The sequence below is a fragment of the Pseudaminobacter sp. Soil_N_29 genome (assembly GCF_057656055.1).
On sequence record NZ_JBDGLC010000011.1, the window covers coordinates 60,619 to 117,255 of the forward strand.

Sequence of the window (56,637 nt, forward strand, 5' to 3'; positions counted from 1 at the left end):
TTGCGCCGAAGACGGCGCGGCGGATCGGCACCGATGGCTCGGAGGTCGACGTGCCGCTGGACGAGGTCCAGGTGGGCGACCGGCTGCGCATCCGGCCGGGCGAAAGCGTGCCGGTCGATGGCGTCGTGGTCGAGGGCCGCTCGTCGGTGGACGAATCCATGATCACGGGCGAGTCCCTGCCGGTGGAGAAGACGCAGGGCGACCCGGTCACCGGCGGCACCATCAACAAGAACGGCTCGCTGGTCATGCACGCCGAGAAGGTCGGTGCCGACACCATGCTGTCGCAGATCGTGGCGCTGGTCGCCAAGGCGCAGCGCAGCCGCGCGCCGATCCAGGGGCTTGCCGATCGCGTCGCCTATTATTTCGTGCCGGCGGTGGTGCTGTCCGCCATCGCCTCCTTTGTCGCCTGGGCGATTTTCGGGCCGGAGCCGGCGATGATCTTCGCCATCGTCTCGGCCGTGTCGGTGCTCATCATCGCCTGCCCCTGCGCGTTGGGGCTTGCCACGCCGATGTCGATCATGACCGCGACCGGACGTGGCGCGCAGGCTGGCGTGCTGATCAAGGACGCCGAGGCGCTGGAGCGTTTCGCCCATGTCGACACGCTGATCGTCGACAAGACCGGCACGCTGACCGAGGGCCGGCCGGTGCTGACCGATGTCGTCACAGCCAACGGCTTTGACCAAGCCGAGCTTCTGATGCTTGCGGCGAGCCTCGAAAAGGCCTCGGAGCACCCGCTGGCAGAGGCGATCGTGGAGGGGGCAAAGGTGCGCGGTGCGGCGCTGGTCGATGTCGCGGACTTCCATGCCGTGACCGGCAAGGGCGTTGCCGGTGCCGTGGCGGGCAGGAAGGTAGCACTTGGCAACCGCGCCATGATGGACGAGGCGGGCGTTGACGGCGATGGGCTCGCCGCCAAGGCCGATGCGCTGCGCGCCGATGGCCGCACCGCGATGTTCGTCGGCGTCGACGGCAAGCTCGCGGGCATCGTCGCCGTCGCTGATCCCATCAAGTCGACCACCGCCGAAGCGATCCGCGCGCTGCACGAGAAGGGCCTGAAGATCATCATGGCGACAGGCGACAATGAGCGCACGGCAAAGGCCGTGGCGGCGCGGCTCGGCATCGACGAGGTGCGCGCCGACGTGCTGCCCGAAGGCAAGAAGGCACTGATCGACGAACTGCGCGCCAAGGGCTCGGTCGTCGCCATGGCCGGCGACGGCGTCAACGACGCGCTGGCGCTCGCCGCCGCCGATGTCGGCATCGCCATGGGCACCGGCGCGGACGTGGCCATGGAAAGCGCCGGCATCACGCTGGTGAAGGGAGACCTCACCGGTATCGTGCGGGCCCGCACGCTGGCGCAGGCCACCATCCGCAACATCAAGCAGAACCTGTTCTTCGCCTTTGTCTACAACACGCTCGGCGTGCCGATTGCGGCCGGCGTTCTCTACCCCGTCTTCGGCGTGCTGCTGTCGCCCATGCTGGCGGCGGCTGCCATGAGCCTGTCGTCGGTGTCGGTGATCGCCAATGCGCTGCGCCTGCGCACGCTGAAGCTCTGAAGGAGACGCAACCATGAATATCGGTGACGCATCGGAACGTTCCGGCCTGCCGGCCAAGACGATCCGCTACTACGAGGATATTGGCCTGCTGAAGCCCGGACGCGCCGAAAACGGCTATCGCGACTATTCGATGAGCGATGTCCATCGGTTGAAGTTCCTGCAGCGCTCGCGCAGCCTGGGGTTTTCGGTGGATGAGTGCCGCCAGCTCCTGTCGCTCTATGGCGACACCCATCGCGAAAGCGCTGACGTGAAGGCGCTCGCGGAGGTGAAGCTTGGCGAGATCGACCGCAAGATCGCCGAGCTGGAAAGCCTGCGCGAGACGCTGCGCCATCTCGTGCACAACTGCCACGGCGATGCGCGGCCGGAATGCCCGATCCTCGACGAACTCGCCGGCAGTCCGGAGGCCGCCTGCGGCGGCGCCGCCCGCGCAAATGACGAGGTTTCTCCCTCCAAGCATTGAAAAGGAAGATTTCATGAGTGTTCATCGCAAGCTTGCAGCCTTTTCGGCCGCGCTGTTCCTCGGTTTAGGCGTGGCCGGCGTTGCGCTGGCGCAGGAGACCCACGGTGGCCATGACATGAGCGGCATGGCCACGTCGGAGGGTGCGTCCGCGCCAGCGGCCGAGGGCTACACCGAGGCCATGGACAGGATGCACGAGACCATGGGCAAGATCGAATATACCGGCGATCCGGATGTCGACTTCGCACTCGGCATGATCCCGCATCACCAAGCCGCCATCGACATGGCCAGGGTTCAGCTCGAATACGGAAAGGACCCCGAAATCCGCAAGCTTTCTGAGGACATCATCAAGGCCCAGGAAGCCGAGATCAAGCAGCTCAACGAGTGGCTTGCCGCCCACAAGGCCAAGTAGCACGAAACTTCCCGCACGGGCGGCGGCGCCGCCGCTCGGGCCCCGCCGCTTTCGGACCGTTCCGGATCAGACGAAGGACTTGCCGATCTGGAATTTGGGCGGCACCAGGCGGTGCAGATATGCCATCCCAGCCTCGGAAATTTCGTTGGCGTCGGGCTTCAGGAAATCTTCCGGCATGTGGCGGGTCTTGCCGGCCACGGCGGTGAGCGGCACTCGGCTGATCACCGTCTTTTGGCCATCGAACTGAAGGGCCACGGAACCGCCGCCCTGCGCGGCCGTCTCCACCGCGAAAGCGCCTGCCTGAAATGCCTCGGCGGCGTCGGTGGCATTGATCGCGCCGATATAGCCGCGCGGCATGTAGCCGAGATTGTCCACGCGCGCCCGCTTGCCGGGCAGCGCCTCCTGCAGCCCACGCTCGATGGCCATGCTGAGATCGCTGCCGGAAAGCTTCACATTGCCGTGGTCATCGCGCTCCAGCCGCTCGGGCGGCACCAGGCTTTCCACCAGTGCCCTGCCATCCTCGGTCGTCACGCCCTCCGAGACGGCGACGACGCAGCGATTGTGGCGAGCAAGGGTCGCGCGCACGTCGTCGATGAAGCGCGGCATGGAAAAGGCGCGTTCCGGCACGTAGACCAGATGCGGCCCGCTGTGCTCGTCATAGCGCCATGCGGCGGCTGCTGCGGTCAGGAAGCCGGCATGCCGGCCCATGACGATGCCGACATAGACGCCGGGCAGGGCGCGGAAATCCAGGTCCACGCTCAGGAACGCGCCGGCGACGAATTCGGCCGCGGAGATGAAGCCCGGCGTGTGGTCGTTCTCGACCAGGTCGTTGTCGATGGTCTTGGGCGCATGCACGAAGGCGATCGATCCGCCCGAGGCGTCGGCGAGAATTTGTTGCGTGCCGGCGGTGTCGTTGCCGCCAATGTAGATGAAGGCGTCCGCCTTCTCCTTCTGCAGCCCCTTCAGGATAAGCTCGCAATAGGCTTCGTCCGGCTTGTCGCGCGTGCTGCCGAGTGCTGCGCTCGGCGTCGCGGCAATCTGAAGAAGCTGCTCTTCCGGCAGGGCGGAGAGCTCGACAAAGTCGCCGTCGCGGATGCCGCGCACGCCATGGCGCGCGCCGAGCACGCGTGCGCCTCGATGGCGCTTGCGGATTTCCAGAACCGCCCCGGCCATGGTCTGGTTGATCACGGCCGTTGGCCCGCCACCCTGCGCGATCACGAATGTCTCGGCCATATCGGAAGTTCCTCTGCCTGTTGCCCCCGGCATTGTCGCGTGGCGGCGGGCCTTGCGCAATATGGCGGCAGGTAAACTCTGCAATCGTGCCAACGCTTACATCGATTGAACGCCAGCCTGGCCAAGCTGGAGCGTGCGCGCCTTCGCAGACCGGGCAAGACGACCGCTCCGGCCGGCTCTCGACCGATGCTTTCCCGCGGGAGGAGAGTCTGACAGCTAAACGACGACGATGGGCGTTCCGGGCGGCACGCGGTTGTAGAGGTCGATGACGTCCTGGTTGATCATGCGCACGCATCCCGACGAGACCGCCGTGCCGATGGACCACCATTCCGGCGAGCCGTGGACGCGGAACAGCGTGTCGCGCCCATCCTTGAAGATATAGAGCGCGCGGGCGCCGAGCGGGTTTGTCAGGCCGCCGGGCTGGCCGCCGCGGAATTTTTCCAGCTCCGGCCTTCTGCCGATCATCTCGGCCGGCGGCGTCCAGGTCGGCCATTCCTTCTTGTACTGGATGTTGGCGCGGCCGGACCAGACGAAGCCTTCCTTGCCGATGCCCACGCCGTAGCGGATGGCATCGCCTCCGGGCTGGACGAGATAGAGAAGCCGTTCCTGCAGATGCACGACGATGGTGCCGGGGCGTTCGCCGGTCGGGTCGACCACGATCTGGCGGCGGAATTTCTGGTTGATCTTCTCGAAGGGAACTTCCGGCAGCGTGTTGCCGCCGTCGGTGAAGGAGGCATACATCAGCTCCGGGCTCGTCACCTGCTTGTCGACGCTGATGCGCGGCCGGACGGAGCCGGTGGAAAAATCATCCACCTGGATGGCTGTGAGATCGACGGTTCGGGAGCAACCGGCGCCGAGCAGGGCGGAACCGAGGCCGATCAGCGCCGCCCGGCGCGAAACCGTTGCGGGTTGTTGCGGCTGGCAGTCGAGACAATTGGTCGAGGCGGACATATGCGACACGGGCACGATTCCACGATTGAACATGAGATGCTCGGGCGATCGCGAAACCCGCGATCGCAGCCGTTCGCATTTTCAGCAATCATGGTTGACAAAGCGTGAACCCCCGCTAGCTCCTTGGCCGGCATGGCTTTGCCCGAGCCGGTTGCCGGGCAGTGGCCACGAAACGCGGATCCATCTGCTGTGGCGACGCAGCAAGACCTCGCTTGCGTCACAATCTCGGCCAGCCTGCTTCCTACCCGTGGCGCCTGAACGAGAGGGAATCATGAGCAGGTCATTCACTACTGAACCGACGCGTTTCTTTGCCGGGTGCATGACTCAGGCAGCCGACGCGCACGAGGGCGCAGGCCGCGATTGCGCCGCCAGTCTGGAGCTCTCCTCATGAGCGGCAAAGCAAAACACGCCATGTCGGCGCATGATACTTTGCCCTTTACTTCTCCGCGCTGGCAGGGATTTATCCTTTCCTTCGAGCAAAGGAGATACCCATGCCGTTTGAAACCTGGGCAGCCTTCGCGGCGGCATCGGCCGTCCTCCTGATCATTCCCGGACCCACCATTCTGCTGGTGGTGTCCTATGCGCTGGGGCAGGGCTGGCGCACGGCCCTGCCCATGGCGGTTGGCGTCGCGCTCGGCGACTTCACCGCGATGACACTGTCGATGCTGGGCATCGGCGCGCTGCTGGCCGCTTCGGCCACGGTGTTCACCATCTTCAAATGGATCGGCGCGGCCTATCTCGTCTATCTCGGCATAAAGCTGTTTCGCGCCGGCGGCGCGTTGAATGCCGAACCGCGCACGGACGCCGCCTCGGCCGCGAAGATGATGGCGCATGCCTGGCTGGTTACCGCGCTCAACCCCAAGAGCATCACCTTCTTCGTCGCCTTCCTTCCGCAGTTCCTCGACCGCCACGCCGACTTCCTGACCCAGATGGTGATCTTCGAGGCCACCTTCCTGGCGCTCGCCTTCGCCAATGCCTTCGGCTACGCGCTGGTGGCGGCGCGGGCGCGCGAGCTGGTGCGCAATCCGCGCGCCATCGGCATCTTCAACAAGACTGGCGGCACGCTGCTGGTGGGCGCCGGCGTCGCTACGGTCGCGGTCAGGTCGGGCGGTTGACTGCGGGGGATCGGCTGTCTGCCGAAGAGATTTTTTACGAGCCTCGAAAAAATACCTTTCCCGCGCCGCCATATTTGTTATGAAACTGGGGAGGAGGAAAATCCGGCGCCGTTTCGCTGCGGGCGCCGGTAATGCGGTTGCCTGAGGCGCGGAGTGCTGCGCCAGGCCGGCGGGAGGGGGAGCATGTATCTCGGAATCGATCTCGGCACCTCCGGCGTCAAGGCGCTGCTGATCGACCAGGCGCAGGCGATCATCGCCTCGGCCACCGGCGCGCTCGAAGTCACGCGCCCGCATCATGGCTGGTCCGAGCAGGCGCCGGCCGACTGGATCCGCGCTACGGAGGGAGCCGTCGGCGCGCTGAAAGCCACCCACCCGCGCGAACTGGCCGCCGTCAGGGGCATCGGCCTCTCCGGCCAGATGCACGGCGCGACGCTGCTGGACACGGGCGACAAGGTTCTTCGGCCGTGCATCCTGTGGAACGATACGCGAAGCCATGTCGAGGCGGCCGGGCTCGACGCCGATCCACGGTTCCGCGAGATCACCGGCAACATTGTGTTTCCCGGTTTCACGGCGCCAAAACTCGCCTGGGTCAAAAACAACGAACCGGAACTTTTCGGCAGGGTCGCGAAGGTCCTGTTGCCAAAGGATTTCCTGCGCCTGTGGCTCACCGGCGAGCATGTTTCGGAAATGTCGGATGCGGCCGGCACGTCGTGGCTCGACGTCGCGGCGCGGCGCTGGTCGCCGGAGCTGCTGGCTGCGACCCGGCTCGACGAGCGTCACATGCCGCGTCTGGTCGAAGGCACCCAGGTCTCGGGCATGCTGCGCCCGGAGCTTGCGGCCGACTGGGGCATGGGGGCGAGCGTGGTTGTCGCCGGCGGCGCGGGCGACAACGCGGCCTCGGCCTGCGGCATGGGCACGGTCCGGGCCGGTCACGCCTTCGTCTCGCTCGGCACGTCGGGCGTGCTGTTTGCCGCAAACGGCTCTTATCTCCCCAACCCGGAAAGTGCGGTGCACACCTTCTGCCACGCGCTGCCGTGCACCTGGCACCAGATGGGCGTGATCCTGTCGGCGACGGATTCGCTGAACTGGCTGGCGGATATAACCGGGCGGAGTGCCGCCGAGCTGACCGGCGAACTGGGCGAGCGGCTGAGGGCGCCGTCGGAAGTTTCGTTCCTGCCTTATCTCTCGGGCGAACGCACGCCTCATAACGATGCCGGCATTCGAGGGGTCTTTGCCGGCCTCGACCGTCAGTCGGGCCGCGCGGCCCTCACGCAGGCCGTGCTCGAAGGCGTGGCCTTTGCCTTCCGCGACAGCCTCGAGGCGCTACAGACGGCCGGCACCAGGCTCACGCGGGTCACCGCGATCGGGGGCGGCTCGCGCTCGCGCTACTGGCTGAAGGCAATCGCCACGGCGCTCGGGGTGCCGGTCGACCTGCCGGCCGACGGGGATTTCGGCGCGGCCTTCGGTGCGGCGCGGCTCGGGCTGATTGCAGCCGAGGGCGCCGACCCCGCAGAAATTTGCGCCGCGCCGGCGACGGCCGAAACCATCGAACCAGATGCGGCGCTGGGCGAGGCCTACGCCGCCGCCTATCGGCGCTATCGCGCACTCTATCCGGCAATCAGAGGAGTTTCATCGTGAGCACTGGCTTTTTCGGCGACATCAAGCCCGTCAGATATGAAGGTCCCGACAGCGCCAATCCGCTGGCCTATCGCTTCTACAATCCCGACGAGATCGTGCTGGGCAAGCGCATGGAGGACCATCTGCGCTTTGCTGTCGCCTACTGGCACTCCTTCACCTGGCCCGGCGGCGACCCGTTCGGCGGCCAGACTTTTGAGCGGCCGTGGTTCGGCGACACGATGGATTTCGCCAGGCAGAAAGCCGATGTGGCGTTCGAGATGTTCTCGCTGCTCGGCGTTCCCTATTTCTGCTTCCACGACGCCGATGTGCGCCCCGAGGCGGACAATTTTGCCGAAAGCGCGGCCCGTCTCGACGAGATCGGCGACTATTTTGCCGGCAAGATGAGCAAGACCGGCGTCAAGCTGCTGTGGGGCACAGCGAACCTGTTCTCCAACCGCCGCTACATGGCCGGCGCGGCCACCAATCCCGATCCGGACGTGTTCGCCTATGCCGCCGCGACGGTGAAGAGGTGCATCGACGTCACCAAGCGGCTGAACGGCGAGAACTATGTGCTGTGGGGCGGGCGCGAGGGCTATGAGACGCTGCTCAACACCGACATGGGCCGCGAGCTCGACCAGATGGGCCGCTTCCTGTCGCTGGTGGTCGACTACAAGCACAGGATCGGTTTCAAGGGCACGATCCTGATCGAGCCGAAGCCGCAGGAGCCGACCAAGCACCAGTACGACTTCGACGTCGGCACGGTATACGGCTTCCTCAAGCGCTACGGCCTTGAGAACGAGGTGAAGGTCAATATCGAGCAGGGCCACGCCATTCTCGCCGGCCATTCCTTCGAGCACGAACTGGCGCTCGCCAATGCGCTCGGCATCTTCGGCTCCATCGACATGAACCGCAATGACTACCAGTCGGGCTGGGACACCGACCAGTTCCCCAACAACGTGCCGGAGATGGCGCTGGCTTATTACCAGATCCTCCTGGGCGGCGGCTTCAAGACCGGCGGCACCAATTTCGACGCCAAGCTGCGCCGGCAGTCGCTCGATCCGGAAGACCTGCTGATTGCCCATATCGGCGGCATGGATTGCTGCGCACGCGGGCTGAAGGCAGCGGCCAGGATGATCGAGGACAGGGCTCTGTCGGACCCGCTGGAGGCGCGTTATGCCGGCTGGAAGTCGCCCGAGGCGAGCGCGATGCTCTCCGGTAAGCTGACGCTGGAGGACATCGCCGAGCGCGTGGTGAAGAACGAGATCGAGCCGCGGCCGAAATCTGGCCGCCAGGAATTTTTGGAGAATGTCGTCAACCGCTACGTCTGATGCCGGGCGGCGGTGGCCGCCCGCATTCGACTTGCGTCCGGTTTGACGCAAGGCCGCCCATTCGCCATGCTTCGGCGATGCTACGCGGCGTGCTGCTGGATCTTGCCGGGGTGCTCTATGACGGCGACAGCCCGATAGAAGGGGCTGCCGACGCCGTCCGTCGATTACGCGAGGCCGGGCTGCCTCTGCGCTTCGTCAGCAACACGACCCGCTCGACCAAGCAGATGGTGCTGGAGCGGCTGCACAGGCTCGGCATCGAGGTGGATGCCGCCGAACTGTTCACGCCCGCGCAAGCCGCGCGCGGCTGGCTCGCGGCGCATGGCTGCTCGGCGCATCTACTGATCCACCCCGATCTGGAGCCGGACTTTCGTGACATGCCGGCCGGCGAGCGGCTTGCTGTCGTTATCGGCGATGCGGCAAACGCCTTCGACTATGCGAGCCTCAATGCGGCCTTTCGCGCCCTCAACGACGGGGCCGAGTTTCTAGCTCTGGCCGACAACCGCGTCTTCAAGGACGACGACGGCAAGCTCAGCCTCGATGCCGGCCCCTTCGTCCGCGCGCTCGAATTCGCCTGCGGGCGGCCGGCGACCGTGCTCGGCAAGCCGTCGACGGGCTTTTTTCTCTCGGCGCTGGCGAGCATGGAATGCCTGCCGGAAGATGCGGTGATGGTGGGCGACGATGCGGAAGGCGATGTCGCCGGTGCCTTGCGCGCCGGGCTCGCCACGGCGCTGCTGGTGCGAACGGGCAAATACCGCGTCGGCGACGAAAGGCAGGTCGAGCCTGCGCCGACGGCGGTCGTGGCCGACATAACGGCGGCGGCCGAGTGGATACTGGCGCGTTGCAGCTAACATTGGCCAGGCAGTTCAGTTGCCCCGTCATCCTCGCGGCCTGACCGTCGAGCCCCGAGCGCAGCGAGAGGCGAGAAGGTCAGGATCGCGGGGATCCAGGCCTCGACGGTCATTTGATCCGAGACGTCTTTAAGCCAGGGCTTTGCCATTCCATGACCGGACTGCCGGATGAGAATCCGAGGCATGGGTCCCCGGAACCCGTCGCTACGCTGTCGCTGCGCTCGGGGCCCGAGGACGACGGAAGGGAGGTCAGCTAAGACTGGTAGCGGAACTCCTGTTGGCTACCGTCGCCGAAGCTGCGTCGGCGATATGTTGAACGCGTTCGAAAATGCCCGCGAAAAACCGGCGGCGCTGGAGAAGCCGGTGCGTGCGGCGATGTCGGCCATGGGCACGGCCGTGTCCACCACCAGCCGCCGTGCCGCGCTGAGCCGCAGGCGCAGATAATAGGCGCCGGGCGGCTCGCCGATCGACTTGCCGAAGATCTTCTCCAGCGCGCGGCTGGTCACGCCGGTGCGTCGGGCGATGGCCGAGATGGTGAGCGGCTGGTCGATATGCGCTTCCATCAGGCGGATCGCCTGCGCCAGCCGCGGGTCGTAGCCGTCGAGCCGGCCGAGCGAAACCAGCGGCTGCGCATCGGTCGCCGCGCGTGCCTGGTCGTAGATGAAGACGCTGGCGACATCGAGCGCCACCGCCATGCCGAGGCGGGAGCGGATGAGATGCAGCATCAGGTCGAAGGTGGGCGAGGCGCCTCCGCTCGTGAAGATCGGCCCGTCGATGATGTAGCGGTCGGGCCGCACGTCGACGCCCGGGAAGGCGGCGGTGAAATCCTCCATGTCTTCCCAGTGCGTGGTGGCGCTGCGGCCTTCCAGCAGTCCGGCGCGGCCGACGAGCCAGGTGCCGGCCTCGATGCCGCCCACCGCGCGCGCCGAGCGGGCTACGCGGCGCAGGCCGGCGAGCAGGGCAGGGGTGCCCTGGTTCTTGGTGCCGAAGCCGCCGATGATGCCCAGCATGTCGGTCTTTTCCGCCGGATCGAATTTTCCACTGACCGCCACCGGCAGGCCGGATGTGGTGACCGGCGGCTCGCCGTCGACCGAAAGCAGCTTCCAGTCGAACAGCGTCTCGCCAGAAACGCGGTTGGCCGCGCGCAGCGGATCGACGGCGGACGCTACGCACATGATGGAGCAGCCGGAGAAAACCAGCATCGTCACCTTGAGCGGCGAACGGTCGGGAAGAAAGATTGAGGGCTTTTCGCTTTTCATCAATGCGAGTTCGTAAAGTGCAAAGCAGTGCCGCGCAAGGGAGGCAATGATCGCGATGGAGGAACGGCGCGATATCCGGGGCTTGTGCAACCGGATGGCAGACGCGCCGATCGACTGGAGGAATTAATGCCGCTTTCCATGAATCGCGAGGTCTTCATCACCTGTGCCGTGACCGGCTCGGGCGGAACGCAGGACCGTAGCCCGCATGTGCCACGCTCGCCCAAGCAGATCGCCGAATCGGCCATCGAGGCGGCCAAGGCCGGTGCGGCCATCGTCCACTGCCACGTCCGCGACCCCGAGACGGGCAAGCCGCGCCGCGACGTGCACCTCTACCGCGAGGTGACCGAGCGTATTCGCGACGCCAATGTCGACGTGGTGCTGAACCTGACTGCCGGCATGGGCGGCGACATGGTGTTCGGTCCGGTCGAGTCCCCGCTGCCGCTCAAGGAGCAGGGCACCGACATGGGCGGCGCCTCGAACCGCATGGAGCATGTGCGCCAGTGCCTGCCCGAGATCTGCACGCTCGACTGCGGCACGATGAACTTCAACGAAGCCGACTATGTCATGACCAACACGCCCGGCATGCTGCGCGCCATGGGCGGCATGATGACCGAGCTGGGCGTCAAGCCCGAGATCGAAGCGTTTGACACGGGCCACCTGTGGTTCGCCAAGCAGCTGGTTTCGGAAGGCGTGTTGAAGCCCGACGCGCTGGTGCAGCTGTGCATGGGCGTGCCGTGGGGCGCCCCGGACGACCTCAACACCTTCATGGCCATGGTCAATAACGTGCCGTCGGACTGGAACTGGTCGGCCTTCTCGCTCGGCCGCAACCAGATGGCCTATGCAGCGGCCGCAGTGATTGCCGGCGGCAATGTCCGCGTCGGCCTCGAGGACAATCTGTGGCTCGACAAGGGCGTGCTGGCCACCAATGCGCAGCTGGTCGACCGCGCTGTCGGCATCATCGAGCGCATGGGCGCCCGTGTGATCGGGCCGGAGGAAGTGCGCCAGAAGCTGAACCTCACCAAGCGCGCGCCTTTGCCGGCATAAACCGGCAAAGGTTCCAGGCGGAGAAGGGAGGAGACGCCATGGAAACGGTCAAGTTCACGGCGATGAAGGATGGCGACCGCGAGGACTACGCCTTCCTCACCGAGCACGAGATCGAGTTCGCCGCCAAGACCGGCGGGCGCCTTCTCGACGCGCTGGTGAAGCTCGACGAGAGCCTGTCGGGCTACAAGGTGACGCGGCTTGGCCACTCGGTTCAGGCGGCCACCCGTGCCTGGCGCGATGGCGCCGACGACGACTGGGTCGTCTGCGCCCTCCTGCACGACATCGGCGACATCTATGCGCCTTACAACCACGACGAATATGCGGCCGCGATCCTGCGGCCGTTCGTTCGCGAGCAATGCCACTGGGTGGTCGAGAAGCACGGGGATTTCCAGCGCCTCTATTACGCGCATCACGTCGGCGGCAATCGCCATGCGCGCGACAGGTTTGCCGGGCATCCCTATTACGACGACTGCGACCGGTTCTGCGAGCGGTGGGACCAGTCGAGCTTCGACCCCGACTTTGACACCCTGCCGCTCGATTTCTTCCGGCCCATGGTGGAGAAGGTGTTCTCCCGCCAGGCCTACGATCCCGCGGTCATCCGCGTCGGCGAGCGCGTCGCGCTCGTCAATCCCGAAATAGCCAGCCAAAGAGCCGGAGCATCCGCATGAGCAGTATCAAGAAAGCAGCCGCCATCGGCGGCGGAGTCATTGGCGCGGGCTGGGTCGCGCGTCTGTTGCTGAACGGCATCGACGTTGCGATCTACGATCCCGATCCCGAGGCCTCGCGCAAGGTCGACGAGGTGATGAAGGGCGCGCGCCGCGCCTACAAGCAGATGCTGCCCGGCGGCCTGCCCAAGGAAGGCAAGCTGACCTTCGCCAAGACCATCGCCGAGGCGGTGACGGGTGCCGACTTCATCCAGGAAAGCGTGCCGGAACGGCTCGACATCAAGCACAAGGTGCTGGCCGAGATCGACGCGCATGCCCCGGCCGACGCGCTGATCGGCTCGTCCACCTCCGGCATCAAGCCCACCGACATGCAGCCGGCGCTGAAGCATCCGGAACGTCTGGTCGTCGGCCATCCGTTCAACCCGGTCTATCTGCTGCCGCTGGTGGAAATCGTCGGCGGCGAGAAGACCACGCCCGCCTTCATCGACAAGGCGCGCGAACTCTACGCCTCAATCGGGATGAAGCCGGTGGTGATCCGCAAGGAAATCGAGGCCTTCGTCGGCGACCGCCTGCTGGAAGCAGCATGGCGCGAGGCGCTGTGGCTGATCAAGGACGGCATCTGCTCGGTCGAGGAACTCGACGACATCATGCGCTACTCCTTCGGCTTGCGCTGGGCGCAGATGGGCATGTTCCAGGTCTATCGCATCGCCGGCGGCGAGGCGGGCATGCGCCACTTCATGGCCCAGTTCGGCCCGTGCCTGTCCTGGCCGTGGACGAAGCTGATGGACGTGCCGGAGTTCAACGACGAGCTGGTCGATCTCATCGCCGGCCAGTCTGACGAGCAGTCCGACAAGTGGTCGATCCGCGAGCTGGAAAAGATCCGCGACGACAACCTCGTCGCCATCATGGAAGCGCTGGGCAAGCAGAACAAAGGCAAGGGGTGGGGCGCTGGCGAACTGCACAACGACTACACCAAGCGCCTCGCAAAACTGGCCGCCAAGAAGCCGGTTTCGAAGGCTGCCGCCAGGGCAAAGGCCGAGAAGCCGGTGAAGAAGGCGGCGGCGAAGAAGAGGGCCGCGGCGTAAGGTTCGTGTCGCTGAGGTTTTCGACCCCCACTCCGTCGCGCTGCGCGCGACACCTCTCCCCCGATCGACGGGGGAGAGGAAAGACCGGCGGCGCGCCTTCATCTCGCGATTGCTGTTCGGGGGTCGAGCTGCACAGCTTACACGGTTGAAACGCCCTTCCTCTCCCCCGTCGATCGGGGGAGAGGTGGTTTGCGAAGCAAACCGGAGTGGGGGTCGAATTCAAGGTGGCTGTACCGAGCCACTTGCATGGGAGGTTAATCATGGATTTCGGGCTTACCGAAGAACAGCGCCTGATCGTCGACACGACGCGGGCCTTTGTCGAAAACGAACTCTACCCGCATGAAGCGGAAGTCGAGCGCACCGGCCACCTGCGTCGTGAGCTGATCGACGAGATCAAGGCCAAGGCGATCGAGGCCGGTCTCTATGCCGCCAACATGCCAGCCGAAGTCGGTGGCGCGGGCCTCGATACGCTGACCTGGCTGCTCTACGAAAAGGAACTCGGCCGCGCCAACTATGCGCTGCACTGGACCTGCGTGGCGCGTCCGTCGAACATCCTGCTCGCCGGCACCGACGAGCAAAAGGAAAAATACCTCTACCCGTGCATCCGCGGCGAGAAGTGGGACTGCCTGGCCATGACCGAGCCGGGCGCGGGCTCCGACCTGCGCGGGATGAAAGCGAGTGCGGTGCAGGACGGCGACGATTTTGTCCTTAACGGCACCAAGCATTTTATCTCCCACGCCGACATTGCCGATTTCGCCATCGTCTTCATGGCTTCGGGCGAGGAGGATTCTCCGCGCGGCAAGCGCAAGAAGATCACCGCCTTCTTCGTCGACAAGGGCACGCCGGGCTTCACCGTGCGTGACGGCTATCGCAACGTCTCGCATCGCGGCTACACCAATTCTGTCCTCGAATTCGACAACTGCCGCCTGCCCAAGAGCCAGGTGCTGGGCGAGGTCCACAAGGGCTTTGAGGTCGCCAATAGCTGGCTGGGCGCAACCCGCCTGCAGGTCGCCTCGACCTGTCTCGGACGTGCCGAGCGCGCGCTCGGCCATGCCATCGAATATGCCGCCCAGCGCGAGCAGTTCGGCCAGCAGATCGGCAAGTTCCAGGGCGTTTCCTTCAAGCTCGCCGACATGGCGACGGAGCTGAAGGCGGCGGAGCTGCTCACCCGCGAAGCCGGCTGGAAATATGACCAGGGCACCGTGACCGACCAGGACATGGCCATGGCCAAGCTCAAGGCTACCGAGGTTCTGGCCTTCATCGCCGACGAGGCGATCCAGATCCATGGCGGCATGGGCCTGATGGACGACCTGCCGCTGGAGCGCATCTGGCGCGACGCCCGCGTCGAGCGCATCTGGGAAGGCACGTCGGAAATCCAGCGCCACATCATCAGCCGCGCCCTGCTGCGCGCCGTGGGAGGCTGAGCCATGCTGCGTCTTGAACGGCTCCTGCGCCCCAAATCGATTGCGGTCATCGGGGGCGGCTCGTTCGCGCCCAATGTCGTCAAGCAGTCGCTGAAGATGGGCTTTGCCGGCGACATCTGGCCGGTGCACCCCAAGCGCGACGAGGTGGAAGGCGTGAAGGCCTACGCCTCCGTCGCCGACCTGCCGGGCGCGCCCGACGCCGTCTTCATCGGCGTCAACCGCTTCGCCACCATCGACATCGTGCGGGAGCTTGCTGCGCTCGGCGCGGGCGGGGCAATCTGCTTTGCCTCCGGCTTCCTCGAAGCCGGCGCCGACGACGAGGATGGCGAGCGGCTGCAGGCCGAGCTGGTCGCGGCCGCGGGCTCTATGCCCGTGATCGGGCCGAACTGCTATGGCCTGATCAACTATGCCGACGGCGCCCTTCTGTGGCCCGACCAGCATGGCGGCCAGCGGCTGGAGCCGGGCACGCGCGGGGTGGCGATCATCACCCAGTCGTCCAACATCGCCTGCAACATCACCATGCAGCAGCGCGGCCTGCCCATCTCCTTCCTGATGACGGCCGGCAACCAGGCGCAGACGGGCCTTTCCGAAATGGCGCTCGGCCTGATCGAGGACGAGCGCGTTTCCTGTCTTGGCCTGCACATCGAGGGTTTCGACAAGGTCGACGGCTTCGAGCGGCTGGCAGCAAGGGCGCGCGAGCTGAAGAAACCGATCGTCGCAATGAAGGTCGGCCGCTCCGAACAGGCGCGTGCCGCCACCGTGTCGCACACCGCCTCGCTGGCGGGATCGGACGCAGCGTCCGACGCCTTCCTCAAGCGCCTCGGCATTGCGCGGGTCAACTCGATCCCGTCCTTCCTCGAGACGCTGAAGCTTCTGCACGCCTTCGGGCCGCTTCCCGGCTACACGCTGTCTTCGATGAGCTGCTCGGGCGGCGAGGCTTCGGTGATGGCCGACAGCGCGGAAGGCCGCAAGGTGCGCTTCCCCAAGCTCACCCAGGAGCACTGGTCGCGGGTGAAGTCGACGCTCGGTTCCTTCGTGGCGGTGGCCAATCCGCTCGACTACCACACCTTCATCTGGAACAACGAACCGGCCATGACCGACACGTTTACGGCGATGGTGTCGGGCGGGTTCGACCTCAACATGCTGGTGCTCGATTTCCCGCGCAATGACCGCTGCTCGGACGCGGACTGGTGGCCGACGGTGCGCGCCTTCGAGTCGGCTCTGAGCACCAACAAGGCGCGCGGCGCCATCGTCGCCTCGATGCTGGAAAACGTCACCGAAGCCCATGCAGCCGAACTGTTCAAGCGCGGCATCGTGCCCCTGCAGGGCATCGTCGAAGCAATGGATGCGGCGGAGGCTGCGGCGTTTATCGGTGAGGCGTGGAGCCGACCCTCTACCTCCCCCTTGTGGGGAGGTCGCGCCGAAGGCGCGGGTGGGGGTAAGGCCGGCGACACCACCCCCACCCCGGCGCTTCGCGCCGACCCTCCCCACAAGGGGGAGGGTAAGGTGGCTCCCGACGAGGCCGAAGCCAAGGCGCTTCTCCGTTCTGCCGGTCTGGCAGTGCCCCAGGGTGCGCGTCCAGCCAGCGTGGCGGAGGCTGTCGCGGCTGCCGAAATGCTCGGCTTCCCCGTCGCGCTCAAGGCTTTGGGCGTCGCCCACAAGAGCGAGCTTGGCGCAGTAAAACTCAACCTCAAGACTACCGAAGACGTGCAGGCGACCGCCGAGGCTCTGCTGCCGCTCGGCACTGGCCTTTATGTCGAGCGCATGGTGGAGGGCGGCGTTGCCGAGCTGATCGTCGGCGTCACGCGCGATGCGCTGTTCGGTCCGGTCATGACCGTGGGCACCGGCGGCGTTTGGGTCGAGCTGCTCAAGGACAGCGCCACGCTGCTTTTGCCGGCATCGCGCGAAGAGGTCGAGGCGGCGCTGAAGAGCCTGCGACTCTACCCGCTGCTCGACGGCTATCGCGGCCGCGCCAAGGCCGACGTGTCGGCTGCGGTGGACGCGATCCTCGCCATTTCGCGCTTCGTCCAGGAACGTGCGGGCACGATCGAGGAACTCGACGTGAACCCGCTGATCGTCTGCGGCGAGGGCAAGGGCGCCTGGATCGCCGACGCGCTTCTGGTGACGAACGAAGGCGAAGCGGCAGCGGCCGCTTCCCACGAGAAGAAGGTTGCGGTTGCGGCCGAAGGCTGAGCTGCCAGGGAGGTTTCCAAATAAATGTCCGATGTCGTAAAGACCCGGCGCGAAGGCGCCATTCTGGAAGTCACGCTCGACAGGCCCAAGGCCAATGCGATCGACCTCGCCACCTCGCGCCAGATGGGCCTGACCTTCCAGGCCTTCCGCGACGACCCGGAACTGCGGGTCTGCATCGTCAAGACGGCCGGCGAAAAGTTCTTCTCCGCCGGCTGGGACCTGAAGGCCGCCGCCAATGGCGATGCGGTCGACGGCGACTATGGCGTCGGCGGCTTTGGCGGCCTGCAGGAACTGCGCGACATGAACAAGCCGGTCATCGCCTGCGTCAACGGCATGGCGGTGGGCGGCGGCTTCGAGCTGGCGCTGTCCTGCGACCTCATCTACGCCTCCGAGCATTCCTCCTTCGCGCTGCCGGAAATCAAGGCCGGCACGCTGGCCGATGCGGCGACGATTAAGCTACCCAAGCGCATTCCCTACCATGTCGCCATGGACCTGTTGCTGACCGGCCGCTGGATGGATGCGGCCGAGGCGCATCGCTGGGGCCTCGTCAACGAGGTGCTGCCGGCCGACAAGCTGGAAGACCGCGTTTGGGAGATCGCCCGCCTGCTTGCCGGCGGCCCGCCGCTGGTCTTCGCCTCGATCAAGGAAGTGGCCCGCAAGGCCGAGGCGATGGAGTTCCAGGACGCCATGAACTGGATCACCAAGCGCAAGTTCCGTACCGTCGACGAGCTCTACGCCTCGGAAGACAACATGGAAGGCTTTCGAGCGTTTGCCGAAAAGCGCGACCCGGTGTGGAAGGGCAAATAGCATAGCAGTGCAGGAGGACGACCGATGACCGACTACAGCAAGCTGATCGATGCGGAGACATGGGCCTTCATCGACCGCACCAACAGCTTTTACCCGCCGGATGCGGTCGACCACAGCGTGGAGGAGCAGCGGCGCACCTATGACCGGATGTGCCGCGAGTTCCACGCCGGCTATCCGGAAAGCGTGACGGCGGCGGACTCTGCCGTCGAAACGCCGACCCACAAAATCCCGGTCCGCATCTATCGAAACGCCGAGCCGAACGACGCGGCGGTGGTGCTCTATTTCCACGGCGGCGGTTTTATCCTCGGCGGGCTCGACAGCCACGACGACGTCTGCGCCGAAATCTGCGAGCGTACCGGCTATGAGGTGGTGTCGGTCGACTACCGCCTGGTGCCGGAGCACATTCATCCGGCGGCCTATGACGATTGCCGCGCCGCCTTCGAATGGGCGGCGAAGACCTATACGCAGCCGATTGTTCTGTGCGGCGACAGTGCCGGCGGCAATCTGGCCGCAGGCGTTTCGCACACCACGCGTGGGCATGCCCGCGCGCCGATCGGGCAGGTGCTGATCTATCCCGGCTTCGGCGGCAAGCTTGGACAGGGCTCCTATGTGACCCATGCCGAGGCGCCGCTACTGACCGTGCGCGACATGGACTATTACAAGCAGATGCGCTCGGGCGGTAAGGACGTGTCGAAGGATGCCACTTTCGCAGCCTTCAACGACAGCGATTTTTCCGGCCTGCCGCCCACGGTCATCATCTCCGCCGAATGCGATCCGCTGTCGGACGACGGCCGCGACTATCGCGACCGGGTGCTTGCCAATGGCGGCAAGGCCTGGTGGTTCAACGAGCCGGGCCTGGTGCATGGCTATCTGCGCGCCCGCCACACGGTGGGCAGGGCGCGGGAGAGCTTTACGCGGATCGTGGATGCGGTGCGCGCGCTTGGAAAGGGTGACTGGCCGTATTGAGCGGGCGCAATACCTCCCCCTTGAGGGGAGGACGCATCCGAGCGCAGCGAAAGATGCGGGTGGGGTCATCGCGGCAGCGCGCGACCCCTTGAACCTTCGACTTCGAAAAAAGGTAATGCCGCGCACTGCGGCGATGACCCCTCCCATCCGCTTCGCTCGGCACTGCCGGCCCTCCGCTATGGCTCCGGGCGTTCGTCGTTCGAAAAGCCAAGTCGTTGGCTTTTCGTGGCCTCCGCCCACCACTCCTCACCCCCTCAAAGGGGAGGATAGTCGCGCCCTGCCGCATCGCCACGCCCGGTTTTCACCGTCTGACCCAGGATGACGCAACGGCCCGGCGCCCGCGGCGCGCCAACGCGCGCCGCTTCGTGAGCAAGGTCAGTTGCCGGCGCTTTCCATGCGTCGGCCGGCGATGGCCTTTTCCAGCCAGCCCACTTCCATCTCCGGCACGGAGGAGAGCAGCAGGTCGGTGTAGGCGTCGAAGGGCGGCTTCAGCACTTCGCTCTTGGGGCCATAGCGCACGATCTCGCCGCGATACATAACCGCGATGGAATCGGCGATGGCCTTCACGGTTGCGAGGTCGTGGGTGATGAAGAGATAGGCGACTTGTTCTTCCTTCTGCAGTTCGAGCAGAAGCTGAAGGATGCCGTGCGCCACCAGCGGGTCGAGCGCTGAGGTGACCTCGTCGCAGATGATGAGGCTCGGCTTTGCCGCCAGCGCCCGGGCGATGCAGACGCGCTGCTTCTGGCCGCCGGACAATTCGGCCGGGTAGCGGTCCACAAATCCCTTGCCCATCTCGATCTTGTCGAGCAGCTCGGCCACGCGCCTGTCGCGCTCGCGCCCGCGCAGGCCGAAATAGAACTCCAGCGGCCGGCCGATGATGGTGCCTACCGTCTGGCGCGGGTTCATCGCCACGTCGGCCATCTGGTAGATCATCTGCAGCTGGCGCAGGTCTTCCTTGCTGCGGTCGGCCAGCCGGTTGGGAAGGGAGCGTCCGCCGAAGGTGATGCTGCCTTCGAGCGGCGGCAACAGGCCGGTGATGGCGCGGCCGAGCGTCGACTTGCCCGAGCCGGATTCACCCACCACAGCCAGCGTCTGGCCAGCGGGAATGTCGACCGAGACGTTCTTCAAGACCTTGATGGCGCCGCCGCCATAGGCCGCGGTAACGTTCTTGACCGACAGGGCCGGGGCCTTGCCGGGCGCGTGCTCCTCGTGCTCGATCTGGTGAACCGAGACCAGCTGGCTGGTGTATTCCTGCGTGGGCCGGGTGATGATCTGGCGCGTATCGCCCCATTCCACCAGCTTGCCGTGGCGCAGCACCGCGATCTCGTCGGCCACCTGCGCCACCACGGCGAGGTCGTGGGTGATGTAGAGCGCGGCGACGCCGGTGTCGCGGATCGCCTCCTTGATCGCCGCCAGCACGTCGATCTGGGTGGTGACGTCGAGCGCGGTGGTTGGCTCGTCGAAGACGATCAGGTCGGGCTCGGAGCAGAGCGCCATGGCGGTCATGACGCGCTGCAGCTGGCCGCCGGAGACCTGGTGCGGGAAGCGATTGCCGATATTTTCCGGGTCCGGCAGGCTGAGCTTGCGGAACAGGTTCACCGCGCGCTTCTCGGCCTCGGCGCGGCTGCAGACGCCGTGCTTGAGCGAGGCCTCCACCACCTGCTTCATCAGCCGGTGGGCGGGGTTGAAGGCAGCCGCCGCCGACTGCGCGACATAGCAGACCTCGCGCCCGCGCAAGGCGCGCAGGCCGCGCTTGCCGCCCCTGAGGATGTCGCGGCCGTTGAGGACGACCTCGCCGCCGGTGATGCGCACGCCGCCGCGACCGTAGCCCATCGAGGACAGGCCGATTGTGGACTTGCCGGCACCCGATTCGCCGATGAGCCCGAGCACTTTGCCGCGCTCGAGCGACACCGACACACCATCGACGATGACGATGTTGCGCGGCGCTTCGCCCGGCGGATAGACGGTGGCCTCGATCTTGAGATTGCGGATGTCGAGCAGCTTGCCCGCTGCGCCGGCGGTTTGGGATACGAGCCTATCCATTGCCGCGGCCTCCCTTCAGGTCGGTGGTGCGGTTGAGGATCCAGTCGGCCACAAGGTTGACCGAGATGGCCAGCACCGCGATTGCGGCGGCAGGGATGAGGGCGGCCGGAATGCCGAACACGATGCCTTCCTTGTTTTCCTTGACCATGCCGCCCCAGTCGGCCTCCGGCGGTTGCACGCCGAGGCCGAGGAAGGACAGCGCCGACAGGAACAGCACGGCAAAGATGAAGCGCAGGCCAAGCTCCGCCACCAGCGGCGAAAGCGCGTTGGGCAGGATCTCGCGGAAAATGATCCAGCCGCGGCCTTCCCCGCGTAGCTTGGCCGCCTCCACATAGTCCATGACGTTGATGTCGACGGCGACCGCGCGGGCAAGGCGGTAGACGCGGGTGGAATCGAGCACGCCCATGACCAGGATCAGCGTCGCGATATTAGCCGGTAGCACCGAGAGCACCACCAGCGCGAAGATGAGCGTGGGGATAGACATCAGGAGATCGACGCCGCGCGACATGGTCTGGTCGAGCCAGCCGCCGATGACCGCGGCGGTGAAGCCGAGGATCGAGCCCATGGTGAAGGACAGGGCGGTGGCGAGGGCCGCAATCAGGATGGTTGTGCGCGCGCCAAAGATCATGCGCGAGAGCAGGTCGCGGCCGAGATTGTCGGTGCCCAGCCAGTGGGTGGACGACATCGGCTCCCACACGTCGCCGACGATGGCCGCGTTGGGGAAGGGCGCCACCCAGGGCGCGAAGACGGCGGCGAAGACGAACACGCCGGTGACGATGAGCCCCAGCCAGGCGCTCAGCGGAATGTTTTTCAAGGTCAGCATCTTCCCGTCCTCTTACTTCGGATGCCTGAGGCGCGGATTGGACACGATGGCGGTGATGTCGGCGATGATGTTGAGGCCGATATAGACGGCCGCGAAGATCAGGCCGCAGGCCTGCACCACCGGCACGTCGCGCTTGGCGACATGATCGACGAGGTACTGCCCCATGCCGGGGTAGACGAAGATGACCTCGACCACGACCACGCCGACGACGAGATAGGCGAGGTTGAGCATCACCACGTTGACGATCGGCGCGATGGCATTGGGGAAGGCGTGGCGGCGGATGATCTCGAAGGGCGAGAGCCCCTTGAGCTCGGCCGTCTCGATATAGGCCGACTGCATGACGTTGAGGATGGCCGCACGCGTCATGCGCATCATATGCGCCAGCACCACCAGCGTCAGGGTTGCGGCCGGCAGGGCTATCGCCTTCATGCGGTCGAGGAAGGACATGCCATCATAGACGGTCGAGACGCTGGGCAACCACTGCATCTGCACGGCCACGAAATAGATCAGCAGGTAGCCGATGAAGAATTCGGGCAGAGAGATCGAGGCCAGCGTGAAGCCGGAGATGAACTTGTCGACGAAGCCGTTCTTGTGGCGCACGGCGATGAGGCCGAGGATGATGGCCAGCGGCACCGAGACGACGGCCGCCCAGCAGGCCAGGAACAGCGTGTTCTTCAGCCGGCCGCCGAGCGAGGCGGCGATGTCCTGCCCGTTGGACAAGGCGGTGCCCATGTCGCCGTGCAGCATGCCGAGCAGCCAGCGGAAATAGCGCACGTAAGCGGGATCGTTCAGCCCTAGCTGCTCGCGCAGGTTGGCGAGCGCCTGCGGCGTCGCGGACTGACCGAGGATGGACTGCGCCACGTCTCCCGGCAGGATCTGCGTGCCGACGAAGATCAGCACCGAGACGGCGAGGAGCAGGAGCAAGCCCAGCGCAACGCGCTGGGCCACCAGTTTCAGGAGTGAGGACATCTGTGCAGGGCCGGGATCAAGCCTGGACCCAGCACTTGGACAGGGCGTAGCCGCCCATCATCTCTTGGTTGCCATCGGCGATCCAGCCGGCCACCTTCGGCCCGGTCGCGTCGATGAAGTCGTTGAACATCGGCGTGATCACGCCGCCCTCGTCGCGCACCATCTCGCCCATCGACTTGTAGAGCGCGACGCGCTTGTCCTTGTCGAGCTCGGAGCGGGCCTGGAACAGGAGCTTGTCGAAGTCCTCGCGGAAGAAGCGGGTGTCGTTCCAGTCGGCCTTCGAATAGTAGGCGGTGGCGTACATCTGGTCCTGCGTCGGGCGTCCGCCCCAGTAGGAGGCCGAGAAGGGCTGCTTGTTCCACACTTCCGACCAGTAGCCGTCGCCCGGCTCGCGCTTGACCTCGATGGCGATGCCGGCCTTGGCCGCGCTCTGCTGGTAGAGTTGGGCTGCATCGATGGCGCCGGGGAAGGCGACGTCGGAGGTGCGCAGCAGCACCGGGCCGTCGTGCCCCGACTTCTTGAAGTGGAAGGCCGCCTTTTCGGGATCGAACGTGCGCTGCTCGATCTCGGCGAAGAGCGGGTAGGACTTGTTGATCGGCGTGTCGTTGCCGACCGAGCCATAGCCGTGCAGGATCTTCTGCACCATCTCCTCGCGGTCGAGCGCGTATTTCAGCGCCAGGCGCAGATCGTTGTTGTCGAAGGGCGCGGTGTTGCAGTGGGCGATGAAGACGTAGTGGCCCTTGCCGGCGACGTTCTGGATGGTGACGCCCGACACGCGCTTGATGAGATCGACGATCTTGGGCTCGACGCGGTTGATCATGTCGACCTGGCCGCCCTGCAGCGCCGAGGAGCGCGCGGTGGCGTCGTTGATGACGATGATCTCGACCGTGTCGGCGAAGCCGCGATCGTCGCGCCAGTAATTGGCGAAGCGCTCGCCGACATGGCGCACGCCCGGCTCGTTGACGACGACTTTGTAGGGGCCGGTGCCGATGCCGGCGCCCGGATCGTCCTTGCCACCGTTGGGCTGGATCATCAGGTGGTAGTCGTCCAGCAGGTAGGGCAGGTCGGCATTGGCGTCCTTGAGGGTGAAGACGACGTTCTGGCCGTCGACCTTGATCGTCTCGATGCCGCCCATGAGGCCGAGCGCGCCCGACTTCGACTTCTCGTCGGAGTGGCGTTCCATCGTGGCCAGCACGTCATCGGGGGTCAGTTCCTTGCCGTTGTGGAACTGCACGCCCTTGCGGATCTTGAAGGTCCAGGTCTTGGCGTCGGCGGAAGCGCCCCACTCTTCGGCCAGGCAAGGCTTGACGTCGCCATCGGGCGAAAGCTGGACGAGCTGCTCGCCCCACTGGCGGCCGAACTTGTAGGGAACCTGGCTCTGCCAGGAAGCCGGGTCGAGGCTGTTGGTGGATTCGCCGCCCTGCATGCCGGCCTTCAGCGTGCCGCCCTTCTGCGGGCCTTCGGCGCGCGCGGCGCTGCCGAGCAGGGTGTTGGCGAAGGTGGCAGTCACGCCCAGGGCGGCCGCGCGACCCAGGAAATCGCGGCGGCTGAGCTTGCCCGTAACGACGCGACGGCTCAGAAACTTCAATTCTTCGGACATACTTGGTTCCTCACTCCGGTTAGGTGACTGTGGTCAGTCTTGTAATTGGTTATTGGGCAGATATTGCGCGGAAGACTTTGCCTTCGGCAAGGCGAATTGCGACATTACGTGGCGTAAATTAGGTGCAGGCTGTGGACCAAGGGGCGCCGTCGAGCTGGCGCCCCCCCAGGAGAGACCACGTCAGGCGGTCAGCCAGCACCTGGCCAGTGCCAGGCCGCTCATCAATTCGCCCGACGGGTAGGGTACGTAGCCGCCCACCTTGTCGGACACGGCGTCGATCCAGTCGTTATACATCGGGATGATCGCACCGCCCTCGTCACGCACCATGAGGGCGATGTCGCGGTACATGGCCTTGCGCTTGCTCTCGTCGAGCTCGGCGCGCGCGGCCGCGACCATCTTGTCGAAGTCCTCGCGCTGGAAGCGGGTCTCGTTCCAGTCGGCCGTCGACAGATAGGCGGTGGAGTACTGCTGGTCCTGCGTCGGGCGGCCGGTCCAGTAGGAGGCCGAGAACGGCTTCTTGTTCCACACCTCGGCCCAGTAGCCGTCGCCGGGCGCGCGCTGCACGTCGAGCTGGATGCCGGCCTTGGCGCAGCTCTGCTGGAACAGCTGGGCGGCATCGACGGCGCCGGGGAAGGCCACCTCGGAGGTGATGAGCTGGATGGGACCGCTGTGGCCGGATTTCTTGAAATGGAAGGCGGCCTTTTCCGGATCAAACACGCGCTGCTCGATGTCTTCCGGGAACAGCGGGTAGGACTGGTTGACGGGAATGTCGTTGCCGACCGAGCCGTAGCCGCCGACGATCTTGTCCACCATCTCCTGCCGGTCGATCGCGTATTTCAGCGCCAGTCGCAGGTCATTGTTGTCAAAGGGCGCGGTGTTGCACTGCATGGCGAACACATAGTGCGCGCCGCCGGCGATGTTCTGGATGGTGATGCCGGGGATGCGCTTGACCAGATCGACGATCTTGGCCTCGACCCGATTCATCATGTGGATCTGGCCACCGCGGAGTGCGGCCATGCGCGCGGTCGAATCGTTGATGACCACGATCTCGACCTGGTCGGCGAAGCCGGCATTGTCGGCATCCCAATAGCCTTCGTGGCGGGTGCCGACCTCACGCACGCCGGGCTCATGCGAGGCGATCTTGTAGGGCCCGGTGCCGATGCCGGCCTGCGGGTTGTCCTTGCCACCATTGGGCTGGATGACGAGGTGGTAGTCCGACATCAGGAAGGGCAGGTCGGCATTGGCCTCCTTCAGCGTGATGACGAAGTCGTTGCCGTCGACCTTCATGGTGTCGATGCCGCGCAGCACGCCGAGCGCGCCCGACTTGGTCTCGGGGCCGGCATGGCGCTCGATTGTCGCCAGAACGTCGCCGGCGTCGAGTTCCTTGCCGTTGTGGAAGGTCACGCCCTTGCGGATCTTGAAAGTCCAGGTCTTGGCGTCGGCCGAGGAGCCGCATTCCTCGGCCAGGCGATGAACGATCTTACCGGTCTCGTCGATGTCGATGAGCTTTTCGCCCCAGCAGCGGGTGAAGGCGCCGGTGACCTGGTTGTTGATGGCGGCGGGGTCGAGGCCGTCGGTTGATTCGCCGCCCTGCAGGCCGGCCTTGAGCACGCCGCCCCGGACGGGGCCTTCAGCGCGCACGGCGCTGCTCAGAAGTGTGTTGGCAAATGCGGCGCCGACGCCAAGGGCCGCGGCGCGGCCGAGAAAATCACGGCGGTTGAGCTTGCCGGCGGCAACGCGCCGGCCCAGAAATTCGAGTTCATCCGACAATGACTTCTCCTCCTTGCATGTCGTCTAGACGGGCGATGCTCCTCCACCGTCCTGTCAGGGATAGTGGAGGGCCTGCCGCCGCTGCGTAAGGCAGATTGCGACATGTCGCGACGCAATTGGTGTGTGCGTCGCTTTTAGGATATTGAAATTATCGGGTCAAATATGGTCGCGCGAAATTTCATTCTTGAAATCGCGCTCGAATATCAGTTTTGCTCCTTCGTAGGCTTCAATCCGGCCGGTGACGTAGAAATTTTTCGCGTCGGAACGCATGGTCGAAAAAGTTTCGGTGCGCAGCGACCATTCATTTCGCGACAAGGTCGAGCTCCAGTGCGTTTCGCCGCGCGCCGATAACGGATCGTCCGGATTGATGGTCCACCATTCGCGCGTGACGCCGCCCTCGACGAGGTCGTGCTCCAGGTCTCGGTACTGGCCGGAATCATCGACGATCGTTAGCGTCACCATGCCGGTCTTCTCGTCGCGGGTGACATGGCGCTCGGAATTGGCTTCGCGCAGCGTCTCGATGGCCCAGGGCGTGGCGGCCTCCGGCTCGGGGAAGCTGGCCTCGTCGCCCGTGGCGAGCGGGCGCACAGGCAGGTGAAGCGTGGCCTGTGAGAGCGTGAGCCGCACCGGCTCAGGCGAAGGCCAGATGGCCGGCCAGTAGGCGGTGGAGACGGCCACGCGCAGGCGGTGGCCGGCGGGCAGGCGGTAGGCGCACTGGTCGAGCACGACGCGGGCCTCCACCACCTCGCCCGGCTTCAGAGCTTCGGGGAATTCGTGGCTGTTGCGGTGGGTGAGGTTGAGCACGCCGTAGCAGATCAACTCGGACGCGCCGTCGGGATGCACGTCGCAGAGGCGCACGGCGATATTGGCCTGCGGCTTGTCGGAGGCGAGGCGCACGACGACCTCCGGTGCACCGACGATATCGATGGCTTCGGCTGCCGGCGGCTGGTCGAAGCAGACCGAGCGGGCGTCGTCCGGGCGCTGGTCGCCGGGCAACTCGGGGCCATAGGTGAAGGGGAAATATTCGCCGCCCGCAAGGCCGCAATCCTGCGGCGAGGCGACGAGGGCGGTCGCGGAAGTGCCGGACAGCAACTCGATCTCGCGGGTTTCGATGCGGGGCGAGGGCCACTGCGATTCGGCGATCCAGCGGCCGGGCCGCTCGTCATGCCAGCGGGAGGGGCGCACGCTATCCATGACCCAGGCGCGGTAGGCGGGGTCGTTCTCTGCGCCGTTCTCGATGCCCTTCAGCCAGCGGTCCCACCAGCGCAGCGCCACCTGCAGAAAGCCGATGGCCGGCTGGGGCGCGGCGAAATGCGGATATTTGTGGATCCACGGACCGACGATGCCCTTCACCGGCGCCGAAATGTTGGAGACGAGGTGGGAGACGGTGTTGCGGTAGCCGTCGTGCCAGCCGCCAATGGCGAGCACGGCGGCCTTGATGGCGGAATAATCCTCGCAGACCGAGCCGCGCTTCCAGTAAGCATCGCGGCGCTGGTGGCCGAACCATGTTTCAGCGAGGAAGGGCTGGTGCTGCAGCCGGTGCAGCCACATCTCGCGCCACTTGTCGCCCACCAGCGCCGGGTCGGGCGAGCGCGAGGAATAGGACAGCATGGTCGAGGCCCAGCCGAAATTCTCGTTGAGCAGGCAGCCGCCCTTGTAGTGGATGTCGTCGGCGTAGCGGTCGGTGGTGGAGCAGAGCGTGATGATGGCCTTCAGCGCCGGCGGCTGCAGGGCGGCCACCTGCAGCGAATTGAAGCCGCCCCAGGAAATGCCCATCATGCCGACATTGCCGTTGCTCCACGGCTGTGCCGCCGCCCAGGCGATCACGTCGCAGGCGTCCTGCCATTCCTGGTCGGTGTATTCGTCGTCCATCAGCCCGTCGGAATCGCCATTGCCGCGCATGTCGACGCGGATGCAGGCATAGCCATGGCCGGCGAGATAGGGATGAGTGAGGCCATCGCGCGCCGTGGTGCCGTCGCGCTTGCGGTAGGGCAGGTGCTCCAGAATCACCGGCACGGGATTCTGCTCGGCGTCCTCCGGCATCCACACCCGCGCCGAAAGCCGGCAGCCGTCGGGCATGATAAGGCCCATGTCGGGATGTTCGACGACCTTGCGCGGAAATTCGGTGACGGTTTTCATGAATGCCTCTCCTTGATCGCGCGCATAGAGGCACATCCGGTTGCCGCTAGGCAAGGCGAGGGAACGTCGCGCGCATTGCTGTTTGCGGCCTGAGCGGCTGCACTTGCGTGACTTGGGCGTCGATTGAAAAGACCTGTTAAAGGTATTATTTATGGTGTCAGTAAAGGATCATGCCATGCCCCACACCATCCTCGCGGAAGTGACCGCAAGCGTTTCTGAGCTGAAGAAGAACCCGATGGGTACCGTCGCGGCCGGCGAAGGCTTTCCGGTGGCGATCCTTAACCGCAACGAACCGGCCTTCTACTGCGTTCCAGCCAAGGCCTTCGAGGCAATGATGGATCGGCTGGAGGACATCGAGCTCAACGCGATCGCCGATGCACGCAAGGGTGAGAAGCGCATCCGCGTGAAGCTCGATGAGCTATGAGCTCGAATTCCTCGAATCGGCGCTGAAGGAGTGGAAGAGGCTCGACGCCAACACGCGTGAGCAGTTCCGCAAGAAGCTCGAGGAGCGATGCGAGAACCCGCATGTGCCTTCTGCCAAGTTGCGCGGCGCCAAGGACCGCTACAAGATCAAGCTGCGCAGTTCCGGCTACAGGCTCGTCTATGAGGTGATCGACGGCGAGCTTATCGTGCTGGTGATAGCGGTCGGCAGGCGCGACCGCTCCGCGATCTATGAGATCGCCAGCAAGCGCTGACGCTCAATTCAACGGAATGTCGTTGTCGGCCTTGCCGGACTGATAGGCGCCGGACAACTCGTCGTAGCGCTTCGCGATCCTGTCGATGCGCGCTTCCAGCTTCTCGCGCTCGGCCTCGGGCAACTCGCGCACCAGCCGACGTAGCGAGTAGCTTTTCCAGTAGGCGTTTTCGGCATTGTAGCCGCCCGGATCGAGCGCGAAGACTTCCTTCAGGATCTTCAGATCGTGCGGGATGGCGAAGCTGTCGCGCGAGTCCTCGTGGCTGAACAGGTAGTAGAAACTGTCGAAGCCGGCCCAGGTGATGGCTGACAGGCACAGCGAGCAGGGCTCGTGGGTGGAGAGGAAGATGCAGTCCTTGGTGTCCGGCCGGTCGGCCTTGGGCATCTCGTAGAACCGCTTCAGGCAATGGACCTCGCCGTGCCAGAGCGGGTTTTCCAGCTCGTTGTTGGTCTCGGCCAGGACGAGTGACAGGTCGGACTTGCGCAGGATCGCCGCGCCGAACAGCTTGTTGCCGTGGGCGACGCCTTCGGCGGTCTTGGGCACGATGTCGTTTTCGACCACGTCGAACAGGCGGTTGATCAGCGAAGCGGTGCTCATGGCTGAAATCCTTCCGGCAGGACGACTTCGTAAGGCTCGGGGAAGAAAAACTCCTCGACATTGACGCCGTCGCCGGCGCGGTCGACCACCAGGAAATCCTGCGGCTCGCCGATCGGCGTCAGCACGCAGTGCCAGAGGTTGCGCGGATAGTTCACGCCCTGGCCGGGCCGGGTGACGAAGGCGTGCGGCGTGCCGGGGCCTTCGGCCGTGTCGTGGCAGACGACGACCAGAAATGGGCGCGGCGAGAGCGGGACAAAAGCCTGGCTGCCGAAGGGATGGCGCTCGACCATCGAAAGCTTCAGCGGGAAGGCATAGGGCGTTCCCTTGAAGATGTTGAGGATGACGCGGCAGTTCGGCCCCGCCGCCTCGGCGGTGGCGAGCGCGTGGTAGCGCTCGCAGCGGCCATCATTGATCGGATAGTGGTGCGCGCCATCGGTCTCGATGACCTCGCCGAATTCGGCGAAGTTTTCGCGGGTGAGCGGCTGAGCGACGATGGTGCGGTTCACCTGCATCTCCGCCTCAGAACCCGCCCAGCTTGGCGTGCCGGTTGACGTCCTTGTAGAGCAGGTAGCGGAAGTCTCCGGGGCCGCCGGCATAGCAGGCCTGCGGGCAGAAGGCGCGCAGCCACATATAGTCGCCTGCCTGCACTTCCACCCAGTCCTGGTTGAGCCGGTACACCGCCTGGCCTTCCAGCACGTAGAGCCCATGCTCCATCACATGCGTTTCGGGGAAGGGGATGATGCCGCCCGGCTTGAAGGTGACGACGGTGACATGCATGTCGTGGCGCAGGTCGGCAGGGTCGACGAAGCGGGTGGTGGCCCATTTGCCGTCCGTGTCGGGCATCGGGGTCGGGGCGATGTCGTTTTCGTTGGCGAAGATCGGATCCGGAACGTCGATGCCCTCGACATATTCATAGGCCTTGCGGATCCAGTGGAAGCGGGCGGCGGCCGCGCTATCGTTGCGCAAGGTCCAGCCGCTGGCAGGCGGCAGGAAGGCATAGCCGCCCGGCGTCAGGCGGTGTGCTGCGCCATCCACGGTCACCGTGATCTCGCCTTCCACCACGAACAGCACGCCCTCGGCGTCCGCATCGGGCTCGGGCTGGTTGCTGCCGCCGCCCGGCTGCACTTCCATGACATATTGCGAAAAAGTCTCGGCAAAGCCCGAAAGCGGGCGCGCGATGACCCAGCACCGGGTCTTGTCCCAGAAGGGCAGGTAGCTGGCGACGATGTCGCTGAACTCGCGCCTTGGGATAACCGCATAGGCTTCCGTGAAGACGGCGCGGTCGGTGATGAGGTCCGTCTGCGGCGGCAGACCTCCGGTGGGGGCGTAATAGGTGCGGCCGGCCATTTCTGATTTCCTTTAGAGCGGCAGGATGTCCCTGAGCCTCAACAGCGCGATGCGCTCCACCTGGGCGCAGGCGGTGTTGAACTCGGTTTCGCGGTCGTTATTTATGCGCGTCTGGAACGCGGCAAGGATCTCGTCCTTGGTGCGGCCCTTGACGGCGATGATGAAGGGGAAGCCGAACTTTTCGACATAGGCGCTGTTCAGCTGCGTGAACTTCTCGCGCTCGGCGTCGGTCAGGGCGTCGAGTCCGGCGGAGGCCTGTTCCTTGGTGGATTCCGCCGTCAGGCGCTTGGCTTGCGCCAGCTTGCCGGCAAGGTCCGGGTGGGCGGTGAGCACGCCGAGGCGCTCGGCCTCGGTGGCCGAACGGAAGGCACGGCTGAGCGCATTGTGCAGGCCGCCGGCGCTGTCATGTGCGGCACCCAACTCCAGCCGGAAGGCGCGCTCGGCGATCCACGGCGAATGCTCGAAGATGCCGCCGAACTTTTCGACGAACTCCTGCTCGCTCATGCGGGAGGGACGAAGTGCTGCCGGCTTGTAGGGGTGGTGCTCGCGCCAGTGGTTGGCAATGTCGATGCGGCGCGGCAGCCACACCTTTTCGTGGCTCTTCACATAATCGATGAAGCGCTGCAGAGCGGCGGCTCGGCCCGGGCGGCCGATGAGGCGGCAGTGCAGGCCGATGCTCATCATGCCGCCGCGTCCGGCCTTGCCCTCGGCGTAGAGCGTATCGAAGGCGTCCTTCAGATAGGCGAAGAACTGGTCGCCCGAGTTGAAGCCCTGCGGCGTGGCAAAGCGCATGTCGTTGGCGTCGAGCGTGTAGGGGATGACGAGCTGCGGCGGGATGGGGTTGCCATGGCCGTCATGGTCGAGCCAGTAGGGCAGGTCGTCGTCATAGGTGTCGGAAATCCAGGCGAACCCGCCTTCGGCAGCGGCGATGCGCACCGAATAGGCCGAGGTGCGACCGAGATAGAGCCCGGCCGGCCGTTCGCCGACGACTTCCTTGTGCAGCCGGATCGCCTCCAGCAGGTCGGCGCGCTCGGCCTCTTCCTCATGGTCGCGATAGTCGATCCAGCGCAGGCCGTGCGAGGCGATTTCCCAGCCGGCTTCCTGCATTGCCGCGACCTGGTCGGGCGAGCGGGCAAGTGCTGTGGCGACGCCATAGACCGTGACCGGCACGTTGGCCTGCTTGAACATGCGGTGCAGCCGCCAGAAGCCGGCCCGGGCGCCGTATTCGTAGATGGATTCCATGTTCCAATGGCGCTTGCCAGGCCAGGGCGCTGCACCCACCACTTCGGACAGGAAGGCTTCGGAGGCGGCATCGCCGTGGAGAATGCAGTTTTCGCCGCCTTCCTCGTAGTTGACGACGAACTGCACGGCGACATGGGCACCGCCCGGCCATTTCGGGTCCGGCGGATTGGCGCCGTAACCGCGCATGTCTCTTACGTAGCGCATTTTCCTCTACCCTCCGGCCATTGCGGCCTTATCTTCGCACAATATCAAAGGGGTATTGCGATATTCCCCTCAAAAAAATTGAAAGTCTTTTTGTGGCGTTCCACTTCACGGCGTCTTATGCATGTCCTTAAATTGGCGCACAACAGACCATTCGCGTTCATAAAACCGGAGGAAGGGAGGCCGAATGTCGACAGCTCAAGGTGGTCGCCTCACGACCCATGTTCTCGATACGGCTTCGGGCCGGCCGGCCGACGGGCTGGCGTTGTCCCTCTTTCGCCTCGAAGGCGAGACCCGGATACTGCTCAAGACCGTGAACACCAACATAGACGGTCGCTGCGACGCGCCGTTGCTTGAGGGCGACGATTTCCGAATCGGCCAGTACGAGATCGTCTTCCATGCCGGCGATTATCTGCGTTCGCGCAGGGTGAGCCTGACGGAGCCGCCCTTCCTCGACCAGGTGCCCATCCGCTTCGGCATTGCCGAGCACAGGCACTACCATGTGCCGCTGCTGCTCTCGCCCTACGGCTATTCGACCTATCGGGGGAGCTGATGGCTACCGCAATCCGCAACGATATCCGCTTCCTGCTCAATGGCCGGGAGGTGACCGTCCGCGATGTGGCGCCGGACGCCACGCTGCTGGATTGGCTGCGGCTTGACCGCTCGCTGCGCGGCACCAAGGAAGGCTGCGCCGAAGGCGACTGTGGCGCCTGCACGGTGCTGGTGGGCAAGCTGACGGCGGGCGGGCTCGTCTATGAAGGCGTCAACGCCTGCATCCGTTTCGTCGGCTCGCTGGACGGCTGCCATGTCGTGACCATCGAGCATCTGCGCGGCACCGGCGGCGATCTCCACCCGGTGCAGAAGGCGATGATCGACTTCCATGGCTCGCAATGCGGCTTCTGTACGCCGGGCTTCGTGATGTCGCTTTATGCGCTGTGGATGCGGGACGCCAACCCGTCCGACGCGGCGATCGAGAAGGCGCTGCAGGGCAATCTGTGCCGCTGCACCGGCTACGAGGCGATCATGCGCGCCGCGCGCGCTATCTCGGACTACGGCAAGGCGGCGAGCGACCCGCTGGCGGCGGAGCGCGCGGCCGTGACCGCAAAGCTTGCCGCGCTGCGAGACGGCGCGCGCGTCGAGATCGGATCGGACAAGGCGCGGCTGATCGTGCCGGCCGATGTCGACGATTTCGCGGCCGTGCTGGAGGCGGAGCCGAAGGCGACCATCGTCGCCGGCTCGACCGACGTGGGCCTGTGGGTGACGAAATTCATGCGCGACATTTCGCCGGTGGTCTTCATCGGCCATCTGGAAGGTCTGCGCGGGATTTCGGAGACGGATGGCGTCATCACCATCGGCGCCGGCGTGACCTATAGCGAGGCGTTCGACGTGCTCAGCCAGCGTATCCCGGCGCTCGGCGCGCTGATCGACCGCATCGGCGGCGAGCAGGTGCGCAACATGGGCACCATCGGCGGCAACATCGCCAACGGCTCGCCGATCGGCGACACGCCGCCGCCCTTCATTGCGCTGGGCGCGACGTTGACCCTGCGCAAGGGTGCTGCCAGACGCACCATCCCGCTGGAGGAATTCTTCATCGCCTATGGCAAGCAGGACTGCCAGCCGGGCGAATTCGTCGAGGCCGTGCATGTTCCGGTGCCGGCAAAGGGCGACCATTTTGCCGCCTACAAGATCACCAAGCGGCGCGACGAAGACATCACCGCCGCACTCGGCGCCTTCCACCTGACGCTCGCCGCCGACGGCACGGTCGGCTCCATCCGCATCGCCTATGGCGGCATGGCGGCGACGCCGAAGCGCGCCAGGGCGGTCGAGGCAGCGCTGCTCGGCAAGCCGTGGACGGAAGCGACGGTGGAAGCAGCCCTCGAGGCCTATTCGGAGGACTTCACGCCGCTGACGGACATGCGCGCCAGCGCCGAATACCGTATGCTTGCGGCGCGCAATTTGCTGCGGCGCTTCTTTGCCGAGACCCAGGGCGGCAGCGAGCCGATCCAGGTTTCGCGGCATCAGGCTGCGTGAGGAGACGGCCATGAATAAGCATTCCGCAGTCGACCTCAAGGCCGAGAAGATCGTTGGCGGCGTCCACACGGACCAGCGCCACGATTCCGCGCACAAGCATGTCACCGGCACGGCCATCTACATCGACGACATGCCGGAGCCGGCCGGCACGCTGCATGGCTATCTCGGCCTGTCGAGCGTGACCCACGGCGCCATCCGCTCGATGGACCTTTCGGCGGTGCGCGAGGCGCCCGGCGTGGTCGACGTGCTGACGGCCGCCGACATTCCCGGCGTGAACGACATCAGCCCCAGCGGCCGCAACGACGAGCCGGTGCTGGCCGAAGGCAAGGTGCAGTTCCACGGCCAGCCGATCTTCCTTGTCGTGGCCGAAACGCGCGAGCAGGCGCGGCGCGCCTGCCGGCTGGCCAAGTTCGAATATGACGAACTGCCCTTCGTGATCGATGTCGGCGGGCTTGACCCGGCCAAGGACAAGCTGGTCACCCCGCCGCTGACGCTGAAGCGCGGCGACGCGGCAGAGGCGATCGCCAAGGCGCCGCGCCGCATCAAGGGCCAGATGCGCGTGGGCGGGCAGGACCATTTCTATCTTGAAGGCCACATCGCACTCGCCATCCCCGGCGAGGACCAGGACGTCACCGTCTATTCCTCCACCCAGCACCCCAGCGAGGTGCAGCACATGGTGGCGCATGCGTTGGGCACATCCTCGCATTCGGTGACCGTGGAAGTGCGCCGCATGGGCGGCGGCTTCGGCGGCAAGGAAACGCAGTCCAACCAGTTCGCCGCGCTGGCGGCGGTGGCGGCCAAGCGGCTGGGCCGCGCGGTCAAGCTCCGGCCCGACCGCGACGACGACATGACCGCGACGGGCAAGCGCCACGACTTCCTGATCGATTACGAAGTCGGCTTCGACGGCGATGGCAACATCCACGGCGTGGACTACACCTTCGCGGCGCGGTGCGGCTTTTCCTCCGACCTTTCGGGGCCGGTGACCGACCGCGCGCTGTTCCACTGCGACAACGCCTATTACTACCCGGCGGTGCATGCGCAGTCGGCGCCGCTCTATACCAACACCGTGTCGAACACCGCGTTTCGCGGCTTCGGCGGGCCGCAGGGCATGGTGGGCGCCGAGCGCGTGATCGACGAGGTGGCCTTTGCGGTGGGCAAGGACCCGCTGGAGATCCGCAAGATCAATTTCTACGGCGACAAGGCGAGCGACCGCAGCCTGACGCCCTACCACCAGCGGGTGGAAGACAACATCATCCACCGCATCGTCGCCGAGCTGGAGGAGAGCGCCGACTATGCAGGCCGCCGGCGCGAGATCGAAGCCTTCAACAAGACCAGCCGCTTCATCAAGCGGGGCATCGCGCTGACGCCGGTGAAGTTCGGCATTTCCTTCACCGCCACCCAATTCAACCAGGCCGGCGCGCTGGTGCATGTCTACACCGACGGCTCGGTGCACCTGAATCACGGCGGCACGGAGATGGGGCAGGGGCTCTATGTGAAGGTCGCGCAGGTGGTGGCCGAAGAGTTCCAGATCGACATCGACAAGGTGAAGATCACCGCCACCACCACGGCCAAGGTGCCCAACACCTCGGCGACCGCGGCTTCCTCGGGCGCGGACCTCAATGGCATGGCGGCCAGGAATGCGGCGCACCAGATCAAGGACCGGCTGATTGCCTTTGCCAGCCACGCGCATCAGGTGCCGGCCGACCAGATCGTGTTCCTGCCCAACCGAGTGCGCATCGGCAATGAGGAGATCTCCTTCGCCGAGCTGGTCAAGCAAGCCTACAATGCGCGCGTCCAGCTTTCGGCCGCCGGCTTCTACAAGACGCCGAAGATCCACTGGGACCGCGACAAGGGACAGGGGCATCCGTTCTACTATTTCGCCTATGGCGCTGCCGCCGCGGAAGTGTCGGTCGACACGCTGACCGGCGAATATGTGGTCGAGCGTGCCGACATCCTGCACGAGACCGGGCGCTCCCTGAACCGCGTGCTCGACCTCGGCCAAGTCGAGGGCGGCTTCATCCAGGGCATGGGCTGGCTGACGACGGAAGAGCTGGTCTGGGACGACAAGGGCCGCCTGCGCACGCATGCCCCCTCGACCTACAAGATCCCGCTTGCCTCCGACCGGCCCAAGATCTTCAATGTGACGCTTGCCGACTGGCCGGAAAACCATGAGCCGACTATCTACCGCTCCAAGGCGGTGGGCGAGCCGCCCTTCATGCTGGGCATGTCGGTGCTGCATGCGCTTTCGGATGCGGTGGCAAGCGTGGCCGACCACAGGGCCTGCCCGCGTCTCGATGCACCCGCCACGCCCGAGCGCGTGCTGATGGCAATCGAACGGCTGAGAGCTGAAACGGCAAGGCAGTGACACGCAACGCTGAACGTCTTCGTTCCTTCCTCGACACGGCGCAAACCGCCGCGCTGGTCGAGGTGACGGAGGCGAAGGGCTCGACGCCGCGCGAGACCGGCACGAGGATGCTGGTTTCGCCGCAGGCCATTTTTGGCACGATCGGCGGCGGGCAGCTCGAATTCATGGCCATCGACCGGGCGCGGCAGATGCTGGCGGGCCCGTTACCTTCCGCGCCGCGCGCCGACCTCTCCAGCGAGGGGGTTACCCTCGACATTCCGCTCGGGCCCGAGATCGGCCAGTGCTGCGGCGGCCGCGTGGGCCTGGCCGTCCGCCCCGTGGACGAGGCCCTTCGCGCCGAACTCATCGCGCAGGCACAGGCCGACGACGCGGCCAGCCCGCATGTCTATGTCTTTGGCGGCGGCCATGTCGGCCATGCCATGGCGGCGGCGTTTGCGCTGCTGCCGGTGCAGGCGGTGGTGGTGGAAACCCGCGCCGACGCGCTGGAGGGCATGCCGGACACGGTGGAGACGCGGCTGACGCCGGTGCCCGAGGAGATGGTGCGCGAGGCGCCCGCCGGCTCCGCCTTCGTGGTGCTGACCCATGACCATGCGCTCGATTTCCTGATCGTGGCCGAGGCGCTGAAGCGCGAGGACGCCGCCTATGTCGGGATGATCGGCTCCAGGACCAAGAAGGCCACGTTCAAGAGCTGGTTCATCAAGACGGCAGGCGGCGCCAAGGAAACCTTCGCCCGGCTCGTCACGCCCATCGGCGGCGACGCGGTGAAGGACAAGCGACCGGCGGTGATCGCCGCACTCGCGGCGGCGGAAATCATGACGGCGCTGGTAGCCCACGGCACGGACTCCAGCCAGGCCCATCAGGGCGTGTCGGCCGGCTGAACCCCGAACGAGCAAGTTCTGCGCCTCCTCCGTTCGCAGGATATGCGGTGGAAGCGTTTCTGCTAGCGTCGCGTGGCAAGCCAGATCATGCACATGCACGCGGCGGAGCCTTCTGAGGCCTGACCGCGCCCTGTCTTGCTGCGACCGATGGAGGGGAGGACAGCATGCGGGGCATTTTCCGACACACTCTTTCCGCTTTACTCTGCGCGGGGCTCGCGTCCACGCCGCTAATCTATGGGGCTCTTGGCGCCTCCGGCGACGAGGTGCTCGCAGCGCCGGTCGGCGATGACCGCAGCCAGGACAACATCCTTCTGGCGGCCAACAGCAGCCTCTCAAACCTCAAGATCGGCAAGGCCGGCCAGTTGAGGATCATCCAGAACAACACCTTCGGCGGGATCGAGGTGACCGGCCTGGAGATTGCCAAGAACAATGTGCCGATTGCCGGCAACGGCAATTTCCTCAGCGGTGGCAGCATCTGCCAGATGTGGACTTCCAATCTCGGCCAGCTCAACGACGCCTTCAAGAACCTGGTTCGATCGACGGTCAACCCAAGAATGGGCGGCTTCACCATCCGTTCCGACGCGCGGCCGCGGCTGACGGGAAACTGCGGCGCGCGCGCCGAAATCCTGACCGCCTGCGACAACACGGTGAAGATACGCGTGGCGCTGCCTGGAAACCGGTTCCTGTTTCATGTCACGACGCCGTCGCCGCTCGGCAGCTGGGCGGACCCTGAATTCTCGGTCGACTTCGATCTCGAAGCGCGCACGCAGATTTCCATTCCGAAGACCGTCTCGAGCCCCATGGGCGTCGGCGGCACGACAATCGTCGTCTCGAACATCAGGCTGGATTCGCAAAACGTCAGCGGCAGCCTGGCGCTGGCGGTGCAGAAGGTTCACCAGTATTTCACCGGCAAGGACCTGACCCAGCAGCTGACGCAGGATCGCCAGTTCAACTTCGCCGGGCTCCAGACCCAGGTGGCCAATCTCAACCCCTGGCTCAAGAAGATCCCGCCGGATTATCGCATCGAATCCTGCATCAACGGCAATGTGCTGAGGCTGAATGCCGTCAACGGGCCGGAAGCGCCGGGGCCGATCGTGAGGTGAGGCCGCTCTACCGGCCTGCCAGCGTCTCGCGGATCAGGCGCTGGCAACGCTCGGCCATGAAGTCGAGCAGCAGGCGCACCTTGGGGTCCTGCAGGTTCTTGTGCGGATAGACGGCGGCGAGCTGGATGGGCACCGGCGGCGTTTCCGGCAACAACACCTGCAGCCGGCCATCGCGGATGAAGGGCTCGACCTCGAATCGCGGCTTGTTGACGATGCCGCGACCGGCCAACGCCCAGCCGGTCAGCACGTCGCCATCGTCGGAATCGAAGGGGCCGCGTACCTCGAACTTGGCAGCGCCCCGCGGCATTGAGAGCGTCCAGTAGAACTCTCGCATGCCGGGATAGCGCAGCAGCAGGCAGTCGTGCTTCTTGTCGACCAGTTCCTGCGGCTGTTTCGGCTCGCCGCGTCTTTCCAGATAGGCGGGGGCGGCCACCAGTACGCGCTCGCACTCCATGATGCCGCGCATCCTGAGGCTCGAATCTTCCAGGAGTCCCAGCCGGAAGCCGACGTCGATGCCTTCCTTCATGATGTCCACGTTATGATCGGACAGCCGCAGCCGCACCTCGATGTCGGGATATTTGTCGTGGAATTCTGGTATGCCCGAGGCGATCAGCCGCCGCCCGAGGCCGAGCGGAGCGGTGACGCGTATGGTGCCGCGCGGCTGGCCGGAAAGGGCGCTGACGGCAGCTTCCGCTTCGGTGATGGCTTCCAGCACCTTCTTGGCGCCCTTGTAGAACACGCTGCCTTGCTCGGTGGGCATGAGTTGGCGCGTGGTGCGGTTGAACAGCCGCACGCCCAGGTGCTTTTCCAGTTCCTTGATGCGGTTCGAGGCGACGGCCGGCGAAATGCGCATGTCGCGCCCGGCGGCGGACAGGTTGCCGAGTTCGACGACACGGACAAAAACGGCGAGATTGTCGAGATAGGCCATTACGAAAGGGCGGTTCCATCTGCTGAAACAAATGCAGTCACGCTAATATTTTTTAGTTTTTTTTGAAAGTCATCGAATGGTTGGGCTCTTTCCGTTTGCCGGCGAGGCCGTAAAGTCGAAACCCTGCAAGAGCATCGGACCAAAACTGGACCACGGTTTTCGGAATGTTCCGATCCTCATCCGAAATGCTAGATCGTCCCTTGTGCGTCCGAGCGGACGCAGGGCGATCTAAGAGGGGCGTCAATGAACGACTACGCAGTTTTGTGGGACTGGTTGAGCTTCGGCATGCGCTGGACGCATGTCATCACCGCGATCGCGTGGATCGGCTCATCCTTCTATTTCGTCGCGCTGGACCTGAGCCTGCGCCAGCGGCCGGGCCTGCCAAAGGGAGCCTTCGGCGAGGAGTGGCAGGTGCATGGCGGCGGCTTCTACCACATCCAGAAATATCTGGTGGCGCCGGAGCAGATGCCCGAGCACCTGACCTGGTTCAAATGGGAATCCTATTTCACCTGGATGACCGGCTTCGCGATGCTCGCCATCGTCTACTATGCGGGCGCGGACCTGTTCCTGATCGACCGCAACGTGCTGGACGTCTCCGTGCCCGTCGCCATCTTGATCTCGCTCGCCTGCCTGGCTGGAGGCTGGATCGTCTATGACCTTCTGTGCCGCTGGCTGATCGGCAAGGCCGACACCGGCCTGATGGTCCTGCTCTACGTCATCCTGGTGTTCATCTCGTGGGGGCTGACGCATTTGTTCACCGGCCGGGCCGCCTTCGTGCATCTGGGCGCGATTACCGCCACGATCATGTCGGCCAACGTCTTCATGGTCATCATCCCCAACCAGAAGATCGTGGTGGCCGACCTGATCGCGGGCCGCAAGCCCGACCCGAAATACGGCAAGATCGCCAAGCAGCGCTCGCTGCACAACAACTACCTGACGCTGCCGGTGCTGTTCCTGATGCTGTCGAACCACTATCCGCTGGCGTTCGGCACCGAGTTCAACTGGGTCATCGCCTCGCTGGTGTTCATGATGGGCGTGCTGATCCGCCACTATTTCAACACCCGCCACGCCGGCAAGGGCAACCCGACCTGGACCTGGCTTGCCACGGCGATCCTGTTCGTCATCGTCATGTGGCTGTCGACCGTGCCGAAGGTGCTGACGGGCGACGAGCAGAAGATGTCGGCGGGCGAGCAGGCGCTTGTCGCCTCGGCGCATTTCCCGGCCGTGCGCGACACAGTGCTCGGCCGCTGCTCCATGTGCCATATGGCCGAGCCGGTGTATGAGGGCGTCTACCAGGCGCCCAAGGGCGTGGCGCTCGATTCGGACGAGGCGATTGCCAGCCACGCCCGGGAGATCTATCTGCAGGCCGGCCGCAGCCATGCAATGCCCCCCGGCAACGTGACCGAGATCACGCCGCAGGAGCGGCAGCTGCTGGTCAGCTGGTTTGAAGAAGCAGGAAAGAAGACGCAGCAATGACCGAAACCCTCCTTCGCGGCCGCACGCTGAGCTTTCTGCGCTGGCCCGATGCGATCGACGACCACGGCGCCTATGCCTATGAGGAGGACGGCGGCGTGCTGATGCGCGACGGCAGGATCGTCGCCACCGGGGCCTATGCCGAGGTCGAGCGCAAGGCCGCCGCGGACGCGAAGAGGATAGACCACCGGCCGCATCTCATCCTGCCCGGCTTCCTCGATGCGCATGTGCATTTCCCGCAGCTGCAGGTGATTGCCTCCTATGGCGCCGAGCTGCTTGGTTGGCTGAACACCTACACCTTCCCCGAGGAGACGAAATTCCGCGACGCGCAGTATGGCCGCCGCGTGGCGCGGCTGTTCCTGGACGAGATGGTGCGCCACGGCACCACCACGGTGGCCGCCTATTGCTCGGTGCACAAGCAGTCGGCCGAGGCCTTCTTTGAGGAAAGCCATGCGCGCAACATGCTCAACATCGCCGGCAAGGTGATGATGGACCGCAACGCGCCGGAAGGCGTGCTGGACACGCCGCAATCCGGCTATGACGACACCAAGGCGCTGATCGGCCAGTGGCACGGCAAGGGCCGCCAGCACTATGCGATCACGCCGCGCTTCGCCATCACCTCCTCGCCCGAGCAGATGGAGATGGCGAAGGCGCTGGCAGTCGAGTTCCCCGACCTGCACATCCAGACGCATCTTTCGGAAAACCACGCCGAGATCGAATTCACGCAGCAGCTTTATCCCTGGGCGAAGGACTATACCGACATCTACGAGCATTACGGCCTGCTGGGGTCCAAGACGCTGCTTGGCCACTGCATCCACCTGTCGGAGCGCGAGGCGGATGCACTGTCGGACACCGGGTCGGTGGCGGTCTTTTGTCCTACCTCCAACCTGTTCCTCGGCTCGGGCCTGTTCGACTACCAGCGCTATCGCAGGCGGGAAAGGCCGATCCGGATCGCCATAGCCACCGATGTCGGCGGCGGCACCAGCTATTCGATGCTGCGCACCATGGACGAGGGCTACAAGGTGATCGCGCTGAACGGCGAGAAGCTGAACCCATTCGCCTCCTTCTGGCAAATGACGCTCGGAAATGCGCGGGCGCTGTCGGTGGAGGATCGCGTGGGCACGCTGGAAGCCGGCACCGACGCCGACATTGTGGTTCTGGACTCGCGCGCCACGCCGCTGATGCGGCTACGCATGGAGAGCATCGAAAGCCTCGCCGAAGAGCTTTTCCTGCTGCAGACCGTGGGCGACGACCGCGCTGTGCGTGAGGTTTATATCGCGGGCCGGCCCGCGAAGGGCGATATGGCCTAGCGGAAGTGGCGCAAGCGGAGAGGGGCCCGATCATGACCGGACAGTCGAGGCTCATCGGCATGGTGGGCGGCATGAGCTGGGAATCGAGCGCCATATACTATCGGCTGCTCAACCTTGGGGCGGGCGCACGGCTTGGCGGGCACCACAATGCCAGGTCGCTTCTGTATACTCTCGACTTCGACGAGATTAACCGCATGGCTGCCCTCGGCCGTTGGGACGTCGTCGCCGAACGCGTGAGCGACGCGGCGCGGTGGCTGGAAAAGGCCGGCGCCGAACTGGTGATGATTACCGCCGTGTCGGCGCACCGTGTCTTTGACGAAGTGCAGGCGACCGTCTCCGTGCCCCTTCTGCACGTCGCCGATCCAACCGCGCAAAGCCTCAAGGCCAGGGGCCTTTCGCGCGTCGGCCTGCTCGGAACACGCTATACGATGGAACAGGAATTCCTTTCCGACCGCCTGAGGGGCCACGGCCTTGAAGTGCTTACGCCGGATGCCGAACAGCGCGAGAGGCTGCATCGCATCATCATCGATGAACTGACGCTCGGCAAAGTCGAGGATGCGTCGCGGGCGGCGCTGCTCGAGATGACCGCGGATCTTGCGGCGCGCGGTGCGCAGTCCTTCATTCTGGGCTGCACGGAGCTGCCGCTGCTGGTGGGCACCGGGGATTATCCGCTTCCGGCTTTCGACGCGACCGAGCTGCATGTCGAGGCGGCGCTGGACATCGCATTGGCCGACATGCTGGGCTGATACATCTGGTGCCTTGACCGTGTCGCCGCGGTCGGACCAGGCCAGCCAGAACATCGGGAGGGGACGCAAATGGCAGGTGATATCGAACGCATCAAGAGGCAGGAGACGGAACTCGTCTTCGACCGCTTCGACGAGGCCGTGGCCTTCGAGATCGGCTCGGCCATTCGCCAGCGGGCGCTGCGCGAAAACCTGCCAATAATCGTCGACATCCGCACCTTCGACCGGCCGCTCTTCTATGCCGCCATGCCCGGCTCGAATGCGTCCAATCCGGACTGGGCGCGGCGCAAGATCAACGTGGTCAGGCGCTATCTCAAGAGCACTTACCTGATGGTGCTCGAGCAGAACCGCCCCGACCGCACCTTCAAGGTGGGCGAGGGGCTGGACATAGCCGACTACGTGCTGGCTGGCGGCGGATTTCCGATCAGGGTCAAGGGAGCTGGCGTCATCGGCGCAATCGCTGTGTCTGGCCTGCCCGAGCGCGAGGACCACAATGTCGTCGTCGCTGCGTTGAGCCAATATCTGGGGCTGGACGCGGAGGCGTTGGCTTTGGCTGCGGTTTAAATGGGCTGAGATCATGCTCTACGTTGCTTTCGAAGGAGTGCAGCATTCATGACCATCGAGCCCCGATCCTTCCTCACCTCGATATTCGCTGCGGCGGTGGCTGCGGCCGACCCGGAGAAAACCATCCGCGCGCATCTTCCCGAAAAGCCCAAGGGGCGCACGGTTGTGGTGGGCGCCGGCAAGGGCGCTGCGCAAATGGCGGCGGCGCTGGAAAAGGTCTGGGACGGATCGCTGGAAGGCGTGGTGGTGACGCGATACGGCTATGGCGCGCCCTGCGAGCGTCTGCGGGTTCTGGAGGCTTCCCACCCGGTGCCAGACGCTGCCGGACTGAAGGCGGCGAAAGCGCTGGTCGACCAGGTCTCGGGCCTGACAGCCGACGACCTCGTGATCGCACTGGTCTGCGGCGGGGGCTCGGCCCTCTTGCCCGCGCCGCCCGCTGGCCTGACGCTGGCCGACGAGGTCGCGGTCAACGAGGCGCTGCTGGCATCGGGTGCGCCGATCTCGGTGATGAACCTGATCCGCAAGCATGTTTCGACCATCAAGGGCGGGCGGCTGGCGGCCGCCGCCTATCCAGCCAAAGTGGTTTCGCTGATCGTCTCCGACATTCCCGGCGACAACCCGGCGCTCGTCGCTTCCGGCCCGACCGTTCCGAATGCCGGCGGTCGTGCGGAGGCGCTGGCGGCGATTGATGCCTACGGCTTGAAACTGCCCGAAGCAGTGATGGCGCATCTGAATTCGCCCGAGGCCGACGCGCCGCTTGCCGACGACGAACGCTTCGCCCGCAACGAGGTGCGACTGATCGCATCCGCGGCCGTGTCGCTGGAGGCAGCGGCCGCCGAAGCCAAGCGGCAGGGCGTCGAGGCCGTCATTCTCTCCGATTGCATCGAGGGCGAGGCGCGCGATGTCGGTTCGGTTCACGCCGCGCTGGCCCGCGAGGTGGCGACCCGCGACCGGCCGTTCAGCAAGCCGGTGCTGATCCTCTCGGGAGGCGAAACGACGGTGACGCTGCGCGCGAAGGGCAAAGGCGGCCGCAACAGCGAATTTTTGCTTGCGTTTGCGCTGGGAATCGACGGCGTGCCGGGCATCAATGCGCTGGCAGCGGACACGGATGGCATCGACGGTTCGGAAGACAATGCCGGCGCCTTTGCCGACGGCACCAGCGTGGCACGCATGCGGGCGGCAGGCGTCGACGCCAAGGCGCTGCTGGCCGGCAACAACGCCTGGACGGCGTTCCATTCCGTCGGCGACCTTTTTGTCCCCGGCCCGACTGGCACGAATGTGAACGATTTTAGGGCGATATTGGTGCGATAAAGTAAGGGTTTTGCCAAGCCTGACCGGTGTTATTCCCCCACCCCTAACCCCTCCCCACAAGGGGGAGGGGGATGATTTGACCGCCGAGGCCATTCAGAACGGCTAAGATTAGCGGTGGGCAAAGTCCCCCTCCCCCTTGTGGGGAGGGGCTAGGGGTGGGGGGCATTTCTAGGCCGGATGAGCGGGCAAATTCATCCCATCATCCGCGCCACCGCCCTCATGTCCTCCAGAAACCGCGCCCGTTCGGCGCGTTTGTCGACTTCCTCCGGCAGGCGCAGGATGAAGGAGGGGTGGACGGTTATGAAGACGCGCAGCCCGTCGTCCCGATCGACAATGCTGCCGCGCAGTTTCGTCACTGGAACGACCTCGCCGAGCAGTGCATGGGCGGCCGTGGCGCCGAGCGCGACCGCAAGCCTAGGCACGGTCAGCGCCAGTTCCTTCTCGAGCCACCAGCGGCACGCGCGGATTTCGCCGGCGTTGGGCTTGCTGTGGATGCGCCGCTTGCCGCGCGGCTCGAATTTGAAGTGCTTCACTGCATTGGTGACGTAGACCTTGCTGCGGTCGATCTCGGCTTCGTCGAGGATCTCGTCGAGCATCCGGCCTGCCGGGCCGACGAAGGGCCTGCCGGCAAGGTCCTCCTGGTCGCCCGGCTGTTCGCCGACGAATATGATTTCCGCATGTTCCGGCCCTTCGCCGAAGACGGTCTGGGTCGCATTTTGCCAGAGCGGGCACCGCCGGCACGAACGCGCGGCGGCGCGGGCAATGGTGAGGGTAGGGTAGTCGGCCGTGTCCGGACGGACCGGCCGCTTCAGACGGCTTCTGGCGCGGGTCCGCTCGCCATGCGGCACGGGGTGTGTGGGCATCATTGCCTCCTGCAAAAACCCCTCGCGCGAGAAATGAGCGAGGGGCGCGCAGGTTCCGGCAAATGTGCCGTCGCCTACACCTCGTGCAGATAGAGGTGGTAGTCGAGTTCGCTCACCGTGCGGGCAACGCGCAGATACTCGGCTTCCTTGATCGCGGTGAAGGTGCGGTGAAGGTCCTCGCCCAGCGCCTGCTTGAGGAAGGCGGAAGCCTTCGCCGCCTCGATGGCGCTGCGCCAATCGGACGGCATCTTGCCATGCGCCCCGGTCTCGGCCTCGTAGCCATTGCCGGTGACTTCCGGCCCAGGATCGAGATTCTCGTCCAGCCCCTTGGCGATGCCGGCAAGGACCGTCGCGGCGACCAGATAGGGATTGGCGTCGACGCCTGAGGGGCGATGCTCGATGCGGCGGTTTTTCTTGTCGCCGGCCGGCACGCGCAGCGCCACCGACCGGTTGTTGACGCCCCAGGTCGGCGCAACCGGCGCGTAGGACTGCGACACGAAGCGCCGCCAGGAATTGGCGTGCGGGGCAAACACCAGCATGGATTCGGCCATGGTGTCGGCAAGCCCGCCCAGCGCGTGAAGCAGCGTGGGCGACCATTGGCCTTCCGTCGCCTCGGTGAAGACGTTTGTGCCGGCGTCGTCCTGCAGCGAGACGTGGAGATGCATGCCCGAGCCGGCATATTTCTCGATGGGCTTGGCCATGAAGCAGGCGGTGACGCCGTGGCGGCGGGCCTGCGCGCGCACGAGGCGCTTCAGCATCACGAGATCGTCGGCCGCCCGCAGCACGTCCTTGCGGTAGTGAAGCGTCAGCTCGTACTGGCCGGGCGCATATTCGGAAATCACGGTCTCGGCCGGAATCCCTTGTGCCTTCGCAGCGGCGTAGATGTCGGAGAACAGCGGCTCCATGCCATGCAGATGGTCGACCGAATAGACCTCGGTCTTGCCGCTGCGGCGGCCGTCCAGCACGGCGTTGGCCGGCTGCACGCGGCCTTCGGCGTCGCGCTCGTTGGCAAGCAGGAAGAACTCCAGCTCGAAGGCGCCGGCCGGGTGCAAGCCCTTGGCGGCGAGCGCTTCGACCTGCCGCACCAGCGCCAGGCGCGGGTCGGAGGTCATCGGTGCGCCGTCGAGGTGGAACATCGACATCAGCACCTGGCCGCGCGCGGGACTGGTTCCGTAGAGCGGCACCAACGTGCCGGGAATGGGCCAGGCGCGCAGGTCGCCGTCGCCGGAATCCCAGATCAGGCCGGTTTCGTGCACGTCCTCGCCGGTGATGTCGAGGCCGAGGATGGAGATCGGCAGGTGGCGGCCGCCCTCGTAGAGGCCCATCAGTTCGTGGCGGCGGATGATCTTGCCGCGGCCGACGCCGTTGGGGTCGGTGAGCACGATGTCGAAGGCTTCGATTTCGGGATGCGCGTCGAGGAAGGCCTTGGCTTCTTCGACGGTCGAGCCGGAAGGGGAAATCATTGGGAGATACTCTGTTTTTGAGTCGCCATGGGCGATGATGCTGCAGTCAGTCATCCCCACGGCCGCCGGGCCCATGGGGATGCAGGAGAAATCACGCCACGAGATCTTTGGCGATGTCGTCGAAGGCGGCGATCAGCTTGTCGACCTGCTTCCTGGTCGTCACCGGCGAAACCAGCATCATGTTGTGGAATGGAGCGATCAGCACGCCGCGATTGACCAGCGCGACATGGATGGCCACCTCCAGCTTCGGCGCATGGGCTTCCTCCGCCTCGGCCCCGTTCTTCAGCGGGCCGGGCGCGCAGATGAACTCGACGCGGGCGCCTACACGCTGCACGTGCCAGGGCAGGTTGTGACGCGTGATCGAGGCTTCCAGCCCCGCGGCGAGCCGGCCGGCCAGCTTTTCCATATGCCCGTAGTTTTCTTCGGTCATCACCTCTTCAAGGTTCGCGCGCATGGCGGCGAACTGCAGCGGGTTGGCCGAGAGCGTGGTGCCCATGCCGGAAAAGCCGGCTTCGCGGGTGAGGTTGTAGGCATTGTAGCGGCTCGCCACCTCCTCGCTCATGCCCCAGACGCTGGCGGGCACGCCGCCGGCCACAGGCTTGCCGAGCACGAAAAGGTCGGGCTCGAGATTGTATCTGCGGGTGTAGCCGCCCGGGCCGGTGGAGATGGTGTGTGTCTCGTCGATGAGAAGCAGCGTGCCGTGGCGGCGGGTAATGGCACGCAGGCCTTCGTGGAAGCCTGGCTCGGGCAGCACCATGCAGCAATTGGTCAGCACCGGCTCGGTGATGACGCAGGCCACGTCGCCTTCGGCAAGGGCAGCCTCCAGCGCGGGAAGGTCGTTGAACTCGACGATTTTGGCGCTCTGGGTCAGATCGCGGAACTCGCCTGCGAGCCCCGGCCGGTTGATCGGCTTGCTGTCCTTCAAGCGCACCATCGTCTCGTCGACCGAGCCGTGATAGCAGCCGTTGAAGACGAGGATCTTGGGACGATTGGTGATGGCACGCGCCACCCGCAGCGCGAAGCGGTTGGCGTCGGTGGCGGTGGTGGCGATCTGCCAGTGCGGCAGGCCGAAGCGCGCGGCAAGCAGTTCGCCCAGCGGCAACACGTCCTCGCTGGGCAGCATGTAGGTCAGGCCGCGCTTGGCCTGGCGGCGGATGGCCTTGGCTACCGGCTCAGGCGAATGGCCGAACATCGAGCCGGTGTCACCCAGGCAAAAATCGGCCAGCTTGTTGCCGTCGATGTCAGTGATGGTGGCGCCCTTGGCCTTCTCCACCAGGATGGGGAACGGGGTCGGCCAGTCGTTCATCCAGTGCATCGGCACTCCATCGAGGAAGCCCTTGAGGCCATTGCCGACAGCCGCCTCGGATTTCGGCCGCGCCTCGCGGAATGCGGTTGCTTCGGTGGCGCGAATGGTTGCTATGCGCGCCAGACTGATGCCGCCCTGCGTGGTGGCCTTGTTCCCTGATGTCCGCAATTATTTCCTGCCCATTATTGTGGAGCAGAAGTTGTAGCGTCCCGCCTGCATCCAGGCAATGGCGGGAAGTTGGGGCAGGGAGTGGGCGGCGTTGCTTAGCCCGCGATGTCGATCACCCCGCAGTCGCCGGTCTCGGAGCCGAAGGCGATGCGGCGTTCGTCGTCGTCCCAGCTCATCGCGGTGATGGCGCCCTTGCCGGGGCGGCGCAGAAGCACCTCCTTCTGGTCGGCGAAGCGGGCGGCGAGGATCATGCCGTCATTGTAGCCGATGGCCACGATGTCCTCGCTGGGGTGACAGGCCACGCAGGTGACGGCGGCGTTGCCGCGCGTGCCGAGCTCCAGCGGCGCCTTGCCCATCGGGCCGTCCTTGCCCACGAAGGGCCAGACGATTGCCGCCGGCGCGCCGGAGCTGGCCAGCCATTTGCCCTTGGCGCTCCACGACAGGCTCTTCACCTTCATCGGATAGCCGCTCATGCGCATGTGCTTGGCGTCGGAAAGTCTCCAGCCATGCAGGGCGTTTTCCTGCATGGTGGTGACGACATAGTTGCCGTCGGGCGAGAACGTGATGCCGGTGTGGGCGCCGGCCCATTCCAGTTCGGTCGGCTTGCCTTCGGTGGCCGGGAAATGCAGCGTCGCGCCATTGTAGCGGGCAACGCCGATGCGCATGCCCTTTGGCGCGAAGGCCAGTCCCTCGACCGAACGGGGATGGACGAAATCCTTCACCTTGCCGTCGGCGAAGCGCACGCTGGCGACCTTGCCGGTGGCATAGGCGATGGCGCCCTGCGGGCCGGCCGCTACGCTGGTGATCCACTTCCTGCCGATTTCGGCCAGGGTCTCGACCGCGTCGCCCGCGCCGAGCGCGCGGACCTTGCCGTCTTCCCCGCCGGTGATCAGCCGCGAGCGGGCGGCGTCGTAGGCGGTGGACAAGAGACCGTCGTGCAGCTCGGTCCATTTGTGGCCGTGGTCGAGCCGGTGGACGACGCCGTCGGCCAGCGCGAAATGCGGGACGCCGCCGAGGAAGACGGCGGCGATGCAGTGGCCTTCGAGATCAAGCGGCGCGACGGTGGGCATGGGCTCTAGTGTCTTCCGTTGGATACTGCGGATCAGATCGATGCTGTCGAACGCGTCCGTCATCGGCGTGACGGGAGCCGATGACCGGGATTACTCGACCTTTCCGGCCTGGGCAAGAATGGGTAGGGGCAGGCGCTCCAGCGCCTGCCGAGTGGGCTCAAGCCGCCTGGCAGGCCTCGAAGCTGCGCTTCAGGCGCTCGGCGTCGAGCTGGCGGCCGATGAAGACGAGGCGGCTCTCGTGTGTCTCGCCGTCCTTCCAGGCGCGCTGATGGTCGCCCTCGATGATCATGTGCACGCCTTGGATGACGTAGCGCTCCGGGTCGTCCTTGATGGCGATGATGCCCTTGAGGCGCAGGATATTCGGCCCCTCGAGCTGGGTGATCTTCTCGATCCAGGGGAAGAATTTTTTCGGGTCCATCTCGCCGGCGCGCAGCGAAACCGACTGCACCGTCACGTCATGGATCGGCGAGGCATGACCGTGGTGGTCGTGATCATGGTCATGGTCGTGATGATGGTGATGGTCGTGGTCGCAATTCGGGCCGCATTCATGATCGTGGTCGTGATCATGCGCTTCGAGGAAGTTCGGCTCGTTCTCCAGAACGCGCTTGAGGTCGAAGGCGCCGCGGTCGAGCACCGTTTCCAGCGGCACGCCGGCGCGGGTCGTGCGGTGAATGGCGGCGGCGGGGTTGATGGCGCGGATGGTGGCTTCCACCGTCCGCAGTTCGTCCTCGTCCACCAGGTCGGTCTTGTTGACCACCACCACGTCGGCGAAGGCGATCTGGTCTTCCGCCTCGCGGCTGTCCTTCAGGCGCAGCGGCAGGTGCTTGGCATCCACCAGTGCCACAACGGCGTCGAGCTTGGTCTTGGAGCGGACGTCCTCGTCCATGAAGAAGGTCTGCGCTACGGGCACCGGGTCGGCCAGGCCGGTGGTTTCCACCACGATGGCGTCGAAACGGCCGGGGCGGCGCATCAGGCCTTCCACGACGCGGATCAAATCGCCGCGCACCGTGCAGCACACGCAGCCATTGTTCATCTCGTAGATTTCCTCGTCGGATTCCACGATCAGGTCGTTGTCGATGCCGATCTCGCCGAATTCGTTGACGATGACGGCATAGCGCTTGCCGTGGTTTTCGGAGAGGATGCGGTTAAGCAGCGTGGTCTTGCCCGAGCCGAGATAGCCGGTGAGCACGGTTACGGGGATCTGCGTCTGTGCTTCGCTCATGATGTCCTCGATAGGATGATTGGGCTCCATATAGGACGGCGGGGGCGGTTTTGCACGCACCAATCCGGGTAGGACTTTCGGCGAGGCGGGGCCATTGCGGCCGGGAATTTCGGACGCGCGCAAGCATGGCTGTTGGAGGATGCGGGCCGATCGACTACTTTCCTTTGTCATCCGACTGTTATTTGCGTCTGGCATGAGCGCGTCGGGCCCGGTTGCCGGCAAAGGGCTGGCGGCATGGCGTCGAGCGGAGAGGTGACGAATGGCCAAGGCAGACAGAAGCGCGACCATGAACCATCTGCATTCGGCGGCGCGGCTGTCGCGAACCGCATTGGCCGCGCGCTTGCTGGAGCACGGCTTCTATGCCGGGCAGGACCAGATCATGCTGGCGCTTAACCTCGAGGACGGGCAGACGCCCGGCCAGCTCGCGACGCGGCTCGGCGTTCGCCCGCCCACCATCACCAAGACCATCAACCGGCTGCAGGTGCAGGGTTTTCTGGAAAAGCGCGCCTCCGAATCCGACGCGCGCCAGGCGCATGTGTTCCTGACCCAGAATGGGCGAGATACGATTCGCGCCATCGAGAAATCGGTGCGGAAGACCGAGAAGCAGGCGTTTCGCGGCTTCGACAAGAAGGAGCAGAAGCTGCTGGGCAAGCTTCTGCAGCGGGTGGAAGCCAATCTTTCCGGCACTGCCCTCGTGGTGCATGACGAAGCCGAGGAAACGGAAGAAAGCGCCGGGGCCTAAAGGCATCGCGCCTTTCGCCACCTGGACCACAGCTTTCGGCTTGCGCACTACGGTAAGGTGGCCGACAAGCGGTCGAGACAAATCACCAGACCGGCTGCGAATCGTGAGCAAGTCCACTGCCGCCAGCGAACAGGCGACCCCCACATCCGCAATCCTCCTGGTGTTCTGCGCGGGCTTCCTGTTTTCCTGTCTCGATTCCAGCGCAAAGTATCTGGTGCTGTCGGGCCTGCCCGCTACGTTCATTTCGTGGGTGCGCTTCGCGGTGCATGTGGTTCTGGTGCTGCTGCTGTTCCGCAGCTGGGCCAATCCGGCCATGTTCCGGGTGAAAAGCCTGCCGATGCAGGTGCTGCGTGGCGTGTTCCTGTTCGGCTCGACCATCTTCAATTTCGCGGCGCTGAGAACCCTGCAGCTTGCCGAGACCACGTCGATCTATTTCTTCGCGCCGATGGTCATCACCGCGCTGGCCGGGCCGCTGCTGGGCGAATGGGCCGGCTGGCGGCGCTGGATGGCCATCCTGGCCGGCTTCGTCGGCGTGCTGGTCATCACGCGGCCTGGCGTCGCCGCCTTCGAGATCGGCCATGTCTATGCCATCTGCTCGACGATCAGCTATTGCCTCTATGTCATCATGACCCGGCACATGGGCGCGACCGAGACGGCCGAGAGCCTGATCTTCTATTCGGCGCTGGCGCCGGCGGTGCTGATGCTTCCCGTGGGGCTCTACACCGCGGCTCTGCCGACCGACGCGTTCCAGTGGATGATCCTGCTCTTGCTGGGCTTCTTCGGCGGCTTCGGCCACTGGCTGCTGATCAAGGCCTACAAGCAGGCCACCGCCACGGCGCTGGCGCCCTATCCCTATCTGCAGATGGTGTGGATGATCGGCTTCGGCTACCTCGTGTTCGACCAGCTGCCGGACGGCTGGACGCTGGGCGGCGCTGGCATAATCGTGGCCAGCGGCTTCTACATCGTCCACCGTGAGCGCCAGCTTCGCCTGGGGCGCCGCACAGTGCCCATGGCCGAGGACGAGGACCTGGCAAAAAGGCTTTGATTTGCCCGGCCTGAATGTCGTATAGGCTTTTAAACTGTTTAAAAGCCATGCGCCCTGTGGGCCGGGAGGACGTGCTGGCACAGAAAATCAAGCTTTCGACCATTGCGGATGCCCTGGGCGTTTCGACGGCAACGGTTTCGCTCGCTCTGCGCGACAGCCCGCTGGTGGCCGATGCGACGCGCGAGCGCATCAAGGAACATGCCCGCGCCATCGGCTACATCTACAACCGCCGCGCGGCTTCGCTGCGCACGTCGCGGTCAGGCATCGTCGGGGTGGTGGTGCACGACATCATGAACCCGTTCTTCGCCGAGATCCTGAAGTCGATCGAAAGCGAGCTCGACCGCAGCCGCCAGACCTTCATCCTTTCCAATCATTATGACGACCTGGAAAAGCAGCGCACCTTCGTCGACACGCTGCTGCAGCTGGGCGCCGACGGGGTGATCATGTCGCCGGCGATCGGCACGCCGGCCGAGGACATCAGGATGGCGGAGGAGAACGGCCTGCCGGCGGTGCTGATCGCGCGCCGGGTGGAGGGCGCCAATGTGCCGGTGTTCCGGGGCGACGATGCCTATGGCACTGGGCTGGCCACCAACCATCTCATTTCTCTCGGCCACAAGCGCATCGCCATGATCGGCGGCACGGACCAGACCTCGACCGGGCGCGACCGCTACCAGGGCTACCTGAAGGCGATGCAGGCCGCGGGGCTGGAGCCCTCGGCATCCTGGCGCTTCCCCGGCCCGCGCACCAAGCAGGCCGGCTTCGAGGCGGCTGGCCAGTTCCTGGCGTTGAAGGATCGGCCGACCGCCGCCGTGTGCTGGAACGACCTCGTGGCCATTGGCCTGATGAACGGCATTGCGCGTGCCGGGCTGGTGCCGGGGGTGGACATCTCCGTCACCGGCTATGACGACCTCGAGGAAGCGGCCATCGCCACGCCGGCGCTGACCACGGTGTGGAACGGCCAGCGCGAAGTCGGCCGCCGCGCGGCAAGCGCGCTGCTGGACAAGCTGAACGGCCAGCCGGTGCGGCCGTCGCAGGAACTGATAAGGCCGGAGCTGCATGTCAGGCAGTCCACCGCCAAGCCCGTGGAGAGAAAATGAATCAATTGCATCCGTCCGTGACGGTCCTGGTGCCGGGCCGTCTGCACGAGCGCGCCGTGGCGCGGGTCGACGGGGCCTTCAACATGGTGCGCATCGACAGGGTGGACGCGGCGCTGCTGACGCCGGAACTGAGGCTCGAAGTGCGCGGCGTGGCCGCCAGCGGCTTCCTGGAGCCGCTCGACGCCGCCTTCATCGATGCGCTGCCCAACCTTGAGATCATCGCTTCCTTCGGCGTGGGCTATGACGCGGTGGACGCCCGCCATGCCGGAAGCAAGGACGTGATGGTGACCAACACGCCCGACGTGCTGACCGAGGAAGTGGCCGATACGGCACTCGGCCTGCTCATCAACACGGTGCGCGAACTGCCCCGCGCGGAAGCCTATCTGCGCGCCGGGCGCTGGGCGCGCGAGGGCAACTATCCCTTCACGCCCGCGACATTGCGCGGCCGCCGCGCCGGCATCTTCGGCATGGGCCGCATCGGCATGGCGATCGCGCGGCGGCTGGAGGCGTTCGGCATCTCCATCGCCTACCACAACCGCCGCCCGGTCCAGGGCCTGGCCTATGAATACTACCCAAGCCTTGAGGAACTGGCAGGTGCGGTCGACACGCTGATCTCGGTGGTGCCGGGCGGCGCGGCGACGGAAAAGGTGGTGAATGCCAGCATCTTCAAGGCGCTCGGGCCCGACGGCGTGTTCATCAATATCGGGCGCGGCAGCACGGTGGACGAGGAGGCGCTGATCGCAGCGCTCAGCGACGGCACCATCCATGCCGCCGGGCTGGATGTGTTCGTCGACGAACCGCAAGTGCCGCAGGCGCTGATCGACCTGCCCAATGCGGTGCTTCTGCCGCATGTCGGCTCGGCCTCGGTGCACACGCGCAACGCCATGGCCGATCTGGTGGCCGACAATCTGATCTCGTGGTTTTCCGATCGCAAGCCGCTGACGCCGGTGTCCGAGACGGCGCATGTGAGCGCGAAGCCGTAGGCCGGATACAAGAATGCCCGCGAGGTTGAACCGCGCGGGCAAAGTGTCGAAGACGATCTGAAATTTCGATGGCTACTCTGCCGCCTGGCGCGTGCCGTCGCGGGCGGCCGCGTGCAGGCGTACGGCCTCGCCGAATGCCTTGAAGATATTTGCCGAGGCGCTGTCCGACTTGACCCAGTATTCCGGGTGCCACTGCACGCCGACGGCAAAGGCGCGCGAATCCTTCACCGACACGGCTTCCACCGTGCCGTCCTCTGCCACCGCCTCGACCTGAAGCCGGCCGCCGAGGCGGTCGATGGCCTGGCGGTGGACCGAATTGATCATGACCTCGCCAGCGCCAAATACGTCGGCCAGACAGCTGCCCGGCTTGATGGACAGCTTGTGGCGGATGGCGAAGCGCTCGTCCTGGTCGTCGCTGACCGGGGCGCGATGGTCGAGCGAGCCTTCGCGCTCCTGGATCTCGGCTGCCAGCGTGCCGCCCAGCGCCACGTTCATTTCCTGCAGGCCGCGGCAGATGGCCAGAAGCGGCACGCCGCGTTCGATCGCCTTGCGGATCAGGGGCAGGGTGGAGGCGTCGCGGTCGGTGTCATAGGGGCCGTTGGCCTCGGTTGCTTCCTCGCCATAGAGCGAGGGATGCACGTTCGACTTGGAGCCCGTGATCATGACGCCGTCGACCGAGGCGAGAAGCCGGTCGAGATCCATCCGGTCGCCGAAATTGGGCACGAGGACCGGGGTGACGTCTGAGCCGACAATTGCGGCTTCCAGATATTGCTGCGGAGCGGCATGCCAGGTGTAGTTTTCGAACTGGCGGACATCGGTCGAGACTGCGACAAGCGGCTTGTGCATTTGATTTGGTGCTTTCCAAACAGGGCGGGCCAAACAGGCGGAACGGCAATTGCTGCTTAAATAGGCGATTTTCAAGCAGCTTTCCAACAGAGTTTCCGGAAATTGGAGGCGAGGAATCTCTTTGGAGCCACAGTTTTTGGAACTGCGAAGTCGCACTTTTCCCGGCTTTTCGGAGATTGGGGCGCTGGACTCGAACCGGCCACCATGTTTTGTTTTCAACCGCGACTAAGCCGGAAATGATTAAAATTCAAGGGTATCCGGCTCGTCCTGGTCCAAATGGGAGGAACTAATGGATCGCCGTTCATTCATACGCAAGGCCGGCCTGACCGGCGCTGGAGCTGTCGCAGCTACTGCGCTGGCCGCTCCCGCCATTGCACAGTCGAACCCGAAAATCACCTGGCGCCTGGCCTCGTCGTTTCCCAAGAGCCTGTCGGACACGATCTTCGGCGGCGCCCTGACGCTGTCGAAATATGTGTCTGAAGTCACGGACGGCAATTTCCAGATCCAGGTCTTCGCTGCTGGCGAAATCGTTCCGGCGCTGCAGGTTGCGGATGCGGTGACCGCTGGCACCATCGAGGCCGCGCATACCGTCTGCTACTACTTCTGGGGCAAGGATCCGACCTGGGCGCTCGGCTCGGCCGTGCCGTTCTCGCTCAACGCGCGTGGCATCAACGCCTGGCACTATCAGGGGGGCGGCATCGACATCTTCAACGAATTTCTTGGAACGCAGGGGATCATCGGCTTCC

General features: G+C 65.3%; 51 protein-coding genes (2 of these 51 cut by a window edge). 31 read left to right on the top strand and 20 right to left on the bottom strand.

Features of this window, described 5'->3' with window-relative positions; all coding sequences use genetic code 11:
• The 3 genes in view from AC3A4H_RS21545 to copM are tightly spaced (at most 13 nt apart) and all read left to right on the top strand, a layout consistent with a single transcriptional unit that may run on beyond the window.
• A protein-coding gene (locus AC3A4H_RS21545) for a heavy metal translocating P-type ATPase (protein ID WP_487768542.1) crosses the window boundary here: on the top strand, positions 1 to 1,550 show its 3' portion. Its footprint begins 943 nt before the window's first position; 1,550 of the gene's 2,493 nt are visible here — the last part of the coding sequence; its start codon lies beyond the left edge, outside the window; its stop codon occupies positions 1,548 to 1,550.
• Between the two features lie 13 nt (positions 1,551 to 1,563).
• On the top strand, positions 1,564 to 2,010 hold the full coding sequence (gene cueR, locus AC3A4H_RS21550) for a Cu(I)-responsive transcriptional regulator (protein WP_487768543.1): 447 nt from the start codon (positions 1,564 to 1,566) through the stop codon (positions 2,008 to 2,010).
• A gap of 13 nt (positions 2,011 to 2,023) precedes the next feature.
• A complete protein-coding gene (copM, locus tag AC3A4H_RS21555) occupies positions 2,024 to 2,419 on the top strand; it encodes a CopM family metallochaperone (RefSeq protein WP_487768544.1) in 396 nt (131 codons plus the stop codon).
• A gap of 66 nt (positions 2,420 to 2,485) precedes the next feature.
• On the opposite strand, the gene AC3A4H_RS21560 is transcribed toward copM, so the two are convergent.
• Complete coding sequence (locus tag AC3A4H_RS21560) at positions 2,486 to 3,652, bottom strand: diphosphate--fructose-6-phosphate 1-phosphotransferase (RefSeq protein WP_487768545.1); 1,167 nt, start codon at positions 3,650 to 3,652, stop codon at positions 2,486 to 2,488.
• 216 nt (positions 3,653 to 3,868) lie between these two features.
• Positions 3,869 to 4,603 carry a L,D-transpeptidase gene (locus AC3A4H_RS21565; RefSeq protein ID WP_487768627.1) on the bottom strand — a complete coding sequence of 245 codons (735 nt, stop codon included), beginning with the start codon at positions 4,601 to 4,603 and terminating at the stop codon, positions 3,869 to 3,871.
• Positions 4,604 to 5,094: 491 nt separating this feature from the next.
• On the opposite strand from AC3A4H_RS21565, the gene AC3A4H_RS21570 reads away from it, so the two are divergent.
• The 4 genes from AC3A4H_RS21570 (at position 5,095) to AC3A4H_RS21585 (ending at position 9,511) form a co-directional block, all read left to right on the top strand.
• Entirely contained in the window at positions 5,095 to 5,718 is a 624-nt protein-coding gene (locus AC3A4H_RS21570) for a LysE family translocator (RefSeq protein ID WP_487768546.1), read from the top strand.
• A gap of 183 nt (positions 5,719 to 5,901) precedes the next feature.
• The gene (xylB, locus tag AC3A4H_RS21575; RefSeq protein WP_487768547.1) at positions 5,902 to 7,356 is read left to right on the top strand and encodes a xylulokinase; all 1,455 of its coding nucleotides are present in this window, start codon (positions 5,902 to 5,904) and stop codon (positions 7,354 to 7,356) included.
• Positions 7,353 to 8,663, top strand: a complete 1,311-nt coding sequence (xylA, locus tag AC3A4H_RS21580) for a xylose isomerase (protein ID WP_487768548.1) — start codon at positions 7,353 to 7,355, stop codon at positions 8,661 to 8,663. The genes xylB and xylA overlap by 4 nt, the downstream gene beginning before the upstream one ends.
• A gap of 77 nt (positions 8,664 to 8,740) precedes the next feature.
• The gene (locus AC3A4H_RS21585) at positions 8,741 to 9,511 is read left to right on the top strand and encodes a TIGR01458 family HAD-type hydrolase (protein WP_487768549.1); all 771 of its coding nucleotides are present in this window, start codon (positions 8,741 to 8,743) and stop codon (positions 9,509 to 9,511) included.
• 281 nt (positions 9,512 to 9,792) lie between these two features.
• Here AC3A4H_RS21585 and AC3A4H_RS21590 read toward each other — a convergent pair whose 3' ends face one another.
• A complete protein-coding gene (locus AC3A4H_RS21590) occupies positions 9,793 to 10,773 on the bottom strand; it encodes a GlxA family transcriptional regulator (protein ID WP_487768550.1) in 981 nt (326 codons plus the stop codon).
• Positions 10,774 to 10,896: 123 nt separating this feature from the next.
• Here AC3A4H_RS21590 and bcoG point away from each other — a divergent pair, with 123 nt between their 5' ends.
• The 7 genes from bcoG to AC3A4H_RS21625 all read left to right on the top strand — a co-directional run bounded on the left by bcoG (position 10,897) and on the right by AC3A4H_RS21625 (position 18,954).
• The gene (gene bcoG / locus AC3A4H_RS21595) at positions 10,897 to 11,814 is read left to right on the top strand and encodes a 3-dehydrocarnitine:acetyl-CoA trimethylamine transferase BcoG (protein ID WP_487768551.1); all 918 of its coding nucleotides are present in this window, start codon (positions 10,897 to 10,899) and stop codon (positions 11,812 to 11,814) included.
• Positions 11,815 to 11,852: 38 nt separating this feature from the next.
• A complete protein-coding gene (locus tag AC3A4H_RS21600; RefSeq protein ID WP_487768552.1) occupies positions 11,853 to 12,482 on the top strand; it encodes an HD domain-containing protein in 630 nt (209 codons plus the stop codon).
• Positions 12,479 to 13,564 (top strand): carnitine 3-dehydrogenase, encoded by a 1,086-nt coding sequence (locus AC3A4H_RS21605; RefSeq protein ID WP_487768553.1) that lies wholly within the window; start codon positions 12,479 to 12,481, stop codon positions 13,562 to 13,564. Before AC3A4H_RS21600 ends, AC3A4H_RS21605 begins: the two co-directional genes overlap by 4 nt.
• A gap of 260 nt (positions 13,565 to 13,824) precedes the next feature.
• Positions 13,825 to 14,988: an acyl-CoA dehydrogenase family protein gene (locus AC3A4H_RS21610; RefSeq protein WP_487768554.1), complete on the top strand. Its 1,164-nt coding sequence runs from the start codon at positions 13,825 to 13,827 to the stop codon at positions 14,986 to 14,988.
• Positions 14,989 to 14,991: 3 nt separating this feature from the next.
• A complete protein-coding gene (locus tag AC3A4H_RS21615; RefSeq protein WP_487768555.1) occupies positions 14,992 to 17,181 on the top strand; it encodes an acetate--CoA ligase family protein in 2,190 nt (729 codons plus the stop codon).
• A gap of 24 nt (positions 17,182 to 17,205) precedes the next feature.
• Positions 17,206 to 17,988 carry a carnitinyl-CoA dehydratase gene (locus AC3A4H_RS21620; protein WP_487768556.1) on the top strand — a complete coding sequence of 261 codons (783 nt, stop codon included), beginning with the start codon at positions 17,206 to 17,208 and terminating at the stop codon, positions 17,986 to 17,988.
• A gap of 24 nt (positions 17,989 to 18,012) precedes the next feature.
• Complete coding sequence (locus tag AC3A4H_RS21625; protein ID WP_487768557.1) at positions 18,013 to 18,954, top strand: alpha/beta hydrolase; 942 nt, start codon at positions 18,013 to 18,015, stop codon at positions 18,952 to 18,954.
• Positions 18,955 to 19,329: 375 nt separating this feature from the next.
• On the opposite strand, the gene AC3A4H_RS21630 is transcribed toward AC3A4H_RS21625, so the two are convergent.
• The 6 genes from AC3A4H_RS21630 to AC3A4H_RS21655 form a co-directional block, all read right to left on the bottom strand.
• On the bottom strand, positions 19,330 to 20,997 hold the full coding sequence (locus AC3A4H_RS21630) for an ABC transporter ATP-binding protein (RefSeq protein ID WP_487768558.1): 1,668 nt from the start codon (positions 20,995 to 20,997) through the stop codon (positions 19,330 to 19,332).
• The gene (locus tag AC3A4H_RS21635) at positions 20,990 to 21,820 is read right to left on the bottom strand and encodes an ABC transporter permease (RefSeq protein ID WP_348780697.1); all 831 of its coding nucleotides are present in this window, start codon (positions 21,818 to 21,820) and stop codon (positions 20,990 to 20,992) included. Before AC3A4H_RS21635 ends, AC3A4H_RS21630 begins: the two co-directional genes overlap by 8 nt.
• Before the next feature lie 12 nt (positions 21,821 to 21,832).
• A complete protein-coding gene (locus AC3A4H_RS21640; RefSeq protein ID WP_487768559.1) occupies positions 21,833 to 22,789 on the bottom strand; it encodes an ABC transporter permease in 957 nt (318 codons plus the stop codon).
• A 16-nt stretch (positions 22,790 to 22,805) separates the two neighbouring features.
• On the bottom strand, positions 22,806 to 24,389 hold the full coding sequence (locus AC3A4H_RS21645) for an ABC transporter substrate-binding protein (protein ID WP_487768560.1): 1,584 nt from the start codon (positions 24,387 to 24,389) through the stop codon (positions 22,806 to 22,808).
• Positions 24,390 to 24,569: 180 nt separating this feature from the next.
• Positions 24,570 to 26,159 (bottom strand): ABC transporter substrate-binding protein, encoded by a 1,590-nt coding sequence (locus AC3A4H_RS21650; protein WP_487768561.1) that lies wholly within the window; start codon positions 26,157 to 26,159, stop codon positions 24,570 to 24,572.
• A 156-nt stretch (positions 26,160 to 26,315) separates the two neighbouring features.
• The gene (locus AC3A4H_RS21655) at positions 26,316 to 28,298 is read right to left on the bottom strand and encodes a CocE/NonD family hydrolase (protein WP_487768562.1); all 1,983 of its coding nucleotides are present in this window, start codon (positions 28,296 to 28,298) and stop codon (positions 26,316 to 26,318) included.
• A 175-nt stretch (positions 28,299 to 28,473) separates the two neighbouring features.
• Here AC3A4H_RS21655 and AC3A4H_RS21660 point away from each other — a divergent pair, with 175 nt between their 5' ends.
• Together AC3A4H_RS21660 and AC3A4H_RS21665 are read left to right on the top strand one after the other, a co-directional pair.
• A complete protein-coding gene (locus AC3A4H_RS21660; RefSeq protein WP_280823155.1) occupies positions 28,474 to 28,722 on the top strand; it encodes a type II toxin-antitoxin system Phd/YefM family antitoxin in 249 nt (82 codons plus the stop codon).
• Entirely contained in the window at positions 28,712 to 28,993 is a 282-nt protein-coding gene (locus tag AC3A4H_RS21665) for a type II toxin-antitoxin system RelE family toxin (protein ID WP_487768563.1), read from the top strand. Before AC3A4H_RS21660 ends, AC3A4H_RS21665 begins: the two co-directional genes overlap by 11 nt.
• 3 nt (positions 28,994 to 28,996) lie before the next feature.
• Here the strand turns inward: AC3A4H_RS21665 and AC3A4H_RS21670 are convergent, their stop codons facing one another.
• Genes AC3A4H_RS21670 through puuE form a run of 4 tightly spaced genes read right to left on the bottom strand, consistent with a single transcriptional unit; the run spans position 28,997 to position 32,383 of the window.
• Complete coding sequence (locus AC3A4H_RS21670; RefSeq protein ID WP_487768564.1) at positions 28,997 to 29,590, bottom strand: nucleoside deaminase; 594 nt, start codon at positions 29,588 to 29,590, stop codon at positions 28,997 to 28,999.
• Positions 29,587 to 30,096, bottom strand: coding sequence for an ureidoglycolate lyase (locus tag AC3A4H_RS21675; RefSeq protein WP_487768565.1), 510 nt, complete (start codon positions 30,094 to 30,096; stop codon positions 29,587 to 29,589). Before AC3A4H_RS21675 ends, AC3A4H_RS21670 begins: the two co-directional genes overlap by 4 nt.
• A gap of 13 nt (positions 30,097 to 30,109) precedes the next feature.
• Entirely contained in the window at positions 30,110 to 30,937 is an 828-nt protein-coding gene (locus tag AC3A4H_RS21680) for a bifunctional allantoicase/(S)-ureidoglycine aminohydrolase (RefSeq protein ID WP_487768566.1), read from the bottom strand.
• A gap of 12 nt (positions 30,938 to 30,949) precedes the next feature.
• Positions 30,950 to 32,383, bottom strand: coding sequence for an allantoinase PuuE (puuE, locus tag AC3A4H_RS21685; protein ID WP_487768567.1), 1,434 nt, complete (start codon positions 32,381 to 32,383; stop codon positions 30,950 to 30,952).
• A 184-nt stretch (positions 32,384 to 32,567) separates the two neighbouring features.
• On the opposite strand from puuE, the gene uraH reads away from it, so the two are divergent.
• The 5 genes from uraH to AC3A4H_RS21710 all read left to right on the top strand — a co-directional run bounded on the left by uraH (position 32,568) and on the right by AC3A4H_RS21710 (position 38,757).
• Positions 32,568 to 32,933, top strand: coding sequence for a hydroxyisourate hydrolase (gene uraH / locus AC3A4H_RS21690; protein WP_487768568.1), 366 nt, complete (start codon positions 32,568 to 32,570; stop codon positions 32,931 to 32,933).
• On the top strand, positions 32,933 to 34,411 hold the full coding sequence (gene xdhA, locus AC3A4H_RS21695) for a xanthine dehydrogenase small subunit (protein WP_487768569.1): 1,479 nt from the start codon (positions 32,933 to 32,935) through the stop codon (positions 34,409 to 34,411). Before uraH ends, xdhA begins: the two co-directional genes overlap by 1 nt.
• Positions 34,412 to 34,421: 10 nt before the next feature.
• Entirely contained in the window at positions 34,422 to 36,776 is a 2,355-nt protein-coding gene (xdhB, locus tag AC3A4H_RS21700) for a xanthine dehydrogenase molybdopterin binding subunit (protein ID WP_487768570.1), read from the top strand.
• On the top strand, positions 36,773 to 37,654 hold the full coding sequence (gene xdhC / locus AC3A4H_RS21705) for a xanthine dehydrogenase accessory protein XdhC (protein ID WP_487768571.1): 882 nt from the start codon (positions 36,773 to 36,775) through the stop codon (positions 37,652 to 37,654). The genes xdhB and xdhC overlap by 4 nt, the downstream gene beginning before the upstream one ends.
• A gap of 164 nt (positions 37,655 to 37,818) precedes the next feature.
• Entirely contained in the window at positions 37,819 to 38,757 is a 939-nt protein-coding gene (locus AC3A4H_RS21710; RefSeq protein WP_487768572.1) for a hypothetical protein, read from the top strand.
• 7 nt (positions 38,758 to 38,764) lie between these two features.
• Here AC3A4H_RS21710 and AC3A4H_RS21715 read toward each other — a convergent pair whose 3' ends face one another.
• Positions 38,765 to 39,685, bottom strand: coding sequence for a LysR family transcriptional regulator (locus AC3A4H_RS21715; protein WP_487768573.1), 921 nt, complete (start codon positions 39,683 to 39,685; stop codon positions 38,765 to 38,767).
• A gap of 243 nt (positions 39,686 to 39,928) precedes the next feature.
• Between AC3A4H_RS21715 and AC3A4H_RS21720 the strand changes: the two genes are divergently transcribed.
• The 5 genes from AC3A4H_RS21720 (at position 39,929) to AC3A4H_RS21740 (ending at position 45,086) form a co-directional block, all read left to right on the top strand.
• A complete protein-coding gene (locus tag AC3A4H_RS21720; protein WP_487768574.1) occupies positions 39,929 to 41,161 on the top strand; it encodes a urate hydroxylase PuuD in 1,233 nt (410 codons plus the stop codon).
• On the top strand, positions 41,158 to 42,468 hold the full coding sequence (gene guaD / locus AC3A4H_RS21725; RefSeq protein WP_487768575.1) for a guanine deaminase: 1,311 nt from the start codon (positions 41,158 to 41,160) through the stop codon (positions 42,466 to 42,468). The genes AC3A4H_RS21720 and guaD overlap by 4 nt, the downstream gene beginning before the upstream one ends.
• 32 nt (positions 42,469 to 42,500) lie before the next feature.
• Entirely contained in the window at positions 42,501 to 43,214 is a 714-nt protein-coding gene (locus AC3A4H_RS21730) for an aspartate/glutamate racemase family protein (protein WP_487768576.1), read from the top strand.
• A 69-nt stretch (positions 43,215 to 43,283) separates the two neighbouring features.
• A complete protein-coding gene (locus AC3A4H_RS21735) occupies positions 43,284 to 43,775 on the top strand; it encodes a heme-degrading domain-containing protein (RefSeq protein WP_487768577.1) in 492 nt (163 codons plus the stop codon).
• A gap of 48 nt (positions 43,776 to 43,823) precedes the next feature.
• The gene (locus tag AC3A4H_RS21740) at positions 43,824 to 45,086 is read left to right on the top strand and encodes a glycerate kinase type-2 family protein (RefSeq protein WP_487768578.1); all 1,263 of its coding nucleotides are present in this window, start codon (positions 43,824 to 43,826) and stop codon (positions 45,084 to 45,086) included.
• 191 nt (positions 45,087 to 45,277) lie between these two features.
• On the opposite strand, the gene AC3A4H_RS21745 is transcribed toward AC3A4H_RS21740, so the two are convergent.
• The 5 genes from AC3A4H_RS21745 to AC3A4H_RS21765 all read right to left on the bottom strand — a co-directional run bounded on the left by AC3A4H_RS21745 (position 45,278) and on the right by AC3A4H_RS21765 (position 51,178).
• Positions 45,278 to 45,952 (bottom strand): UdgX family uracil-DNA binding protein, encoded by a 675-nt coding sequence (locus tag AC3A4H_RS21745; RefSeq protein WP_487768579.1) that lies wholly within the window; start codon positions 45,950 to 45,952, stop codon positions 45,278 to 45,280.
• Positions 45,953 to 46,023: 71 nt separating this feature from the next.
• Positions 46,024 to 47,412, bottom strand: coding sequence for a glutamine synthetase family protein (locus AC3A4H_RS21750; RefSeq protein WP_487768580.1), 1,389 nt, complete (start codon positions 47,410 to 47,412; stop codon positions 46,024 to 46,026).
• A gap of 91 nt (positions 47,413 to 47,503) precedes the next feature.
• On the bottom strand, positions 47,504 to 48,886 hold the full coding sequence (locus AC3A4H_RS21755) for an aspartate aminotransferase family protein (protein ID WP_487768581.1): 1,383 nt from the start codon (positions 48,884 to 48,886) through the stop codon (positions 47,504 to 47,506).
• Between the two features lie 95 nt (positions 48,887 to 48,981).
• Positions 48,982 to 49,956, bottom strand: coding sequence for a WD40 repeat domain-containing protein (locus tag AC3A4H_RS21760; RefSeq protein ID WP_487768582.1), 975 nt, complete (start codon positions 49,954 to 49,956; stop codon positions 48,982 to 48,984).
• A 157-nt stretch (positions 49,957 to 50,113) separates the two neighbouring features.
• Positions 50,114 to 51,178, bottom strand: coding sequence for a CobW family GTP-binding protein (locus tag AC3A4H_RS21765; RefSeq protein WP_487768583.1), 1,065 nt, complete (start codon positions 51,176 to 51,178; stop codon positions 50,114 to 50,116).
• A 259-nt stretch (positions 51,179 to 51,437) separates the two neighbouring features.
• Between AC3A4H_RS21765 and AC3A4H_RS21770 the strand changes: the two genes are divergently transcribed.
• From AC3A4H_RS21770 to AC3A4H_RS21785, 4 genes are all read left to right on the top strand, one after another.
• Positions 51,438 to 51,920 carry a MarR family winged helix-turn-helix transcriptional regulator gene (locus tag AC3A4H_RS21770; RefSeq protein WP_348780672.1) on the top strand — a complete coding sequence of 161 codons (483 nt, stop codon included), beginning with the start codon at positions 51,438 to 51,440 and terminating at the stop codon, positions 51,918 to 51,920.
• A 103-nt stretch (positions 51,921 to 52,023) separates the two neighbouring features.
• Complete coding sequence (locus tag AC3A4H_RS21775; RefSeq protein WP_487768584.1) at positions 52,024 to 52,965, top strand: DMT family transporter; 942 nt, start codon at positions 52,024 to 52,026, stop codon at positions 52,963 to 52,965.
• A gap of 74 nt (positions 52,966 to 53,039) precedes the next feature.
• On the top strand, positions 53,040 to 54,062 hold the full coding sequence (locus AC3A4H_RS21780) for a LacI family DNA-binding transcriptional regulator (protein WP_487768628.1): 1,023 nt from the start codon (positions 53,040 to 53,042) through the stop codon (positions 54,060 to 54,062).
• Positions 54,059 to 55,045: a 2-hydroxyacid dehydrogenase gene (locus AC3A4H_RS21785; protein WP_487768585.1), complete on the top strand. Its 987-nt coding sequence runs from the start codon at positions 54,059 to 54,061 to the stop codon at positions 55,043 to 55,045. The genes AC3A4H_RS21780 and AC3A4H_RS21785 overlap by 4 nt, the downstream gene beginning before the upstream one ends.
• 72 nt (positions 55,046 to 55,117) lie before the next feature.
• Here the strand turns inward: AC3A4H_RS21785 and AC3A4H_RS21790 are convergent, their stop codons facing one another.
• Positions 55,118 to 55,891: a gamma-glutamyl-gamma-aminobutyrate hydrolase family protein gene (locus tag AC3A4H_RS21790; RefSeq protein ID WP_487768586.1), complete on the bottom strand. Its 774-nt coding sequence runs from the start codon at positions 55,889 to 55,891 to the stop codon at positions 55,118 to 55,120.
• Between the two features lie 289 nt (positions 55,892 to 56,180).
• Between AC3A4H_RS21790 and AC3A4H_RS21795 the strand changes: the two genes are divergently transcribed.
• A protein-coding gene (locus AC3A4H_RS21795) for a TRAP transporter substrate-binding protein (RefSeq protein WP_487768587.1) crosses the window boundary here: on the top strand, positions 56,181 to 56,637 show its 5' end (the start). It continues 653 nt past the right edge of the window; the window shows 457 of its 1,110 coding nt (coding positions 1-457); it begins with the start codon at positions 56,181 to 56,183; its stop codon lies off the right edge, out of view.

Bases quoted from the DNA above. Each gene is read 5' to 3' on its own strand.
- xdhB (WP_487768570.1), top strand. From the start codon at position 34,422: ATGAATAAGCATTCCGCAGTCGACCTCAAGGCCGAGAAGATCGTTGGC.
- AC3A4H_RS21680 (WP_487768566.1), bottom strand. From the start codon at position 30,937: ATGGCCGGCCGCACCTATTACGCCCCCACCGGAGGTCTGCCGCCGCAG.
- AC3A4H_RS21770 (WP_348780672.1), top strand. From the start codon at position 51,438: ATGGCCAAGGCAGACAGAAGCGCGACCATGAACCATCTGCATTCGGCG.
- AC3A4H_RS21730 (WP_487768576.1), top strand. From the start codon at position 42,501: ATGACCGGACAGTCGAGGCTCATCGGCATGGTGGGCGGCATGAGCTGG.
- AC3A4H_RS21565 (WP_487768627.1), bottom strand. From the start codon at position 4,603: ATGTCCGCCTCGACCAATTGTCTCGACTGCCAGCCGCAACAACCCGCA.
- AC3A4H_RS21735 (WP_487768577.1), top strand. From the start codon at position 43,284: ATGGCAGGTGATATCGAACGCATCAAGAGGCAGGAGACGGAACTCGTC.
- AC3A4H_RS21635 (WP_348780697.1), bottom strand. From the start codon at position 21,820: ATGCTGACCTTGAAAAACATTCCGCTGAGCGCCTGGCTGGGGCTCATC.
- AC3A4H_RS21570 (WP_487768546.1), top strand. From the start codon at position 5,095: ATGCCGTTTGAAACCTGGGCAGCCTTCGCGGCGGCATCGGCCGTCCTC.
- AC3A4H_RS21670 (WP_487768564.1), bottom strand. From the start codon at position 29,590: ATGAGCACCGCTTCGCTGATCAACCGCCTGTTCGACGTGGTCGAAAAC.
- AC3A4H_RS21615 (WP_487768555.1), top strand. From the start codon at position 14,992: ATGCTGCGTCTTGAACGGCTCCTGCGCCCCAAATCGATTGCGGTCATC.
- AC3A4H_RS21720 (WP_487768574.1), top strand. From the start codon at position 39,929: ATGAACGACTACGCAGTTTTGTGGGACTGGTTGAGCTTCGGCATGCGC.
- AC3A4H_RS21765 (WP_487768583.1), bottom strand. From the start codon at position 51,178: ATGAGCGAAGCACAGACGCAGATCCCCGTAACCGTGCTCACCGGCTAT.
- AC3A4H_RS21750 (WP_487768580.1), bottom strand. From the start codon at position 47,412: ATGATTTCCCCTTCCGGCTCGACCGTCGAAGAAGCCAAGGCCTTCCTC.
- copM (WP_487768544.1), top strand. From the start codon at position 2,024: ATGAGTGTTCATCGCAAGCTTGCAGCCTTTTCGGCCGCGCTGTTCCTC.
- AC3A4H_RS21645 (WP_487768560.1), bottom strand. From the start codon at position 24,389: ATGTCCGAAGAATTGAAGTTTCTGAGCCGTCGCGTCGTTACGGGCAAG.
- AC3A4H_RS21640 (WP_487768559.1), bottom strand. From the start codon at position 22,789: ATGTCCTCACTCCTGAAACTGGTGGCCCAGCGCGTTGCGCTGGGCTTG.
- bcoG (WP_487768551.1), top strand. From the start codon at position 10,897: ATGCCGCTTTCCATGAATCGCGAGGTCTTCATCACCTGTGCCGTGACC.
- guaD (WP_487768575.1), top strand. From the start codon at position 41,158: ATGACCGAAACCCTCCTTCGCGGCCGCACGCTGAGCTTTCTGCGCTGG.
- AC3A4H_RS21605 (WP_487768553.1), top strand. From the start codon at position 12,479: ATGAGCAGTATCAAGAAAGCAGCCGCCATCGGCGGCGGAGTCATTGGC.
- AC3A4H_RS21630 (WP_487768558.1), bottom strand. From the start codon at position 20,997: ATGGATAGGCTCGTATCCCAAACCGCCGGCGCAGCGGGCAAGCTGCTC.
- AC3A4H_RS21710 (WP_487768572.1), top strand. From the start codon at position 37,819: ATGCGGGGCATTTTCCGACACACTCTTTCCGCTTTACTCTGCGCGGGG.
- AC3A4H_RS21760 (WP_487768582.1), bottom strand. From the start codon at position 49,956: ATGCCCACCGTCGCGCCGCTTGATCTCGAAGGCCACTGCATCGCCGCC.
- xylB (WP_487768547.1), top strand. From the start codon at position 5,902: ATGTATCTCGGAATCGATCTCGGCACCTCCGGCGTCAAGGCGCTGCTG.
- AC3A4H_RS21665 (WP_487768563.1), top strand. From the start codon at position 28,712: ATGAGCTATGAGCTCGAATTCCTCGAATCGGCGCTGAAGGAGTGGAAG.
- AC3A4H_RS21620 (WP_487768556.1), top strand. From the start codon at position 17,206: ATGTCCGATGTCGTAAAGACCCGGCGCGAAGGCGCCATTCTGGAAGTC.
- AC3A4H_RS21585 (WP_487768549.1), top strand. From the start codon at position 8,741: ATGCTACGCGGCGTGCTGCTGGATCTTGCCGGGGTGCTCTATGACGGC.
- uraH (WP_487768568.1), top strand. From the start codon at position 32,568: ATGTCGACAGCTCAAGGTGGTCGCCTCACGACCCATGTTCTCGATACG.
- AC3A4H_RS21715 (WP_487768573.1), bottom strand. From the start codon at position 39,685: ATGGCCTATCTCGACAATCTCGCCGTTTTTGTCCGTGTCGTCGAACTC.
- AC3A4H_RS21655 (WP_487768562.1), bottom strand. From the start codon at position 28,298: ATGAAAACCGTCACCGAATTTCCGCGCAAGGTCGTCGAACATCCCGAC.
- AC3A4H_RS21785 (WP_487768585.1), top strand. From the start codon at position 54,059: ATGAATCAATTGCATCCGTCCGTGACGGTCCTGGTGCCGGGCCGTCTG.
- AC3A4H_RS21610 (WP_487768554.1), top strand. From the start codon at position 13,825: ATGGATTTCGGGCTTACCGAAGAACAGCGCCTGATCGTCGACACGACG.
- cueR (WP_487768543.1), top strand. From the start codon at position 1,564: ATGAATATCGGTGACGCATCGGAACGTTCCGGCCTGCCGGCCAAGACG.
- AC3A4H_RS21745 (WP_487768579.1), bottom strand. From the start codon at position 45,952: ATGATGCCCACACACCCCGTGCCGCATGGCGAGCGGACCCGCGCCAGA.
- AC3A4H_RS21660 (WP_280823155.1), top strand. From the start codon at position 28,474: ATGCCCCACACCATCCTCGCGGAAGTGACCGCAAGCGTTTCTGAGCTG.
- AC3A4H_RS21790 (WP_487768586.1), bottom strand. From the start codon at position 55,891: ATGCACAAGCCGCTTGTCGCAGTCTCGACCGATGTCCGCCAGTTCGAA.
- AC3A4H_RS21625 (WP_487768557.1), top strand. From the start codon at position 18,013: ATGACCGACTACAGCAAGCTGATCGATGCGGAGACATGGGCCTTCATC.
- xdhA (WP_487768569.1), top strand. From the start codon at position 32,933: ATGGCTACCGCAATCCGCAACGATATCCGCTTCCTGCTCAATGGCCGG.
- AC3A4H_RS21560 (WP_487768545.1), bottom strand. From the start codon at position 3,652: ATGGCCGAGACATTCGTGATCGCGCAGGGTGGCGGGCCAACGGCCGTG.
- puuE (WP_487768567.1), bottom strand. From the start codon at position 32,383: ATGCGCTACGTAAGAGACATGCGCGGTTACGGCGCCAATCCGCCGGAC.
- AC3A4H_RS21600 (WP_487768552.1), top strand. From the start codon at position 11,853: ATGGAAACGGTCAAGTTCACGGCGATGAAGGATGGCGACCGCGAGGAC.
- AC3A4H_RS21740 (WP_487768578.1), top strand. From the start codon at position 43,824: ATGACCATCGAGCCCCGATCCTTCCTCACCTCGATATTCGCTGCGGCG.